Raw genomic sequence first — 44,376 nt, 5'->3', positions numbered from 1 at the left:
GACAGTCGTCAAACCAGCTGAAGATCTTGAAAATCCGATTGATGACCCAACCGCTCAAACCGTTGTCCGAGGAATGGCCGATTCGGAAACCTCAGTGACTCGAGACCACCAGCGGCAGAATTCAGACTCAGCGCCGAACATTGAGATTCCGGAAACTTTCGGTCGTTACGCGATTCAAAAAGTCCTTGGTCAGGGAGCAATGGGGGCGGTTTATCTCGCTCAAGACACGCAACTGGATCGGGCTGTCGCTCTCAAAATCCCAAAGTTCGGTGACGGGAATGGCGTTGACGACGAAGAACTCCTCGAACGGTTTTACCGGGAAGCCCGGGCCTCAGCGACACTCCGCAGCCCGAATATCTGTCCGGTCCATGATGTTGGGGAGATCGATGGTCAGCACTACATCACGATGGCGTACATCGAAGGTCGTCCGCTGAAGGACTTCACGAAGTCGAAGAAGAAACATTCTGAAAAACAGATCATCACGACTATCCGTAAGCTGGCCTTGGGGCTTGAACAAGCACATAAGATCGGTGTGATCCATCGCGATCTGAAGCCCGCCAACGTTATGGTCGATCTTCAAGGCGAGCCAGTCGTGATGGATTTCGGTCTCGCCCGCCGCAGTGATAGCGATGATGTGCAGGTGACGCAGAGTGGAGCGATCCTCGGTACGCCCGCGTATATGGCTCCCGAGCAGGTGGCTGGTGATCAGGCAGCGATCGATCACCGAGTCGATATTTACGCTCTCGGCATCATTATGTACGAGTTGATCACAGGCGAAATGCCTTTCAAGGGCAACCTGATGGCAATCCTGCAACAAATCGCTCTCAACAACCCAAAAAAGCCATCAGCTCTTCGACCAGATATAGATCCTGGACTGGAAAAAATCTGCCTGAAAATGATGGCAGGCGATCAGAATAAGCGCTATCAGTCAATGACTGACGTCGCGAGCGACTTACAGGAAGTTCTGCATAATCCGGGCAAGAGACAGAAGAAAGAACAGGCAAAGAAGACCGGACCGAAGCCAACGTCGCTTCCGACCGCGAATGAAGAATCGAACCCGGCTTTAATCTCGGTCGCTCAGCCAAAGTCATACGCTGCACAGTTGCGAGAGAAGAAAAGTAAGACAGCGAAGAAGCCAAAGTCAACTGGCAAAGCAAGTTCCAAATCAGAGGTGACAGCCACCACCAGCTCTGGCGGCCCCCCGAAAAAGTTCCTCATCGCAGGCGGTCTGGGCGGTTTGATTCTGCTGCTGGGAATCGTTTTCCTCGTCCGCATTGGCAAGTACGAAGTGCAGATTACGCTGGACGATCCAACGATTACGCTGAGTGTGGACGGCAAAGTTCTCAACATCGACAACGATGGCAAGGTCATCAAACTTTCAGCGGGAGAACATAAACTCAAGCTCGAAAAAGAAGGACTCTCCACCCACGTCGAAGAGTTTACTGTCACCAAAGATGGAAAAACTGCTCTTTTTGTGAAAATTGTGAATAGAGAAATTGCAGTCTCTCATAAAAATGAAAACCATTCTCCGAAGAATATTCACGGTCCAACAACAAAGCCGAATGATGTTGATGAAATTCGCTTAGAGGATGGGCTAGCCGGTTCCTGGAACTTCGAGGAAGGGAATGGGGATCGAATTGGAGATGCTGCTGGGAATCAAAATTATGGACGTCTTGAAGGAGAAGTGAGTTGGATGCTTGATCCGGCCCCATCACCACTTGCAGGCAAACGTTCGTTGCGGTTTGACCTAGGAAAGATGATCGTGCCAGCCTCTCGGTCTCTGGAGATTACCAACAACATGGCTTTTGCTTTTTGGTGCAAACTCGACGAAAATGGTACTGGTCGATCGCTCATCAAGCATGGATTGATGGACATAACAACCGGGCATCAACGGATCAATTTTATCTACAACCTGGTTGGATCACCAGAACGTGTCTTTCGAGATTCTGGACAGTGGAAGCCAGATGGATTACTTGGAGGTTCGTGGAATCATATTGTTCTGAACTGTGTAGGGGATCATTCTGAAATCTGGTATAACGGACAACTCTATCGATCAAACCCACTTCTCGGAAAGCTCGCAGATCAAGCCGATGACCTGGTGATCGGCAGTGAAATCATGGGCTCACTTGACGATTTCAGAATTTACAATCGAGCCTTGAACAAAGCTGAAATTCGTAAACTTTCAAATTTCGACGAATCTGATGCAGATCTAATTTCAGGCTCAACCGATGCTGCTTCTTCGTGGGGATTAGGTGGAACTGCTTCAGAAACGACGCAGAGGTCAGGAGTTCATTTTCACTCAGGGTTAAGTTTCCAGTCTCAAGAAAATCATGTCGACACATTAGGTATTCAGATCAATCTGTCAGAGCCATTCTGCCTGGAGGCATGGTTTGATCCAAGGAATCGGTATGGTTCAAAAAGCTTCTCACGGGTTCTTGCTGAATTCGGACCATGTCAGCTAGCCCTTTCCGATGCAGCTGACGTATCTGTAAATATTGGGCTGATGGAGAAGGGCGAAGTGTATGTCGGCATTTATAAGGGTTCTTATTTGAGTTATGAAGAGGAGAAATCAGGATTAGTTCATGCAGCATTGCAATGGACAGGTGACGAACTACAACTATTTGTAAATGGAAAGTTGCTGACTGACAGTTACGACAGGAATGGTATTTCAGAGAAAACTGATGCCTTCATTAAACGCATTCTTAACCAATACAAATCGGCAGACTTACGACTTGGAGCAGCTGGGGAACACCAACCAGAAAATTTCCTCGCCAGCACTCTATACGATTTCCAGATCTCTAAAGGGATACGCTACACTAAAAACTTTACTCCAGTTGCCTTCAAAAATTCGTCAGAAACCAAAGTTCGCTATGATTTCACAGAAGGCAGCGGCGACATCCTCAAAGACTCCTCCGGCAACGGGCACGATGGGAAGATCATCGGGGCGAAGTGGGTTGCACTGGAGATGGATTCGTCTCAGCAAAGGTCGTTCTCGTTGAGTACAGATCTGGAAATCTTGAAATCCGAGAACATGAATTGGGAATTCAAAGATGAAGTGCTGAAAGGACACGGCACAGCGACAAAAAAAACACACAAATGGGTGGCAGCAGAATTCACGAATGAGATTCATGGAGACTACGACATCGATTTTGAGTTCAAGCAATCAGCTTTCGATCCTATTCAAGTTGATTTTCCACTCGGAGACGATCAGGCGATTCGTGTCCATATCGGAGGACAAGGCAGTGCATTGATGAAAATCGATGGGAAAGAAGACCGTGACGCTGCAGAAGAATTCCGTAATAACGATGCGAAACTTAAATATGGTAAGTGGCAACAATTGTCGGGGAAAATTCGCCATAAGGGAGAGAACGTTGAAATTGATGTCACGTTAGATGGAGTTCACGTTGGTCGATTCGCCGGAAATCGATCACGAATCTCGCTACCGCATTGGAATACCGTTCGCCCGACCACGGTTAAATTCTCAGGGCATGGCGATCTTTCAAAAGCTCAAATTGAAGTGAGGGGGGAAGTAAGACTCCAACCTTCATTAAACACAACAGCTGACGCGTCAAGCCATTCAAAGGCCCCTTCCATCGCTCTTTCACCTTTCAACGAAGCAAAGGCGAAAGAGCATCAGGAAGCCTGGGCAAAGTACCTGAGTGTGCCTATTGAGAAGGAAGTTGACCTTCCGGGAGGAGAGAAAATCACCTTTGTGCTCATCCCGCCGGGTGAGTTTGAGATGGGCAGTCATCAACACGAGCAATCCATGTTTCTTAACGCGATTCGAGGTGAATGGAACGCCGAAAGAACTCCTGCTGAGATTCCGCGACACAAAGTCCAGATCACGAATCCGTTTTATCTTAGTAAGCAGGAAGTGACTCAGGGAGAATGGTTGTCAGTGCTGAAGGACAATCCCTCTGTCTATGCGAATTCGAAGGAGCATCCAGTGAATCAGGTCACCTGGAATGAAGCGAAAGAGTTCGTCGATGCAATGAATTCCAAAGCTGAGCTGGATGGGCTGACGATTCGACTTCCGACTGAAGCAGAGTGGGAATATGCCTGCAAGGCAGGGGACCCGCGTTCCAACTATCCTCCAGAGGAATTGGAGGAATACGCCTGGTTCAACTTGAACTCGAAGGGCAACTTGCAGAAAGGTGGAGAGCGAACACCGAATGCATTCGGGCTTCATGACATGCTCGGAAATGTCTGGGAATGGTGTGCTGACAGCTATCGTCACGACTTCTACCTGAAGTCTCCAAGCGTAGATCCAGTCTCGCTTGAAGTTGGGGAACATCGCGTCCTGCGAGGCGGAGCAATGACCCACGGATATATCCATTGCCGCCCAACATACCGAAATCATGATCATCCGGATACAAAAAGCTTTCACTTTGGTGTGCGACTGGCCGCCACAATTCCTTCCAACTCGCTCCCGCCTAAAAAAGTGAAGCGTTAACAAACGGCACATATCATACGCGGATTCTCGCTGAGGATCCGCACTCTTCACACGGATTACTCAACCATTCTATCCAGAGCATCTTTCGAATTGGTTTGCAGGTTCTGCCTCGTGGTGAACAGTATTTTTACTGGAGCAGTTTGCTCTAAGCGGGAAATCCGCTTCAAAATGTCGGCATGCTCCAACCTTTCTTTCACTCAGATTTTAGCCTACTCAACATCTCCGAAAAGAACGAAGCTGGCCCAGTAGAACGGGTGTGCAGCACTGTTTTCTGCACGACGTTTCTCAATTTGTGTTCGCTGAGCTTTAGAAATGGCTGAGCGTCGGTTGTGGTGAGCCGCCAACTCTTCATAGAACGCACGAATCAGATCGCGGGTTTCACCATCGGGGACTTCAAAGAGAGTTGTGAGGATTGAATGAGCGCCAGCATTCATAAATGCTCGTCGAATTCCATGGACTCCTTGCCCCGATGAGACGTCCCCTAGACCACTCTCGCATGCACTGAGCACGACGAGTTCTGTGTTTCGAAAATTTAGCCGAGCAATTTCCTGAGCGGTCACCCATCCGTCTTCGAGATTTCGATTTTCATTCGTGACTGACGAGGAGCGGTTTGCCCCGGCAAGCACGATTCCCGAACGAAGAAGTGGATTGTCTGCAGCTCGCAGCCGGGAAAGATTGGAAGTCGAACGGACAGAACCGCGATCGAATTCATCCTCTTCTGCTGAAGGGACATAAAAGCCGTGGGTTGCCAGATGGACGATTCGAGCGGCGTGTACTGACTTGAAGACTTCTTCTACGGCATCGTCACCAATAAAAACATTGACCGGTTGGTAAACCGTCGAACCCAGAATCGTCTGTACGTCGCCAGCCTCGGATTCTGCTCCCGGCAATCGCTTCCAACGCAGTGATCGTAAGTCGATCCCGTCCGCCCCTCGCAACGCAAGCAGATTTGTAGATTGCTCCTGTTGTTTCGCAAGGACTCTCTCGCGAACTTCGACCTCGGCATCAAAGTTCGGATTCGAGATCACCAGAGTCCCTACTCCGGGCGGTTCGTGGGTGCGTGTGAGATCACGGGCAGACGATACGTAACTGATCTCTTTCGTCTCGACGAGATAGTGATCTGAACTGTCGACGAGTGCAGAGAACGGAACTCCAGATATCCCCGCGTCGGGGCTCAATGTCAGAATTGTCACTTGATCAAGATGTTTTTCAAACGGCCCAAGAAGGCGATGATACAGTTCCTGCGATAGTTGCCGGTACCGTGTTTCCAGCTCTTCTTCCGTTGACAGACGCAGCATTCTCGGAAATCGCTGAGTCTGCTCTCGTAACTCTTCTATCAAGTTATCGATCTCATCGGAGTTGCCCAGGTCTGCGAAATGGATCTGGGTCTGTTCATTCTCCCTACGAACGAAGAAAGCAATGTACCCATGCGCACCGGATGCAAATCGGTTCACCTTCAGGAATTCGATGTAAGCTGTATTACTGTCGAGCTTCGATGAGAGTTGATCCGTGTCGAGTTGAAATTCGATGTCGGAAGTAACCTGGTTTTGTAAACGCTCGTTGAGTTGCCCTTGTCCTTCGGAAATTTCCCTCTGTTTCTGTCGGCGTTGAGCTGCGAGCTCGGACTCGGAACGTGTCCCGTCTTGACCGAGCGTCAAGTCTGCGAGTTCCTGATTAAGCACTCTCAATTTTTCGATCAAATTGAGAGTTTGGGAATCGAAAGATTGTGATTGCTCAAAAGTTTTCAAACGGCAATTTAAATCGAGAGACAACCCTTTTCGTTGAATTGTCCAATCGAGTGCCATTCGAATATCAGGAGATACTGGTTGTTTTTTGTTGATGATCGAGATCAACAAGTCGAGTGGTCTTTCGTCTTGGTCGAGTAGGCTTGTGAGCGAAGTGTCGCTGAGCAGTCGACCGATTTCAGAAAGTTGACGTTGCTGAAGTCGGAGGGAGTTCACCACGTGATTTAAAGCAGAGCGATCTTGTCCAAGGAGGTGCTCAACAATTGCGAGCTGAAAAAGTGTTTCTGTGATGACTCGCGATTCATTACCGAAGAGTTGCCGTTGAAGATTGAGGGCTTCATTTAAGTTATCACGTGCCAGTTCGTACTCTCCGTTTTTTCTTTGAACAATGCCAAGTTTTTGTTGAGCGGACTGCTGCAGCTTGTAGTGACTCTTACGATTAGCCAGTCCCACCACCGCTCGTTCAAACAGCTCTGCCGCTTTGTCGAGTTCATCCCAACGCATTTGTGCATCGCCATACTCGATCAGCAATTCGAAGTACTCTGCAGACTCAGCACGATCGACAGTTTCGTAAGCTTTCACCACCTCCTCAAAACGTTCACGGGCTTCGATTTTCCGAGAATCGTCGGTGGCCGTCGAAACTGCAACGGTCGCTGCACTACGAAGTCGGTCGCGGTCAGTGACCTCCTTAAGTCTTTGGATGATTTCATGTGACCGGAGAATCTCGGCATGTGCCAAGTTTGGTTCACCGATTCCGTAGTAGATTTCACCGAGCAGGCGAACCGCATTGGCATACTCTGGATTCTCCGCCCCCCAGAGGCGTCGGAAACCCTCGCTTGCCGAACGAGCCAACGGCAAAGCCGAGGAAAAATCTTCGATCTCTGCATAAACCTGTGCGAGTTCGAATTGGGCAGCAAAAGTCTCGATATCCTCGTCGCCCCGAGACTGTGCTGTATCGAAAACACTTTTTTTTGAAAAATTGAGTGCCTCTTGATACTGTCCCAGCGCACGCAGGAGGCGTGAGTTTCGAGTCATAAAGGTGAGTGAATCTGAGTGCTCAACCCCCAATTTCGAAGCTCCACAAGTATAAGCTAAAATACTCATTGGGATCGCTTGCTGATAGTTTTCCTGCTCCTCGAAGTATGTGGCCGCTGCCTGAGCATAGTTCATCATTGCAAGATTTAGCGGTCCCAGAGTTTCGGTAGACTTCTTGAGAATGCTTTCTGAACGACCAAGAAGTTGAGGAGTGACTTCCACTTTTTTGTGATCTTTCAGCGTCTCAGTATCTTTAATAAGTTGTATATAGGCTTCCAGATCCTCGCCTGTGAGCAATGCAATCCGCCGTGCCAATTCGAGTTCCTGTTTGAGTCTTAAGAGAACCTCAGGTGAGTCCGCGTAGAGAATCGCTTCTGAATCTTGTGCAAACTCTCGTACTTCGACGACACGATCCCAGGCATGCATTCGTTCGTAGTACTCCCTTAACCTTAGAAGATCGTTATCGAAGTACCCCCATTCGACACGATCAATCTTGTTCAGATTGTCGATCTTCCGGTACTCAGCCAATGCGAGATCAAGTTGTTGGAGTGCTTCTCGTTTCCGATCAGCAAGCAATGCGGCGTAACCACTTTTCAGAAAGAATTTTCCCCGAACAAGAGGACCGGCATCGAAATATTTTTCAACAATGCGAGACACCTTTTGCAATAGCTTCGCTGCCTCGTCATGGCGGTCCTGCTTAGCGTAGACAATAGTGAGTGAATAGAGCGCGCTGCGATAAGATTCAATGGGACTCTGGTCGGGATAACGTGCGATCAGTTTCTTCAGAACTTGCTCAGCACTCTCAAAGTCACCAGTCTCACTGTAATGCTCAGATGCGTTGTATAGACACCACTGATAAGTTCTTGTGTAGTCATCGATAGACTTTCCAAATCGGTCTGCTGACGGATTCGAGGCGTTGTTTTCAAAAAGTGAAATCGACTCTTCGTAATACTTGATTCCATCGAAGTAACGACCATAAACACCTGCGATATTCCCGAGATAGTTCAGTGTGACGGCGAGGTCATAATTCACGTTCTCGTTCTTGTTGCTGTGAAACAGATCCACCGCTTTCGCCAATAGGTGCCGGGCCTCATACGGGTCATCGAGGTTGTAGTACAATGCTCCGAGTGAGGCGACTGCCAGGGAATGAGCATAGCATCCACGACTAGGACGGGATTCCCAGAGGTCAATCGCTCTGCTCAAATGTTCGATTGCTTCTTCGTCCAGATATTTAGCTAAGAGGCAACCAAGGACTGTCAATGCTTCAATGTATTCATCAGAATTCTCAGTGAAGGCGGCTCGAAAACTAGCCACTGCTTCACGGGTCAGATTTAACCTCTGTGGACTGTTTGAATTGAAGTATTCAGCGAAGCCCATGCAGGCGGTCGCATAGAATGGATGAGTTTTCCCGAAGACATTCTCGGTCACTCTCAGGAATTCGTTGATCTGACTTACGAGTATTGCATGATCCTGCGAGTCGCGAATCTTGGGGTCCGTTAGTAAGACCAGAACATCATATCGGGCCCGCAACGTTTCAGAGTTCTTGCGGCCAAACAGATCCGCGAGCTTTGCGTATCGCTGTTTAGCAATCTCAACGGCTTGCTGTTGTTCGCCAGCTTGAATGAGTGATTGCATTTCCTGGTGGAGTGACTGAACTTGCTGATATGTTTCGTTCTGCTCGTTTGTCCATGATTGCCTGTCAACAGTCATGACTGGATCAATACGAATTTCGATCGCCCGAAAGTTCTCCTCACCCCACTGTTCTAAAGCAATCCCATAGGATTCCTTTGCCATTTGCTCTGCTCTTTCCCAATTCTGCTCTTCCCATTCCGCACGAGCAGACTTCTGAAGTGCGATGCATAATTGGTCCGCGATGATCTGTATGCTACCTGGAAGCAAACCTTCGAGTTTTCCTGTCGAGTAGGCTTCTCGAAGAGGCGCAAGAGCCTCCTGGTGCTGCCCTATCGAAAGGAGCAAATACCCTTTGAGAATTTTTGCGGAAATACAAGTCCCCTGATGCAAGGTTCCGGACTGTCTGAAATGTTCGATTGACTGATTGACGAAGTCGAGACTGATCTCGATCTTTCCCATGTATGCCGAGTGCTCTGCGAGTAAATACAAGAGAGCGGCGTGGTTCGGATGTTCCAGGTGCTCGACCTGTTGCAGTTCAATCCGGAGTCTCTCAAGTTGCGTTCCGACGGTCTCGAGTTGCCCAAGTCTTAGCTGCGCGGATTGAACATGCATCATTGCCATGATCGCCAACGGGTGCCGTTCGCCGAAGATTTCTCGACTCAGGCGAGCGTGGTTTTCAGCCGCTTCGAGTTGACGGTTCGGGTCATTCCCTTCCATTGTCAACTGAAGTTCTCGAGCCGAACCGAAGAGTTCCTGGCGATCGGTCAAGGGAAGAGAGAGCAGTTTCTTAATGACAGATTCGAGATGTTCAGCTTCGGCTTGCTGCCAACTCTTCTCGGAGGAGTTCTGGCGATAATGAAGAACTGCCGAGTCTGAGTACCGCTGCGCCCGTTCCACTTGATTGAGCTCCAAGGCATAGTTGCACAAGACAACGTATCGCTCAGCGATTCGAACGTTCTCTCCGCTCTCTCCGCCAAAGAGTTTTTGCTCGACTTCCAGCAGTTGAAGTCCCATATCAAGAGCATCAGAAACATTTCCGTTCTTCCAGGTCTCCTGCACCTTTCGGTTCAATTCAATTCGCTGGTGATTGAGATCGGAATGTGCGGCTGTCGCTTCAATATCATCCTGTCCAAAGCATGTCGCTGGATTCATCGAGAAGAGTAGAGTGACTACTAAATAAAATCGATTCATGGTCAGGCCGTGACGTATTCAAGCATTGTCAGGAATTCTTCATGCTCATTGATTGTAGATTGAACAGCTCAAGTCACAAAATAAAGAATTGAAGTCGTATCCTTTTTTTCAATTGAATGATCACATTGATTGACCACTCTGTCAAAAGGCGTTGAGCATCGGGTTTTCAGATCGGTTCTGAGGCCTTGAGAAAAAAGATAAATCTCCTCCCTTAAAGGCTGAAGAAATCGTTCACGAGATTGGTGACCGGTCACGTTCTCAAGCAGATGGGACCGATTCAATCAGTTTCGATGACGGCATGAAAACGCTGTGGTTCCAATCCATGACATCCCATGACTTCAAAATTGCAATATGCGTTGTACAATTGTCGCTGCCGCAAGTACACAGCCATCGAATTCGGGACCACTTTGATGATTCGAGCACTGACCCTGACCTTTACAGTTTTGCTTTGTTTATGCTGCAACGAAGCAAGCTCTCAGGAACCAACGGGCGATCAACTTGATCAACAAGTTCACTGGATTCTGAAGAATAAATGTTCAGTGTGTCATGATGAATTAGGTGATCATGCTGCTTCTGGAGTCGGCGATTTGCTCGAGCTCGAAGGTCTTTATAAGAACTATCTCGATCCGACCGATGAGGAGATGCTCAACGACTTGCTATTGGGCGAAGATGCCCGCATGCCGAAACCCAAGTACGACGACGTTGCCTGGAACGGTCCGCTTACGAAAGCTGAAAAGGCAACTCTTCGTGAGTGGATTCTTCGAGGAGGAGCAAGCGATAAGTATGTTTCAAACAAGGATGCTGAGCCGCGTCAGCTGATCACAATTCGTAACATGATGGAGTTGATTGCAAGCGACCTGCAAACGCTTTCGGGAACAAAGTTAGAGAACGCGCGTTATCTTACTCTGACGAATCTCCATAATCGAAATGATGTGAGCGAAGACGAACTGGAAATCTATCGGGCGGCGATCATCAAAACTTTGAACTCGCTCTCGCAGTCCCCCGATGTTTTAGGCCTCGATACTTCCAATGCCGCTCAAAAGCTCGTCGCTGTTGATTCGGCTCGCACGATCTTTCGGTTCGATTTGCGTCACATTGGGTGGAATCGAAAAAAATGGGATCGTGTGGCCCAGCACTACCCGTTCGCGATTGAAATTCGTGAAGGGACAGCGAATGTTGTGTATGAACTTACTTCTTCCAAGTTGCCATACGTACGCGCTGACTGGTTTGTCTTTGCAACACTTCAACCGCCGCTGTATCACGAGCTGGTTGAGATTCCCCCGACCTTGGCCCAGCTTGAGCAATCGCTAGGGATCGAACGGTTTCGGGAAATTCGCAATCGCAATGTCGCCCGGTCAGGGATGATTGAGTCAAAGGTCTCGGACTACAACCGTTTGCTGGAACGGATTCCATTTCGAGGAGGCGGCTATCACTTGAGTTACGACAACGGGGCCAATGATGGTGAATCGAATTTTATAGATTTCCCTTTCGGTCCAAAGGGAGTTGGGCTTGCAAGCAAATATGAATTCAAGCATGACGGCGGAGAGGCAATTTTCAATCTCCCCAACGGATATCAGGCGTACATGCTTGTCGACGCTGAAGGCCAGAGACTCGATGTTGCCCCGTCTTCGATTGTGCAGGATGGAACGATGCCGAGAGATGCAATCATCAACGGTATCAGCTGCCTGAGTTGTCACTTTCAGGGGATGAAGCCGGAGAAGTACTCGCCGCGTCTGGCTCAACTCGATGTGCTTCGCGAGGAGGTGACCAGTAACTTCGTTCGCTTCACTCCTGACGAGCGTGAGCTCGTGAAAGAGCTTTATCCCTCGCATGCCGAATTCGAACAACTGATTGAGAATGACCGAGAACGATTTCTCCGAGCATTAGCAGAATCTGGAATTCCGCAACGTGGTGCGACGGAGCCGGCTCGGGAACTCTTCAATCGATTCAAGAAAGACTTGAATACGGAATCGCTCGCAGCAGAGTTTGGAATGAACGCGGACGAATTTCGAGACAGATTAATGCGGGAAACTGAAACACGGCAGTTGTTAAGAATTGCTGAGCAGGGAATATTTGATCGTCAGCGTGTGTTCACTCAGTATTCCAGAATTGCACGACTTGTGGGACTCGCCGATGTCCGTACATTCAAACCGCTACCGTTTCCGTACTTCGCAGAAGAAACGATGCAATTCGCAAAAAACGATGCGGTTCAGGCGGCTGCAAACCCTACTGTGGGCTCTACTGGTGTTTCTCTCGTTGATGCGGAGAACCGCGATGGACAGCTGCAAGTCGAATTATGGACAACTGCTCAGCGTCAATCCTATGAAGTAGGAGATGTTCTTGAAGTCAAAGTGAGGGCAAGCGAAGACTGCTTCCTGACTCTCATCTCGATCGATTCCGTTGGCGAAATCACTCTGTTAATGCCCAATGCATTTCACGGGCAGTTTAGAATGAGAAAAAATCAAACCTTGACCATTCCAACACCTCAGATGGATTTTGAATTCATAGCAGAACCACCAACAGGTCCAACGATCGTGAAAGCGATCGTGTGTAAACGACCACTCCCCCTCCGCGATATCACTGTCGAGAGGCTCAACAAGGAGATTTTCCCGTCACTCGGTCGCGCCAAAGGATTTAACGTTCGTAAGAGAGAACAACCGCTCGAACAAGTACCGGAGCAGGGCCCCTCGGCTCCGCTGACCCTTGAGGAGATCGGAAATATTTTTTCACGAAACGAGTGGGCGACAGCGAGTATCAGTGTGGTAATCCGTCCCAAATAGATCAAGAATATAAAATGTCTACTTAGCAACCTTCAAAGTGGAATGGCTGTTCAGCCCGTCGGGGGACTTTCGGTTCAAGTACAATCTTGTGAGGCTCAAGCACTCTCGTGCGAATGTAAAATTATTGTCAGAGGTAGAAAAGCCTGAGGAAAACTTGAAACTCATGTGATGCAGATCCGTCAGTTACGTAACGGTCATATTCGATTCCGCTTTATCTAACAGGAATACAATCAAATGATACGAACTTCACACTTGTTGCAACTGATTGTGATATTGAGCGTCGCCGTCGGGCTGAGTTCAACTGCGTGGTCTCAATCGAATGGACTTGTGAAAGAGCGGTTTTTGCAACCGGAGAAGTCTACGAAGTCAATGCAGCCAAACGACCTCGGACTTGCAGGGAGGTCCGATGAACAGAACAAGAATGCGGCAACCGCTGCAGGCCTTCTTAGCACTGATCGAGAAAAATCTCTTGCGCTCAGAAATGTGCTGGGACAAAAGAGTTCTAATCTTGGCATCGGTCAGCTTCAACCATTGAAAAACAAAGTGGCAGCTGATCGGCATGCTGGAGAAGAATTTTGGTCAACAGCATTCGACGGGATTAAAGTTAAACAGGAACAGTCTAAAGGGGTGCTCCCCACCAGAGAGTCTCAGCTTCAAAACAGTTCGTCAAAGAAAGAGATTTTGAATCTGGAAGGTTCGCACGGCCTTGCGAGCGAGACTCTGTCGAAACTGAACAAAAATGCTGAAGGGCTGAAGTAATGAACCCCTTTGTTTCGCCCCGATCTGAAAAGCTGCGAATAGCATTTGCGACACTGGCGATCATTTTTGTCGCTGCGTCCGCGAATGCAGAAGTGACAGAGAAACATCGGGAAGTTGCACAAACAACATTTGATCGGCTGATTGAGGTCATCGAGCGTCCCGAAGGTTGGGATGTTTGGCCTCCCAAACTGGACATCATCGATAGTCCCGAAGTCCAGGCAATTGCATATCCGACTCAAACAGATGAAGGTCTCACACCGAACATCAAAGTGTATGTTGGGTTAATCGAGAAAGTCGCTGACTTTGATCCAGAAATCCTGGCATTCGTAGTCGGACATGAAATCGGCCACTTGGTCTACTTCCATTCACAGAAAGGGCAGGACTGGTATCAAAAATTCGGTGGTACCAAGATCTCCACAGCGGTCACCGCCGCCAATCGCGATCAGGAACTTGAAGCCGACTTCTTCGGAATGCAAGTCGCACTCAAAGCAGGCTTTTCACATCGTGGCGTGCGTCGTGCCCTTGTGGGAATGGCGAAGGCAATGGGGAAGAACGACTACTGTTCTTTTGAAGGCCTTCAAGCGTCACATCCCTCATGGGATACGCGAGCGTCCTATCTGCAACAGGATAAAGTGCAATTAGAATTATGGCGTTCGATGACCGCCTTTAATAACGGAGTGCTCTTTCTGGAGACTGAAAACTACGTTCATGCTGAATTCTGTTTTCGCAGAGTCGTCGAAGAGTTTCCCGAATGCTACGAAGGCTGGACCAATCTCGGATATGCACTCTTGATGCAATACGCTGATGCTTTCGATAAGGACGATCTCCGATCATTCGACATCGGTCACATCGTCGTTGGTGGCTTTTATCGCAGACCGGAGTCATTAACATCGCAACTGCGAGCAATTGATCCCGATATTTGGTACGAAGCAGTTGGAGCTTTTCGCGAAGCACTGCGACTGAAGGATCGTCTGGGACTTGAGGACGAGATGATTCTCGTGAAAGCGAATTTGGCGGTCGCGTATCTGATCCATCCCAATGGGAAACAGGTTGGTGAAGCCGAAAAGTACTTTGAGGAAATTTTTCAGCTATTCGACGATCCAGCGAACACCAAACAGCTTGACCCGCTGGTTCGAGCAACAATTCTTATCAACGCTGGAGCAGGCCGCCCGCTTAATGAAGAACGAGTTGCGCAAGCACTACAAGATCTACAACAGGTTGCGCAAGAAAGTCCTCAAAACAAAACGCAGGTCAATACATTGACGGCCGCATTGGGCTATTCTCAAGCCCTTCAACTTGCTGCGACGGGAAAGCCGAATGACAAATCCTCAGCTGTGAAGTTGCTTGAAAAATATCTCTCCACCATCAGCCCTGCCAGTGCCTGGTGGCCGGTCGCATATGAGGAATATCAAAAACTTGTTGAATCCACGGGGGGCACACCGAAATTGATCGATGATTTCAAGTCCCCTGGTGTTAAAGACTGGCGAGCCGTCACCAGCGTCACGCTTTCGAATGGGACGACTATTGGCTTGTCACTTCCCGTCAATGATCTGGAAAAAGAACTCGGAGCTGCGGATTCTGTGATCCCCATCATTGAAGACACGAATCTCAAACGGCTTACTTATAAAGAGCAAGGGATTTCCGTTCTGACCAGTCGAGACGTCCTCGCCATCTTTTTGAAAAATCCCGATTCACCCGCAGTCAAACTCATCCGTCCAGGACTCGGCGGTGAGTCGGTACAACTGACAGTCGGAATGAAACGCAGCCAACTCGAATCCTTACTCGGAGATGAGTGGGAAGTTGAGTTCGCCAGCATTGATGACCCCGATCAGGTGTATCACCTGTATCGAGATGTCGGGATTGCTGTCCAGTTCGAAGACGGGCTGGTGAGTGAACTCGTTCTCGTGATGGTCCCTCGAAGATTAACATAAAGGATTTAGTCCGGAACGGAATCGCTTTTACTTTTCTTATTGTGTGTCAACTCGATTTACCTTGATTTTCGATAAAGGAATTCCCGCTGATGTTTTGCAACACAACACGAATGACCTCTTTTGTATTCGCTCTCTCCGTTGGACTTGTATTCACCTCGTTCAGTTTTGCTCAAGATGAAGATGAGGGGGCTTCTTTGGCAAAAGCTCACGAGCAACTGAGAGCGGTGCTCGATAACACAGACAACCTCTTCTACAAGTCCGGCAAGGAAAACGATGGCAGCACGTTTTACACTGTGATCTGGGAGCATAATGATAACTCCGTCAAATTTATCATCACGCTGAAAAAACTCGGTTTCTATGACGGAACTGATATCTATGGGCTTTCACTCTGGACATATGTCGCAAATGAAGAGAATGCGGTTCCCCCGGCTGTCATCAAAGCTGTTGCGACGACAACGGATCGTCTGACTCTCGGCAGCTTCAGCTGCTCACAAGATTTCACCAAAGTGTTTGCCAATCTAACGGCTTCGCTGGATGGGCTCACCCCTGCGTCGATGTGGTTTTATGCTGCCTATTTGCAAAGTAATAAACAAGCGATGGAAGGGATCATTGAAGAGGCGATGTCCGCTTCGGGGCGATAATACGCTTGTCGAGCAAACTTTTTTTATACATGAATGCTTGGTCATTCTGGTTATCCATTCGACATGAAACTCGTTTACTTGAAACACTCGCTCTTCTTCAGTGGCTTACTTTTTCTGATCCTTGGTTTCACGGTTCGGATACAAGCAGCCGATCCGATTCTTCGATTGGAAACAGGAGGTCATACGGCGAATTGCCTCTGGCTGGACTTCACCCCTGATGGTCGCGAACTGGTGACTCTCGGTGCGGACAAAGTCATCCGCGTCTGGGATGTCACCACTCCTTCCAAACCGCGATTGGACCGAACGCTTCGAATTCAAATCGGCGAAGGACAGTCGGGGATTCTGGTGGGTGGTGCGATTGCGCCTCAGGGAGATGTCCTGGCAGTCTGCGGGCAGCTGGAGAATAATGTCTTCCTGTTGATCGATCTCAAGACGGGTAAGGTCTTTACAAGTGTTTCGGGTCATTCAGGAACCGTTCGTTCGCTGGCGTTCTCCCAAGATGGGCGATACCTGCTGAGCGGTGGAGACGGCATCACGATCGGGCTGTCCGACATGGATGCGTGGCGTCGAAGCGGGAAAACCGAACTCCCAACCACGACTCTTGTCGGTCATCAGGATGCAGTCTTCCATTGCACCTTCCTTGGGACGGGGCCTGGAATGAAAGTTCTTTCAACTTCAGCAGATCAGACGCTGCGCATCTGGGGATTTAATGGCGTCCAGTGGGTCACCGAGAAGAGACTTTTTCATGAAAACAGCTTGTACTACCAACCGGTCGCTGCCCCCAATGGAAAGCAGTTTGCTGCCACTGTTGTCAATCAGCCCGTCCGGCTGTTCAACTCGGACGGGCGTCTTCTTCAATCGTACGGAAGCCTTACTTTTGATCATCCGCAAGGCATGATTCCAATCGTCGATTTTTCTCCGGACTCGAGCAAGCTCATTTACGGAATGACCGGTCAGTTTAATCTGGGGGGGAGCGGAGTTTTCGATATTCAATCTGGCCGCATCGATGCTCGATTCGGCGAACACAACAATACAGTTCAGACTATCGCAACTCATCCCGCTTACTCCAAGGGAAAACCACTCATTGCATCAGCAGGGGGGGATGCAAACGAGGTTTACATCTGGAACGGAACCACCGGAGAACGAATCGCCAATATCGTCGGTCGCGGTGCAGCCGTGTATGGGATCGCTGTGAGCGATGATGGAAAACAGCTTGCATTCGGCCAGAAGAATGGGCGGTCAATCACCGTGAATGCCGATCATCCACTCACTCGAACTTTCGACTTTGATTCATTTTACCCAGGTGGATCAGCAACCGACAGCTGGACGAACTGGCGGCGACGAAATGAAACTGCGAATGGTTGGACCGCAAAGACCCCGGAAAATCTTTATGGGTTAATCGATCTGTTCCATCATGGACGACAGGTTTCGCGGATTGAGAATACCGCTGGGGGGAGAGTCATCTGCTACTCCTTCTCGCCGGACGGTCGGAGAATTGTTGTCGGCTACGACTTCGCCCTGGCGATGTACGACACGGAAACGGGGCGACTCCTCAAAGAGTTTGTCGGACACGAGTCCACGATCTGGTCGCTGACGATCAGCCCAGACGGAAACACCTTGTACTCAAGTAGTGGTGACCAAACAATTCGTGCCTGGGATCTGAATGGTACGCCCGATCGTAATGGAGGAGTCCCCTCTCTATTGAATTTCTTTGTCACCAGTGATGGTGAAGAGTGGATCGCCTGGACCAATGAAGGTTATTACACCGGATCACCCGGAGCTGATGAATTCATTGGCTGGCACATTAATATGGGGATCGAACATCAGGCCGATTTCGCAGCTGCCTGGCAGTATTCACGAGCCTTTCGGCGTCCCGACATTGTTTCCCGTGTGCTTGAAGCTCGTTCAACCTCCGAAGCGATTCGACTCGTAGCGAATCAGCAGAATAAGCCTGCTGTCCCGCAGCTTGATATCGCACGAAATCAAGATGAACTTGCAGTACCTGTCGTTCAGATTACCTCACCAATTGGGAATGCAAATACTGGAGCGACGACTATCCGTGTCACAGGAACTGCACAACCAACCGGAAGTTTACCTATCGAAGAGATTCGAGTTTTGGTGAATGGCCGCCCAGCGAGTGGAACTCGAGGATTTGTCGTCCAACCAAAGCCCAACACTGGCAATACTTCCGTTGCCAAACCGTTCGACGTTGAAGTCGGTTTGCTTGATGGAGAAAACCGCATCGAAGTGATTGCGACAACAGCCTATGCCACAAGTCGTCCTGCGGCAGTCGTAGTCACTCGAAATGCGCCGGTCACGATTCGACCAACCCTTTACGTGCTGGGAATCGGGGTTTCGAAATATGAACAATCAGAGCTCAATCTCGCGTTTCCAGATGATGACGTGAACCAGTTGATTGAGGTTCTCAAGGAACAGTCTGGCGGACTTTATAAAGAAATTGTTACGAACTCACTCATCGATGAAGACGTCACCGACCGCAATATTCGGCGGGCACTTGTTGAACTTCAGAGAAACGTCACCCAACATGATGTCGCGATAGTGCTTCTCTCTGGTCATGGTGACCTTGCTGATGGTCAATACTTCTATTGTCCTCACGATCATGACCCGACCGAAACTGCAATCTATGGCATTCGGTTTTCCGATCTCACTGAACCTTTAAAGCAGATGCCCTGTAAAGTTTTACTCTGTCTCGACACATGCCATGCAGCAGGAGTGTTGGGACCGCAAGGGCAGCGGACAAGAGCAACAACTTCTATATTCAATCGTGCTGTCGCAGAGTTGACGAGCCTTGAGTCGGGGATGGTCGTGATGGCGAGTTCCACTGGGCAACAAGCGAGTATTGAAGACGATGCGTGGGGGCATGGTGCATTTGCATTGTCCCTGATTGAAGCGTTTTCTGGTAAGCGACACCCCAATGTGCCGAGCAAGCTCAAACTTCCCTGCGATCTCAATGGAGACGACGTACTCGAGCTTGTCGAAATCGACGCCTACGTCACATCGAGAGTCAAGGAGCTGACCGGAGGCAGACAGCAACCAATCACAGAAAGAGGGCGGATCCCATCTTTTCCGATTGCAGTCGTTCGGTAAGAAGCTAGAGCAGTTTGCTCTACCGTGTGCCCGTGAAGAACGTATTTATCCAGTAAAAATGCTGTTCGCCACGAGGCAGAACCTGCAAACCAATTCGAAAGATGCTCTAGAGCAGATTGCTCTTCCATGTGCCCGAAAAAAATAAGTTTCACCAGTGAAATTACTGTACGCCATGAGGCACTCCCCGAACACCGATTCGAAAAATCCTCTAAACAATTCCTGCGAATTTTGAGTTTCTCCGCTTCAAGCTGTCACAACTTCAGACCTCAACTGTAAGGGAGTTGTTCACCCTTAATTGTAAACGCTTTCTATTGTATGCAGATCGCGTTTTACGAAGTCATCGTGAGTTGTCTCAGTCGAAAGGTTTGATCATGCTCAACCACACACGAAAAATTTGCGTTATTGTTTGTTTTGGGACGATTTTGAGCCTCTCGAATACGTCCAGCGGTGAAGTCACTGATCGACACCGCGAACTGACCGATCGAGTAATGAAACGACTCCTTGCGGTAATGGGGAAGCCCGATGGCTGGGAAGTTTGGCCGCCGGAGTATGAAGTGACCGATCCAGGGTTTGCGAATGCCTTTGCGATGTATCGAACTGAAGACGGTGTCGATATCCCCAGGATCGAGGTCACTGTGACAACGATCGAGGAAATCGCCAAATTCGATGAAGAAGCTTTGGCCTTCACGCTTGGCCACGAGTTGGGGCATCTTTACCACCATCATAGCCATCAAAAGCTTAAGTTTCTGAAACAGTATGGAAACGACCTGAATGTCGTCTATATGGCGACTCAGCGAGAGTTTGAATATGAAGCAGATCTGTTCGGGATGCAACTCGCTTTTAAGGCGGGATATACGCGGAAAGGATTGATGAAGGACTTGCAGGGCTGGCGTGGAGACTCGACTCCGTACTGCCGGTACGAAGGTCTGAAACTCAGCCATCCGACATGGGAGGATCGCGCTCAATACCTGTTCGATGACAAGCAGGCGAAGTCTCTGTGGAGATCTCTCAGCTCATTTCAAACAGGAGTCCTTTTCCTGGAAAATCAACATTATCCGCATGCGGAAGCCTGTTTTCGCGAAGTGACCACAGAATTTCCCGACTGCTATGAAGCATGGGCAAATCTGGGATATGCACTTCTCATGCAGTATTGTGATGCTTTGGATGCTGAGGATATCCGGAGTTTCGATATTGGGCATCTCGTCGTAGGTGGCTTTTATCGTCGTCCAGATTCACTGGAGCGGCCTGTCCGTGGCGTGATCGACGATCTGTGGTTTGAAGCTGTCGGGGCATTCCGGGAAGCTCTTCGCCTCAAAGAGCGATTGCAATTCAAAGATCCCTTGCTGATGGTCAAGGCAAACCTGGCTGTCGCGTATCTGGTACATCCTGCCGGAAAAGATGTTGGTCAGGCTGAGCGCTGGTTTGAGCAGGTGTTCGTTGCGCTTGAAGACGAAGAACTCGCGAAGAGTCTTGATCCACTTGTGCATGCGTCAATCCTGATCAATTCCGGATCTGCACGAGGCTTCAAGCCTGATCTGGTGGTTTCAACGCTCAAGATCCTCGCACAAGCAAAAACTGTTCGTGGAAACGGTCCGGCTGTCGTCGCAATGGAATCTGCGTTGCAATTCAATCAAGCTCGTACGCTGTTGTCTGAGAAGGATCCAAAGAAGCAACAGGCTGCTCTTAAGTTGTTCGAACAGTATTTGAATGGCATGACCTCTGCGAGTTCGTACTGGCCGATCGCATATAGCGATTATGTCACGATGGCGAAAGCCGTGGGTGTGACTCCCAAAACGGCAACTGAATTTCGAAAACCGGGTGTCAAGAACTGGCGTCCCATTACTTCTGTTGAACTTCCCAATGGGAAGATAATAGGACTCAGTCAAAGTTATAAAAAACTAATGAAGGATCTGGGCCCTGCGGATGTTGAAATACCAGTTGCCCAGGGGACAAACCTCAAATATTACAAGTACAACGATTTGGGAATCACTGTCTTGGCGACACGCGAAGTCCTCGCGGTTATCTTCAACGATAAGACCGCACCGGGGATTACGGTTCGCCGACCGGGACTTGGAGGAGAGCGATCACAGGTCACTTTAGGGATGTCGAAGAGTGAGATCGAACAACTGTTCGGTGACGAATGGGACTCGGAATTAGTGCACCTTTTCGACGAAAACAATCTGTACGCACTCTATCGCGACCTCGGCCTGGCGGTTCTCTATGAGAAAGGGATTGCAACAGAATTGGTGGTGACAGTCGTTCCCATGAACGATGGAAAATAGTTCTCTTCGACCTGTTCTCAATCTACAATTTCAACGGATGACAACAATCCACATCTTAAATAGAGGTCAGAATGCTATGGGAATCTTCAGTCGATGCACCATGCTCTACGCTCTCATTCTTGTAATCTCTCAAACGACATTTGTTTCTGCACAAGATGACAGCTCCGATCAGGTTGCTCTTGAGAATGCAATTGTTGCCTTGAAGGAAAAGTTGGCAGGGATTTCAGATGACATCTTTCTACGAGAACAAGAACTCGAGAGTGGGATGAAAATCTTTCAGGTGATTTGGGAAATGGATGGGGAGACGTCCAAGATCACTTTAGAATTGCGTCCACTGGGGCAATACAACCACGAACCGGTTTTTGGTCTTTTTGCTTATACAACTGTGGCGGAAGTTGACAATGGTTCGATGCCGCCTGCTGTCATCAAAGCAGTTGCGACAAAAAACGAGAAGACTGTCCTCGGTTACTTCAGCATGCCAGAATCTTTCGACACGGTGTACATGAACACGAACACACCGTCGGACACACTCACCTCTGGACAGCTATGGATGATCTGTGCCTGGTTGCATAAGAATCGTGTCGAATTCAAAAATGAAATTGATTCGATTTTGAAAGCAACCGGCCAATAAATTAAGCTAACAACGTGCATATCTCTCGAAGATTCGATCCTTTGATTGAGTCTTTGAGTTTCTTCTTTTGGGAGTTGAACCGCTGGAGCCGGACAACAGAGCCGAAAATGACCCTGCCGTGGAAACTGAACTCTTCGGCACCATAGGCGACGATCAGCCTGTCGCGAAGGCTTTAGCACCTTTAATGGCTCCGGATATTACAGGATTTCGAATCCTCTCTTTGCTCGGTCGAGGTGGAATGGGCTGCGTCTACCTTGCAGAGCACATCCAGTTAGGACGCCTTGTCGCGATCAAAATCGTTGCGCATGGGGCAACCGCTTCTGATAAATTACTCTCCCGATTTCACGATGAGTCCAGAGCCGTTGCTGCTGTCACGCATCCGGGTGTCTGCCAAATTTACGAAGTGGGAGAAGAGAACGGGCTGCCATTTCTGGCGATGGAATATATCAAGGGCGAAACTCTTTCAGAGTCAATTCGCAGGCAACTCCCTTCGCACACCGATGTTGCCAGATATGTTCGCGACATCGCACTCGCGATTGAAGCTTGTCATCAGGCTGGAATCCTGCATCGTGATTTGAAGCCAGCCAACGTCATGCTGACATCCGACCGCACCATTAAAGTGATGGATTTTGGATTAGCAAAGCGTCTTGAATCACAGGACGGAAGTCATACAAGGACGGGCGAAATCATCGGGACTCCGAGCTACATGTCACCTGAACAGGCGAGCGGAGTCGTCAAACAGTTCACGCCCGCGACCGATGTCTACGCTATCGGAACAATTCTCTATGAAGCTCTTACGGGGCGACCTCCCTTTCAAACGCCCGATGCGATGCAGACGATCATGATGGTTCTTACAGAAGATCCAATCAGTCCGCGAAAACTTCAACCAAGGGTGCCGGTCGACTTAGAAACAATCTGCCTGAACTGCCTTCAGAAGAAACCGCCGAAACGATATCAATCTGCTGCCAGCCTGGCTGAGGACATTCAGCGGTTTCTCGACAATGAACCAATTCACGCCCGGAAAACTCCCCTCTGGGAGCAAGGCTGGAAATGGGTTCGACGTCATCCGACCTACACCACTTTGGCGACGATGTTGTTCCTTGTCATGATTGGTGCAGTGGTGGGAGTGTCGTTGCATGTTGACCGTCTGCAGGTCGAACTCGACCGGTCGGAGAGGCTCTTCGAAGACAGCCAGGAGCTCGGTGAATGGCTGGTGAACCGGCACATCCCAGAGATCGCCAGAATCCGTGGAGGGACCGAACAGCAAGAAAATTTGGTCGCCAGAACGCTGCAGCATCTTCAGGAACTCGAGAGCGATATCGCTGCCGACCAAAGACTTGCCGAGTATCTCGCACAAGCGTATCTACGAATCGCAGAGGTCCAGTCAGACCCATTCTTCGCAACCGAATCACGGCGTGAGCAGGCACTGACCAGCTATCAAAACGCATTGAGACTCTTCGAAAACCTTGCAGAGATCGCTCCCCAAGACTCTGAGCTCACTCTCTCCGCTCGCCTCCAAGTCCTGATCGAGATGGCTCGGATAAATATTCATCTGGACCGATTCAATCAAGCAAAGCAATTGATTCAGCAGTCTTCTGCTCTTCTCCCTGCAAGCGGTTCCTCAAATCCAACGATTCAATTTGCAGGGCTTCAACTTAATGAATTGGAAACGACAATCGGACATCGACAAGGGAGCATCACACCGGAGAGTGCACTCGCCAGATACAGAGACCTCTACAATTCAAGCATTCCGCTCGCAGGAAAGTTGCCGATTGCAGATCGACACAATCTATTTCAGGCTCGTCTGTGTAGAAAGGAAGTCGAAATTCGAAGCCAGCAAGGGGTGGAACCTAAGGGAGATCGTGAAGTTGAATTGCAAACGGTGAGGAACTCGTTGAAGGAAATATTCCAACAGTCCAACCTGGACAGGCATGCCTTATGGACGATTTCGGTGACTCAAGCGGAACTCGCTCGCCTGTTTCGCAAGGTTGGAAATGTCCAAGAAGCCGACAACCTCATAGAGGACGCAATCGACCAACAACAGGGTCTGGTGAGCGAGATTCTGCAGAGTTCCGTTCTTGTTCAGTCACTACTGGAAATGCTTGCACAAAAGATTGATATCGAACTTGCACGTCCCAACCTCGATCAGGCATTGGAGTTTACGAGGCAACATTTCGCTGCCTCCGAGAAACTCTATCTTTCAAGCCCAGAAGGGTTTAAAAACGAATACCGAAAATCTCTTGAATTGCTGGCTGAAGTGCAGAGGCGAAGGCATCGTTACCAAGAGGCTGAGGTCGCAATTCTTTCCGCAGTGAAACTGCATCGCGATTCTCCTGATGAGTCTCAGCAATTGACTCTCGCGAGATTACTGAAATTGCACGCAGAGCTGTTAGTCGAATCAACAGGTTCGCGCTCGATTGAACCAGAACGAATCAAAGCACTTCAGGCAGCTATCGACCGACTCAGAGAAAGTATTTCAATTCACGAAAAACTTGGTTCGCCAACCCAGAGCGGAGCAGATCGACTCTATTGGCAAACGATCGCACGCTTGCATGAATTCGAAGAACAATTCGAACAAATCATGTTACATAGCAGAGAGCGTTCACGTTCAATCCGAAGACCGACCTATCCGCTACTCATCGGGCCTTTAGAAAAGACTGATTAGTGGTATCTCAATAATTCAATTTCGAGTTGATGGATGTCATGATAGAGACACCGGGGAAGTTTTCATGAAATTGAACTTCAGGTTGAACGCTCTATCAGGCAACAGACTGTATTTCAGATTTTGGATCCTTCATCATTTTCACAACATTTCGAGGTCCCCAATGGTCGCTGACGACGCGGATCAATTTGTCTCCAGATTCGATGCTCAACCGACACGCTGGAGCATGATCCAGAAAGCTCATGGTCAATCTCTTACGGGGGGAGAAGAGGCTCGCAAATACTTGGTGATGCGATACTCTCCTGCGATTCGGCGCTATGTGAGAGCGATCACCAAAGATGAAGATCAGGCAGATGAAATCGCTCAAGATGTGATGGTACGTCTGCTTCAAGGAGACTTCGCCGGTGCTGACCCCCAGAAGGGACGATTTCGCGACCTGCTCAAAGTCGCGATTCGAAACATGACAAAAAACATTTGGACAAAGCAAAAAGTTCGCAAGACTGTCGATTATGACCTGAACTTGAATGCAGACGATTCTGAAAATGAAACGGACCTTCTCTGGACAGATGAATGGCGACAGCAATTGCTTGAACTGGCATGGAATCAGCTCCAGGAACACCAGAACAACCACCAAGGGAGTGTCGCCTACATCATTCTCAAGTTGCGTACAGAAGACCCAGATGCTTCCTCAAACGAACTGGCGGAACGACTCGGCCAGAAAATTGGGAAAACCGTACGAGCCGATCAAGCTCGCCAGCAGTTACGCCGCGCGAGGGTGCGGTTTGCTGAGTTTCTTGTTGCAGAAGTGGCTGATGGAATTGAAGTTACATCGCCTGATCGCATCGAAGAGGAACTGGGTGCACTCGGGCTGCTAGAGAGAATCCGGGACGTTCTTCCCGGCGACTGGGCATCAAAACATCAAGAAAACGAAAATAATTCATAAGTTGCTGTCACAACTCCAGAGGGGGCTTGTACTGGGAGTGTCCGACAAAGACACAAACCAAAACAAACAACCTCATCACCGGAGAATGACATGCTTTTCACTGCCCACAAAAATCTGTTCCGTAACCTGTTCAGCAACAACACCTTCAAGCTCCTTTGCTGCGGTATTGCTATCGTGAACATACTCGCTGCTCCGAGCTATGCAGCAAAGAGCAAACCAGTTTTCGACGCTTCCGAGTATGAAGAGTGGGGACTCGATTATCCTGGAAAAAATCCCCAAGTTGAGGACAAAGCAGATTCAGAGAAACCTGCGACTCCACCGGTGAGAACACAGACCGGTGCTCAACCTCCTGCGAGTCAGGCTCCTGCGACTCAAGCATCCGCGAGTCAGTCATCGCTGCCAACAGGCGGTGCTGTTCCTCAAGACATTGCAGATTCGATCCAACAAACTGCTGTGCACGTCGTTATTTTCTACTCCGATGGAAAGCACATGGTCATGCCGGGTTGGATCGTCGACACGCAGCGACGCATCATTATGACTTTCAATTTAATCAAGGGGGCAGAAAAAATTCAGGTCGCATACCCACAAGTGACCGATGTCCCCGACGATAAGGTTTCTGGTTCATCTGTTGTGGTCCTGAAACATGACACTGACATGGAGTATGTTTATCTTCAAGCGAATTTCATGCCTGAGACACTGGCTAATTTGACTGTCTCCGCCCCTTCAACCAGTCAGACTGCGAACCGACCAGTCGTGGCTAACAAACCAACAGCCCCAACACCTCCAACCAGTGGCGGCCAAAATAATGGCGGATTCAACACTGGTGGACAGCAAGGCGGTTTCCAACGTCCAACTCAACCACATAACCCACTTGTCGGTCGGTGGTATCTAAAGGACACAGTAAACGGAACTCGAATTCAGATTGGTGTCGCGTTTGATGCTCAGGGGCAATACGCAATGGAGATGGTGGCGGTCGATGGTTACGGTCAACAAAGTCAAGATTCGACCTTCGGAACATACACCGTTCAAGGAAACACTTTGATCATCAACTCCGAAGACGGTGTCGAAAGATCAAACTTTAGATTTGAAAACGGACAGCTTCATGTTTACCTGACTGAAAATGACACCACATTGATCTTCCAGCCTGCGTCGTAATTAAGTTCAATAATTGAAATCATCAAAACGCCTCGTTCTTCAGGAACGAGGCGTTTTTCGTGAATTTATTTCTTCGAGTAATTCAAGGAATTTTACGTTCGATTAGAGCAGTTTGCTCTATCGTGTGCCCGAGAAGCACGCATTTCGTCTATAAAATTGCTGTTCGCCACGAGGCAGAGCCTGCACACCAATGCGAAGGATGCTCTAGGTTAGTCCATTTTGGACTCTGAGCTGTTGTTACACCGTATAAAGTCGGGAACAACGCGAACCGAAGTGATGGAGCGTCCATTCTCTCAGTGAAAGATAGAGATGACCGCATTTTCCAATTCATAGGTGATCTCAAAATCGTTGGCGAAAATTTTCCCAGCCAGTGGCTGAGGTTTCTGGTCCGCGTTGATGGTCTCTAAAAGAAAAGTTCGGTCTGAATGAATTGTCAACGAAAGTTCAACGTCATTGAAATCGGCGATGTCGGCCCTCCAGACTCCAGTGAATGGTGTGTCCAATTGAATCATTTCAAGTAAATCCAGATCATCATCGTCTGGTTTGCTCTCTAATGACTTGAACATTCCGTTTGAGATGAATTTCGTCGTGATAGACAGGCGGTCCATTGGGGCTTCCGACATAGCCTGTTGATAAATTTTCATCTGCCGTGATCGTTCCATTTCGCTTTGGACTTCCTGCTGTGTCGGTGACTTCCTATTGTTGAAACCCCCGATAGAAAGGCCAGCAATCACTGCGATTAATGCAACAACTGCGAAGGCAGCGACACCGCGATATTGAACTGCTGCCAAGGCGAACAGAGACAAGGCGATTGTGAAGAATGGTAAAATCAACGCTACGAGCTTGAGTTCATTGTCCGTCACAAATCGTGCCCAGACAATGGAGCTAATTGAACTGACAATGAGAATTGCGATGGAACTCCATAAAGCCAAACCTGTTCTATTGAGTGCAGAAGGTCTTGAGTGAAGATCTTCACTCGAGACCTTCTGATCTAACTCGAACTGCAGAATCTGTGCAGAGAAGCATAAGAAGACTGTCCCAACGATAAATCCTGCAGAAACATGTCCAAATAAACCAACAACCCAGCCCGCCCGCATTCCGCTGGCCCAACCTGCAAGCAATCCTGTTGAAACACAGCCAACAATTCCAGTGATGAAAATAACACGGCGACTGCGTTGTGAGGGCAGCGACAGGAATTGAACTAAGGCCCAGACCATGTAGCTGATCGAGGCTAAAGCCGATACAAGGACGAACAAATCTCGGAGTTGATGTAGAGGATCCATGTGCCTTTGAGATTCCGATCAGGATTTGCGGAGAACCTGTTCAAGTTTAGTCGACAGAGCGGTACATGGACATTCTCGTATAAGATTGTGAGTTTGCCCGATCGACAAACTGTATCAACTGCGGTGTCGGCTTATGGTGCTGCCGAACTCTTCCGTTCAGGGGCCAGGACATTGAGACCTCCCAGCTTCCTGTAGCGTTCGAACTCTCACAAAATCTTCGTGAGAAATGGTTAGAGCATCTTTCGAATTGGTTTGCAGGTTCTGCCTCGTGGCGAACAGCATTTTTACTGGAGAAATACGTTCTTCACGGGCACACGGTAGAGCAAACTGCTCTAGAGGCTGACTACTCTGTGAAACGTCGTATTCTCGAAACCGTCTGTTTGAACTGCTCTCTCAATGGCGTAAGCCTAGTCGCCACAATGAAGAAGCCCTTCGACCTGTTGGCCAAAGGGCTTCTTCAAAAAGATAGTCGGGGCAACCAGACGCGGTTAGATTTTTTTTGCGGATGAACTTGGCGACTGGCCAGCCGTGATCATGCTGTCAATGTTCGATGCGGGGTTAAGGTAATTCGAAGCCCCATTTGGTTCGCTTCATCTCCGGCTTCTTGATCGAAACTCTCTCCGCCGATAATCGTATCAGAGTGGATTCACGAACTTTCGTCTCACAGACGATTGAGAACATGGCGTCTCGACGGGTGAATCCGCAACCGGCGAACCGCGCCTGTAGTTTGAGATCATCAATGTGCTTGCCTCCGCAAATACTGCATGCTCGGTCGAAAGGTCGTAGTAACAAAGGACTCCATTTGATGATCGCTCCTCAGCACGATTTGTCCTGGTATTTTTCTTTGCCATACCGTCAGAACGCGAATCTACATGTGGGCTCTGCTCGCACCGGCCAGTCGGAGTGGTGGCATGCAACATCCAACGTTATGCTGAGTCCATCACTCGTTGAGTCGATTACTGGCAGGCGGTATCGAAAGTCGGTAGAAACCGACTCTCCTTAATCTACCACTAAACGCCCGAATTAACGTGAGGATACAATGCATTGGAATCGTCGCCAGTTCCTCTTGGCATCTGTGTTACCTTCGGTCGCTACGCTTCCCCGTTTTGCACAGGCGAATCCTAAAATTGTGACGCGGTGGCCGAGACCTGAAACGCTCAGGCGGGGTTTGCTTCGCCCTTTCGACCCGTCTGTTCCACCACCCCAAGAGATATTCGGAACCGGAAGTAATCAGGCACTCATTATTGAATCGGCCAAATCTCCGATGCCGGGGGAGTCGAGTCCACCGGGCACATACTTTGCCGCGTTCATTCTGCTGCGTGGCATGCAGAAGTCCCGAAATGGCGGACGAGCTTTGCCATTGCTCCATCCCGGAAAACACGAGGTTGATGAAGCCTTGGAATTTTACCGCGGATTGCTGTCCGGAAAAGCTCCGGCCGTCACGGCTCGAGGCCATGTGAAGTGCCCTTGGTGCGACAGGAATTTTGGAGGGCTGGAATTGGTAAATGCTCCCGAGTTCCCCATTCAAACTTTGTGTTGCAAAAAACTCATCGCTCTAGATTCTCTGCCAGAGAATGTTGGACCACTTGTGTTGGTTGAGGAAATTGCCTCCGCGCGGTGGAGATTTCTCATCGAATGGCTAAGCGGACTGGTCGCTCTTGTTGTCCAGGAAAATGCCAGAGTGATTCAACCACACCCGTTCGCTCGATCTGTGCTGATGGAAATCGTGAAATTATTACCGCAATATCTAGACCGCCAGCCATGGATTTCCGCCGGGACGGGACAGAGGGCACGTCGAGCCGACTTCCCGTTAGAACAGCCGCACGATTCACTTGCCAGTGACGAGTATCCCACGGCTGATGAAGTCAATCGCTTTGTCGCATTTGCAATGGATGCCCCCGTCGAGTCGGTCACGCCGAGTGAAAAGATCTACCGGGTGGTCGCAGGGCGAAATGAGAATGGACTACTCGCCGAAGCCTTCGGTGCAGTGGCATCCGATCTGACCGCAGAGCAAAGCAACTCGCTATCCGCCTCTTTGCGTCGACAGTTCTGTCTGATTCGGCATGCACCGCAACCCGGCGGTAATTTTCCCGCATCCACCGTGCCTGTCTCACTGTCCATGGCGATCGGTAGCGGAGACGAAGCGTATTTTTCACACTTATTCAGAATTGTGCAGCATTACCTGTACAACCATTTTGATGATGACGGCATGTCGGTCGAAGGCGCGTTCAATTATTCGGTCATGCTGCGTGGGTTTTATCTCCCACCGCTTCGCAATCGCCTCGGCGAGTCCGTATGGGACGAGTTAGTGAAACGCCGACCAATTCTTTCCCGGTTCGAGAACATCGGCTGCTATCCGATCCGAACCCTGTACGGAATCGAAAGTCAACACGGCGATGAACATTTGGGATATTTTCGTTCAGCCAACCTCGAATCCCTATCTTCGCCCAACTACAGCGACACTGTGAAAAGCGTTTGTTTCCCTTATTACGGAATTGGTTGTCTCCGTGCGGGGCAGCCCGGTCATCGCCTCGAAGCGATCCTCGATTTTCGCTCAGGAATTCTGCACACGCATCCTTCCCGTCTCAGTGTGCAGCTGTTTTATGAAGGGATCAGCCTGATGCCCGAGTTGGGCTATGCCGCACCTTCACACCTGATCAAACCGGAAGCCGTGCCAAAAGAAATACGCGACCGTCTGCCTCTGACAAAGATGAGACCGTGGTTCACTAACGCGCTGGAAATGCACTGCGCCCCTACGATTGATGGTTTCCAAGGAAACGGCCCGCACGGCTTACTGGAAGGTTGGTTCGGCAAAGGTGACCTGAACGAACCGAGTGCCGGTTTGCGGTTCATGGACGTCGCTCTTCCAAGTGAAAACTTTGCCGATTACCCGGGCGAAATTCGCCACTGGTCCCGCCAGTGGATGACTGTTTCGCTGCCAGGTGACACGGCCGTGGCAATCAGCGTGTGCCGTCTTTCCGGGGGACGCCGTCACGATGTATGGTGGCACTTTCCAGCCCCTCCCACGGTCCCTTCATCGCCCGTGGTAGACATCGCGGACAATCTTTTCGATTACATGAAGCGGAATGTAGAAAATCCTCCGCCGTTCGCTCGTGATCTGGGGGACCGGGATCAAACTTTTGATCTGGTTCTCAAAAAGTTGGGTGAAGCGGATTTGCCATTTGGCGAGGATTCGCAAGCGTTGACTAATGTAAGAGCTTGGTCAGGATCGAAAGGGAAGACAGCGTTGCACCGATGGATCATCTCCCCTGCGTCCTACATCGCGGAGTTCGGTCGCGATCCCGAGCCATGGTTACAGCGATCCATCGAATTAAATATGTGGAGTGCTCAAAGCGGTTCACCCGCACGTGAACGGTATATCGGGTCACGCGCCCCGTGGCCAGCAATGATTCAGCTGGAAAAGTACAAGCAAGCGGTGGTCTGCCGACAGGATGCTTTCGATGTCTTCAATATGCAGCGTCATGCCACTGGGAACACTCGCCTGGAGTCGACGTTTGTTGATGTCCTGGCAGCGCATGATTCGAACAAAGATTCGTCCTGCCCGGTTCAGTCTGTGCAAGTATTTAACAATGATCTCGGCGGCGAGAATCGATACTCGCAGGGAATCGAGATCGAGTCTGAAAACAACGATGTCTGCACCGTCATCACCACTCAAAACGCAGCAGTGAATTTCCGCAACGAACTGCGGAACATCGAATTGCGCGGCCGCATTGGAAAAGTCTGCCCAAGTGTTCACGAAGTCATTCTCTATGATGGCGAATATCTGAGTGCCTCAGGCTACGAACTTCGTTTATCACCAGGCTGGAACTTGAGTCTCGCCGGTTTGGATGGAGACCTTACCGGGAGTCCGGATCAAAGTGCGTTTTACGTCGAGACGGAAACGCCGCTTCCAGTAACATTGGTTGGCTCGCGACTTTTCGTGGAACATGCCGCAAGTCCAAGCCACCAATCCTGCTACGAAATTGCAAGCGTACAACAGGCGGGACATGGCCGGCAACGCATTGACCTGGTCGGTAATCCACCTTTTGCGCTCGCGGTTCTGACCATTCTCAAACGCCGTCGCAACTGGGTGCAGGTTCGCGAGAATCAACGATTTGCTCCGAACCGCCCTGTATCAACCAATCGGCTCGCCTATTTTCCATCCGCCGATTTCACGGCACGGCAATCCAAAGCAACAGCGAGCGGTTCCGGAAGATGGGCCACCACCGGCATCCGATTCGACCGCGATCTTCCGCAGAACATTCGACCTGGGGACTCGTTCATTCTCTACTCGATCCAACCACGGGATCGCGTGCGGATTCCGTCTGCGTTCGCCTGTCGTCTGATCGATGGTAATCTCAAGATTGAAAGCACAGGCGCGGCGGAGTTGACAGTCCCCGTGCCGGTGAAATTTGGCCCTCTTCCCGACGGAATTGAAGCAATCGCTTCCGATCGAAAGCAGACACGCTTAAAGATTGCACCGGGACGTTTTGACGTTTCAATTTTCTAGTTGGTAAATATTCATGAATATACCTGCCTCAATCTCAGTCTTCTTCTTGCTGCTGATACCGCACGTGCAAGCTGAGGAGAAGATACAAGCGAATCCCCCAAACGTCATTTTCATATTGGCGGATGACCTCGGCTATCACCACCTCAGTTGTTACGGCCAAAAACATTTGGCGACCCCACATATCGATTCGCTCGCGCGAGAAGGCATGCGATTCACCGATGCCTACGCGGGCTGTACGGTCTGTGGCCCCTCCCGATCTTCTCTTATGTCTGGACTGCACAGCGGACACATCCCGTATAAAAGAAATGACGCCCATGTCGACTTATCGGGTGAACATCCAACTGTGGCGGAAATTTTCAAGCAGGCTGGCTATGCCACGTGCGCGATTGGCAAGTGGGGAATCGGCGGTCTAAAAAGTGGGCAGACTCCAACCGACCGTGGATTCGACGAATTCTACGGGATGCTCGATCAGGGTCACGGCCACCGTCACTATCCATCCTACTTGATCCGCGATACCCGTCGCGAATCCATTGGCAATACCACTGACGGGAAAGGGAATACCAGCAATGTTTCAGCGGACCGGAACAACCACACTCACGATCTGTTTACCGACGAAACACTCGCTTTCATCGAGAAGCAGAAAGACTCTCGTTTCTTTTGCTACCTAGCTTTCACTCTCCCACACACCGAAATCATCGCTACGCCGGACACGGTGGTCGAATTCGCTTCCCCGGAGGGCTGGGGTAAAGAGGGCATTGACTACAACAACTACACCGCTGACACTCCTTCTCATATTGCGCAGTCGAGACCACACAGCCACTTTGCCGCCGAGCTGCGTATGATCGATAATTCGGTCGGAGCGATCATGAAAAAGCTGAAAGACTGCGGCATCGACAAGGAGACACTCGTCATTTTCACCTCTGATAACGGAGGGCAACTTCAGTCAGTCTGGGGAACTGCTCCTTCAATTTTTTTCGGCGACAACGGTGCACTGCGCGGTGGGAAGAATGATTGCTACGAAGGCGGGCTGCGCGTTCCATTCATCGCTCGTTGGCCAGGGATGATTCCTGCCGAAACAACCACCGGTCATCCATGTTACTTCGCCGATTTTCTGCCAACGATCGCCGAACTGACCGGTCAGGTCGTTCCGACAGAAAGCGATGGTATTTCCATGCTTCCCACACTTCTGGGCGCCCCAGAGAATCAAATTCGTCACCCCTTTTTATTTTGGTCGCTCCTAGACAAAAATCGCCTGGACCACGCAGTGCGCGCCGGTAAATGGAAAGCTGTCAAACGCGGCAATAAACCAGTGGAAATCTACGATCTCGATAACGACCTTTCCGAAACCACTAATCTCGCGGGACGCCACCCAAACATCGTCGCAGATATGCAGCAAATTATTGATCATGAATATCGTCCGGATCATGATTCCCCCGCTCCGTCCGATGATTCGCCCGTTTATCCCAACCATCTGGAGTAAATATAGAACGTGTTCCCACTGTGTAGACACCGGTTAGAAAATGTAGCGCCTGTCGGGGGGATGTTTTCCGGAATGAAAGTGTAGCGCCCAGATGATCACTTGTTGTCAGGTGTTCAGACTGTTGGTCTTTGACCAATTGTTTGACCTTCAGGCGGCGAGGGACGGGTGTTTACGAACATGCAGCGTTCATCGCCTGCCTTGAGACGCAGGACAGTGGGCGGAGATTCGCCGTCGTGTCCTGAACGGCGAGATCAGTAAGCGAGCTGCATGTCGTGAGTACGACATGCACTGGAAGACGCTAGAGAAGATCCTGACGTTCACCGAACCGCCTGGGTAACCTTCGGCTGCTCAAAGAGATCAACGCTGACACCTACGCCGAAAAAGCACGAGAGTTGCGTGACGAAGAAGCTGAGTTACGGCTCGAAATCGAGCGTTGCAGTCGTGGTCGGAACGAAAGCATCGACATTGCAGCGAAAGCGTTTGAACTTTCGCAAAGTCTGCGAGAGAAATGGCTTACCGCTGACTACGCCGCCAAACGTCGAATCCTCGAAATCCTCTGTTTGAACTGCACTCTCGATGACGCAAACCTTTGCGTGACAATGAGAAAGCCCTTTGACCTGTTGGCCAAAGGGCTTGTTTCGAAAGATAGTCGGGACGACTGCCGCAGCTTTGAACCATGGACAACGGTGCGGGACACGTACGCGACGTCGTTCTTCAGCCCGCGGCCGTGGTATCTGTCGGAACTGGCCGCGATCGCGGACGAGGTGGCGTAAGTCGCGTCATACGAGGCGGTAGTGGCCCGTTCGTGGCGCGCCGACGAACCTGAGTAGGCGTTTGTCCCTGAGATCAGCAAGATCCCGTTTGGCGGTCTTCTGTGAGCAGCCAAACTGCTCAACCACCATACTGGCCCGGACTTCCGTTCCCTTTTCAATCTGAGTCATGACCCACTGTTGCCGGGCGTTCAGATCGGGGACATCATCAGGGTCATTGGGGACACTCTTTCGTTTTACGGGGACACGATCAGGGACATTTTGTCCGTTTACGGGGACATGATTGGGGACATCAGGGACATCGATTTCCTGATCGGGGATGTTCCCAGCGGCCACCAATCGACGGGCTCCGTCGACTAACGTCACGCGTTCATTGATCCGGTAGCCTTCACCTTTGCTGCGGATGATGTCCTGATCTCCGATTTCGATGTTGGCATCCTTCCGTACCTTCTGAACGATCCGTTTTCGAAGAGCGTGGATCGCCTCCGAGATTCCGTTCTGGCCGCGACGGCAGAGGACGTCGGGATGATCAGCCAGTTCGTCGCCGCAGTATGCGGGGTAGCGGCCATTACCCCGCTTCTCACAGAGGACGGTGAGAATGCGATTCATCAACGGAGTGATCGGTACATCGACGCCGCACACGACCATGCGCTTCTTGAGCAACTGCAGCTCGCCTCCTTCGAATGGCCGGGGCGGCGCGGTGGTCTTTCGCTTTGCCTCACCAGACGATGAAAGTCTCCCGGCCCTGCGGAGCGCGTCCGTGATCGCTCCGTCCAGCGTCTTCCCTTCCCGCTTGAACGGTTTGGCGACGTAATCCGCAGCGCCGAGTTTCACGCACTCGACCCCCTGGTCCGGACCATTGTTGCCATAGCCGGTCACCACGATGACCGGTCCCAGTCCGAGCGAGACCAGCTCGCTCAGCAGGTTGAGACCATTCTGCAACCGGGCGAGGCTCCGTTCCGCGCGGACCGGAATCTCGAGGTCGAGTACGAAATAGTCATAGTTGGCTGTGGCCAACCGCTGGCGGACCTCGTCCTGGCAGCAGGCCGAATCGTGCTCGTGACCGAGCGATGTCACAATGTCGGAAACCACTTCCACGATATTGGGATCGTCATCAACGATCAGTGCGCGCAGAGTCATTCTGCCGGTTCTCCCGTGCTTTCAATCGGCAGGACGATCCTCACTTTCGTCCCGGCCTGAACCTGACTGTCAATATCGAGCGAGCCGCCGTGTCCCTCGATGTACCTCCTGGCGGTCGGGAGTCCAAACCCCGTCCCGTCGTGTTTCATAGTCTTGTGGCCGGGGATGAACTCCCGGATCTGACGAAGATCGTCCTCACCGAATCCCACCCCGTTGTCTTCGATCAGAATGTGAGCCCGGTCGATGTCCAGCGTCGCAGAAACGGATATCCAGAAGGGACCGACTTCATCCCGGATCGGACGAAACGCCTCGAACGCATTCCGCAGCAGGTTCGTGAACACCGATAGGACCTGGTGCCGGGCCACTTCGACCGACAGAGACGTCGGAACATTGAATCGCAGTTCAATGGCGGCCGAGTCGTAGCCGGTGGCCTCGAAATAGGCACGAGCAGCGTCCGATGCTTCCCGCACCAGATCGATCAGTCGTTCACGTCGACGCTGGGTCGGAAGCGGTTGGGCATAGGCCCGCATGTCGTCGAGAAACTGTTCCAGGTCAGCCAGCCTGGTCACGATCGAACTGGCATGTTGTCCCAGCTTCCGCTTGTCGATCGACCCTGACTTCGCTAGTGCAACCAGTTCTTCCGCGTTGTGCTTGATCGGTGTCAACAGCCCTCGCATGTTGTGGACCGTGCCGCCTACGAGCATGTCGAAGTGCTTCTCAACAATCCGCCGTGCCTTGCGCGTGGGGAGCGAACCGTACAGCCGTTCCATCGAATCGTATTCGGCCGCGAGTTCTCCTGACTTCTTGCTGCGGGCCAGTGCGTTCTTTTCCCCACGTCGACGGCGATCCAGAGCACGCTCGGCAGCTTTCCGAACGTAGTGGTTCTGGTCTTGCGTCAGCGTTGATGCAAGTGGACTGAACAGAGCCTCGGGCAACTGGCTCAGGATCTCCGCCACCTCGCGGCGGACTTCCCACTTCGGATCGCGGGCAAGCAGTTCCAGAACGGCGACACATTCGTCCGATGGCGATCCCCAAGCCTCGGTCTGCCCGGTGAGCAGCGCAACCCGCTCTGAGCGAGAAACCGCTTCCGGATCGTCCCGCAGTTGATCGGCAATCTGTTTCCAGGCGACAGGAGGAAGAACGTCGTCATTGTCCATAACGCTCTCCTCGTCGTCGGAACGCCTCGGCTCCACCTTCGAGGAGCGTCACGATCTCATTCTTGCAGGCATCGACGTCTCCTTCCCTGGTCACACGGGCTTTGGCCCCGTCCGACTCCAGAACCACAACGTGATCCGCCTCCCCCAGTACCGGGATGTTCGGGTTGTGAGTGACAAGCACCAGCTGCCGCTTCTTCTTCACGTGGCGGATGCTCTCAACGACAGTCTGGAAGATGAACCGGTTGTCGAGGTTGTCTTCAGGCTGATCCACAATCAGCGTGCTGTCGCTCTCCAGCAACAGGATCGGCAGAATCGTGGTGCACTTTTGCCCGGTTGAGAGGGAGGAGGTGTCCTTGTATTCTTCCCCATCTTTCAGTTCGATCAACGGCTGGTCATCCAGTTCAACCGTTTCGAGCGTGAACAGGAACTCCGGGTCGTACAGCGCGGCAACCACCTTTGCCGACTGATCGGCACTCAATTCAGCCCTATCAATCAATGGATCGGCGTTCCGGCTGCGGATGACCTGTGTCAGTTCGGCTGGGGGCATCGCGGTTACGATTTTCTGCGAGACGACTCCCTGTTTCAGTCCAGCCCCTTTCAGCCGGGTTTCGAGCAGCTGCCGGTACGCGTCCGAGTTGCCGTATTGAGTAATCGTGACCCGAATCGTCGGGGCCAGTTCTCCATTGATCCGCTCCGCCACGGAATTCCGGACGCCAAACCGCTCGTCCCGCAGTGCCGAGAGCTGCTCCAGCAGTTCTGCCCGTTGACGGTACAGTTCCGTGATCTGCTGTTTCAGTTCCGCTTGCTGCTGTTGCCGTGCCAGGAGCTGATTGCGGGACCGTTCCAGTTCCGCCCGTTCGGCCGCTTCCTGCTGCGCCTGCTTGTGCTTCTCAATGGTGGACCGAAATTCCAGCTCCTGTTCGCGATGACGCTGTGCAATCAACTCAATTTGCTCGGCGATTCCCTTTCCCGCCTTCTCGACCCTGGCAACCGCCTTCTGCAGCAATCCGTCGACATCATGACCGCAGTCCATCAAAGACTGCGTCGACTTCGCTAGGATGTCCGCATTGGGTCCATTGGCGGCTTCCGGATCGACGACGTTTGTTGCACGCGGTCCAACGGAATCGACCAGCCCCAGCAGCGAGGCTCGATACTGAACGGCCAGTTCCCGAAGCTGTTTTAATGACCGGACTTCGCGGTCCCGGAGGCTTTTCAGGCGATGCGCTTCATTGATCTCAGCGCTGGCACCGTTGGTCGTTCCCGTGAACGCTTTCAGTTTCGTCTCGACCGTCGGAAGCGAGGTCAGTTCATCGCAGATGGCGGCAACCTCACGTTCCAGCGGGATGATCTGGTGGGCATTCGCCTTCAGCGTCGAGATGAACTGCTGCTCACGTGAGAAGATGTCCGCGATCTGCTGGCCAGCAAAGCTGTCGATCAGATCCAGCTGAAACAACGGACGGTCGGCGATCGATTCAACCGCGTTCTGCGAAAAGATGTCCGCTCGGAACAGGCCGGACTTCAGGTTGACGGAGACCGGCTGGTTCTCGGAGTCCAGGATGATTGGCTCATCGCCGAAGGACCGGGTCACGTTGTAGGTCGAACCATCACGGGCACGGATGCCGACGCAGATCCGCCCGCCACCGAGGTTGCGTTTAACGAGCGTTTCAATCCGCTTCCGTTCATCGGCCGCGTGTTCCCGGCTCGGCAGTGAGTCCAGGGCATAGCCGATGAATTCAACGGCGGTCGTCTTCCCCGTCCCCCTTGCACCAATGATGGTGTTGAGTCCGTCGCCGAAGGAGATCTGCAGACCGTCGAGAAACCCGCCAATCACCGACAGCGTGTCAATGCGCTGAACAGCGCGTCGTCCCTTCATGGAACGCTCCAGAAGTCATGTCTGAAGCGGACTGTGGCAAATGGGACAGGAAGAGAGCGATTTCAAGGAAATCAGCGGAACCGCAATCAGAACCCGTCGAGCAATGCCTGCCAGTTGCTTCAATGTCTCCGGCATGACAGAGCCGGCAGGCTGGGTTCCACCGCACAAAGCGGCTTGGGTCTCGTATGAATTTTCTACCATACATTCGAGCAGTGTCAAGAGTCTTCGGCTCACATTGAGCTAGTAGGCCGCCACACCTCCTTGCTGGTCATACCCGGGCTCGCTGCGATACGTCGTTTGTGCTCGGCGTATAGAATACGCTGTGCGTCCTCCACCTCACCGACCGTCACGGGTGTTTGGATTCGAGGGAGCCTTCATCCAACTTGTGACTCGGAAGACTACGGTCATCACGTTCGAGCAACACCAATTGATTGAAGTGGTGCGACACCTTCCCAGGATTCAGAGATCAGACATCACCATCAGTCCAGATTCGTTACGGCTCAAGATACCCCTCTGTGATGATGCCTCTCATCATCTCAAACTCCTCCCTGCAATCAGAGCACCTTGATAGGTGGTCACTAATGAGGAGCGAATCATCTAGGACGCTGGTATCTCCCCTCGCTAGTTGCGTGGCATACTCAGTCAGCAGATCTAACACGCAATCGCAATCCAGTCCGTCGGGTTCAGTCTCTACCACCCGCTGAACCAAGCTAAGAATCTGTTCGCGACTCAGTACAAACATGAGATCACCTTTGGCGTTCAGAGCGAGAAGACGTCGCGAACTGTTTTCGCGTCCAACCCAGCTTCTTGCAATACCTTCTTCAGTCTGGCCTTTGCATCATGGACCAGTTTATAGACAGCCCCCCGTGTGGTTCCGAGCTCCTGGGCGATGCGGTCCGCAGCCCAGCCCTGCAATTCGCGAACCAGTGCACATCTTTGCCTTCGGGTCAGTCCGTCATTGATTGAGGTGGCCAGCAATTGGAGGATTTCCCTCTGCTGCGCGTCAACCTCGGGTAGCGGAGCAGCACTTTTCCAGAGGTCCGCCAAGTCAACCTTGTCACTCTCCATCAGAAAGTCCGATGTAGTCCGCGCCATCCAGTGGCCGCGTCGGAGCATTTCCAGTCCAGTTCGCACGGCAAACGCAGTGGCCCAGGTAAGAAACTTGCTTTCCCCGCGGAAACTGTCGACCGACCGCAGTATTCGATACGTGGTTTCTTGAACCACGTCCTCCACGCAATGACCACTCAGGCCACGGTCAATGAACTTTGCAAAGATCGCTTTACGAAGCCGTATCTGCAGTTCTTCGGTGAAGTTATCCCGAGTCACTGGGTCACCAGACCGCAGACCGTTGCCCCACTCCTCGTTCGAAATTACCATCCCCAACCCTTTGCGTTTAGGGCACCGATCTAATCGGGTGGTCTCCGCCGGAAACCGTCTCCCCAAAGATAACAGGGCGAATGCGACGGAATGGCGGATGGGGCGCACATCGCCCCATCCGCCTCAGTCGTATGTGGACAAAGTGGTAAGTTGGCTACTCAATCTTCTTCACGCGGATGTAGTCTTTACCCGCGGAATGGCAACCAGCACACTTGCTCTCCCCAAGTCCAGCGACCACTGGGGAGTCATTATTCTCCGTGTTCAGGTTCTCGTACCAATGCCACCCGTGCCCCTTTTCGCCTTGCTTCGCCTTCACCGCTGTTGCCCAGCCGATGAAACTTCCATCCTTATACAGTTCCTTGACGGCCACGGAACCCACTGGGTGCTCACTGTTGCCAGCTTGCATGCTGGCATGCAGCTTGTCGTTGACGAAAATTCGCACATCTCCATGCGACGAAGCCGCAGCAGATTCATGCACCTTTGACTCGCCTTTGTACTTCTTGTATGCCCCAGTCTTCAGCCAGGCAAACAACTTGTCGGAGTATTCATCATGCTTCACCCCCTCCGATTTACCACCAACGGCCCCCATTGCAGCCTTCAACGCCTCTGCGTCCATCTTGGCACGCTCAGCTTTCGCCGCCGTGCCTGCCTCGGCTTTGTGTTTAGGCATAGCAGCACGCAGCACCGGATAGTACTGCGTGAACACAAAGTCCGTATCAGCACTGGACTCGTGACACGAATTACAAGACTCCGAAGGGAACGCCTTGGCAGTCTTGGCATAGTGCTCGAAGTCCGTATGCCCAAAACTAAAGTAAGCCCATCCACCCGGCTCGTCCTTGAACCGCTCGGTGTCCTTTACCGCAAGCTCCAGACCGTAAAAGTCACCCATGAAGTAGCCGTTGCCACTTGAAGCTTCCGTGTCACCAACAAGCACCATCTCCTTCACGAGCTGCGTGCCGTTCGGGAATTCGCCAGTTTGCAGGAACACGTCAAAACTAGGGGGATCAATGTAGGTATTGTGGAACTCGCGGAAGTTGGCTTCGCCTCCATTCAGCTCATCCGGCGTCAGCGGCGTACCGACATACACCCAGCGGCGCCAACCTTCGGGGCGGAGCACCTCACCATCCTCGGTAAAATGTGGCCCATAGTTATTGAACGGCTTTGCTCCACCGACCTCGCCGGCAGGCTTTGCCTCTTCCTGTGCCATCGCCACATAGGTGCCGATGCCCGCAACGGCGACTGCCAGGAGAATCAATCGAGACTTCATCATGTGTCCTTTTTCAGTGTTGGAACGCCAAACGACCTCGAACCAACTCGAGGCTCCGAGTGTTTGTGACTTTGTTGGGAGATGTCTTACCTTCAAATATCCGGAAAATGTGATTTTCGCTGATTTTGCCTAGTTTCCGGACAGTGCCCCTGCCGGGGTGCTCGCGGAGGTGCGACGGTTCCCGTAACGCCAGAACAGACATAATTGGGCCGGAGCAGCAACGTGTCAGCGGTCGAGGCCGGTCGAGGCTGCGGACTCAGAAGTAGAGCTGGCAGCGCATCCAGAAGAGATCCGTGTTGCTCCCACGTTTGTCTTTTGCCTCGTTGAGGAGAATGGGTGACCCGAACATGGCGTGTTGCCAGTCGAAGGTCATTTTTACGAAACGGTTCAGGTACCAATTGAAGCCAATGTCCGTCATACCGACGTGGCGAGTCCAGTCGGCCTCATCGGCGAGACCGGCGGTGAACACTTTCTCACTGATGTTAATATCGGAGTAGCGTCCGAAGATTTCCCACGCACCGAACCCCTCGCCGAGGGGAGCCAGAGGCTCAATCACACCTCGTCCGGTCACGGATTCGCCTGTCAGGAACCACGAGGCGGTCACATCGTACCCCAGAATCGGCAACCACACGGCGGCACTGTGCTCGTCGGCTCGGGCCTGAAAGCTGAGAGCATAGACTTCTGCTTCAATCGAGAGCGGTCCGCTGTAATTCGCGACGTGCAACGCTCCCTGCTGACGACCGCCAACCCACTGCATGTCGGGGTTGAACTCCAGAAACTGAGTCGAAGCGGCCTGCGCGGCTTCATCATTTTCCGAGGTCTGGATCGAAGTTCGCAGTGGAAGGGCCTCCGTGGCATACGGAGTGCGGCCCAGTGCAAGGGAGCCCCCGATGTTCAGATACTTGAAGAAGTAGTCATCGGAGTCGTCAACGAACGGGCGATAATTGATGTAGCCCACACCCTCGCGAGTTGTATTCCGGTCGGCGAGTCCAGCCAGGTGACCGAACGTCGGGCCAGCGGCATATTCGAATTTCTCACCGAACTTGCCATGAAAAATGACGCCCACCTGTCGTGCCAGTCCGAAGTTCAGGGGAACCAGGCCGCGTTCAGGAGTAATGTAGAACTGCTCAAGATGGTCGTACCATGTGTAGCTGTAGGGCGTGAGCGATCGACCAACTCGAATCTGGAACTCTTCCGACGGCGCAAAGTTGACATTTGCGTCCAACAAGTCGAATGCTCCTTCGACGCTTCGCTGTAGCGAGAGTTCATACTCATACCCATCTCGCAGTTGACCTTCAAAGTACGTTCGAAACCGTGGAACGTACATGCCACCTCGGGCGGGTTCCTGGTCGGTTGGCGTAAACGCCTTACCGTCAATCTGCGTCAGAAATTTGAGTCGTAACTGAAATTGATCATCCTCCGAGTGCAGCCCAAACCCGTCTTTGTAAAGGGCCTTCAAGGGGACCTCAAACTCGCGTTCGCCGGATGGCTCGAACATCGACTCAACATCAAACGACTCAGGCATGCGAAACCGCTCCGTTTCGGCTGCCTCGCCATCCCGCTCCACATCATCGAAGAGCACGACACTGCGTCCCGTTACCTCCTGCGCAAGCAGACGTCCGCTGGCACCGCACAGGCAGAATGTGCCGATAAGCAGTATTGTAAGCGGCCATCTCCGTTCGACATTTCCAGGTATCCCCCTGGTTCTCGATGTGCTGAACTTCAATCCCATCAATCCACCCCTGTAACCCACACCGTTCGTAGAATCTGCGCGACCGCCAAATCCGCTAGTGATTCTTGATCGGGCGGCCGGAAAGGGTGCATGAGGGAAGTTGCCCGCCCATGAGTTACAAACCACGGAAACACCCGGCATTTGTCATCTATGTGACGCAATAGCCACGAGATTCGCTCAGCCGTAGGTCTCTTCTGCGGTACCAACCCGACATACGACCAAGGGGCAGCAGTCAATGTTGGGCGCCGGCTATGGCCTCTAGCCTGTCCAGGCTGAGCAGGCAGATGTGGCCGCGTGTGTAGTCGATCACCTCCTCTGATTTGAGTTCTGCAAGCACCTCGGAAACAACAGGACGAGCGGCGACAACGAGTTCGGCGAATTCTTCGTGCGTTAAGCGGATGTCGATCAAGTGCCCATGCCCGCAACGCCCTCCGGTAAAGCACAGCAGGTCGTATAAGGCTGTAGCAATTCGTTTGCGTACCGGCGATAGGAGTTGCCATTGCAATCGCCGGTCAAGTGCAGTGAGCTGCGACGCGAGAGTCTGCACCAGCAAAGACTGGAACCGCGGGGTCTCCAATGAATGGCCTTCCAGCTCATTACGGCTGACCTCGATGATACACGTCATCCCACTGGTGATGGCTCGCTCGTTGGTGACAAACAGCCGAGGGCGAAATGGCAGGTCGCCGAAAACCGCCCCTTTCCCAAGCAGCATACGAGTCAACAGCCGCCCGCCCGGATCAGTATACGCCAGCCGGACGTAGCCGCGTTTCACGATATAAGTCTTCCCTGCTGGCTTCTCGAGGTAAATGATCTTGCGGCTCTTCAGGTCCCTGACCTTC

The 44,376-nt window shown here is 51.3% G+C and carries 23 protein-coding genes (1 of these 23 running past the window's edge); 14 read left to right on the top strand and 9 right to left on the bottom strand.

The window, feature by feature from the left end; genetic code table 11:
• Positions 1–94: 94 nt before the first annotated feature.
• Positions 95–4,453: a protein kinase domain-containing protein gene (locus ACN0YR_RS09115; protein ID WP_417848892.1), complete on the top strand. Its 4,359-nt coding sequence runs from the start codon at positions 95–97 to the stop codon at positions 4,451–4,453.
• A 209-nt stretch (positions 4,454–4,662) separates the two neighbouring features.
• Here ACN0YR_RS09115 and ACN0YR_RS09110 read toward each other — a convergent pair whose 3' ends face one another.
• A complete protein-coding gene (locus ACN0YR_RS09110; protein ID WP_417848891.1) occupies positions 4,663–10,056 on the bottom strand; it encodes a CHAT domain-containing protein in 5,394 nt (1,797 codons plus the stop codon).
• A 332-nt stretch (positions 10,057–10,388) separates the two neighbouring features.
• Between ACN0YR_RS09110 and ACN0YR_RS09105 the strand changes: the two genes are divergently transcribed.
• The 10 genes from ACN0YR_RS09105 (at position 10,389) to ACN0YR_RS09060 (ending at position 26,948) form a co-directional block, all read left to right on the top strand.
• Positions 10,389–12,836: a DUF4384 domain-containing protein gene (locus ACN0YR_RS09105; RefSeq protein WP_417848890.1), complete on the top strand. Its 2,448-nt coding sequence runs from the start codon at positions 10,389–10,391 to the stop codon at positions 12,834–12,836.
• Between the two features lie 234 nt (positions 12,837–13,070).
• On the top strand, positions 13,071–13,595 hold the full coding sequence (locus tag ACN0YR_RS09100) for a hypothetical protein (RefSeq protein ID WP_417848889.1): 525 nt from the start codon (positions 13,071–13,073) through the stop codon (positions 13,593–13,595).
• Positions 13,595–15,526: a M48 family metalloprotease gene (locus ACN0YR_RS09095; RefSeq protein ID WP_417848888.1), complete on the top strand. Its 1,932-nt coding sequence runs from the start codon at positions 13,595–13,597 to the stop codon at positions 15,524–15,526. The genes ACN0YR_RS09100 and ACN0YR_RS09095 overlap by 1 nt, the downstream gene beginning before the upstream one ends.
• Positions 15,527–15,636: 110 nt before the next feature.
• Positions 15,637–16,167, top strand: a complete 531-nt coding sequence (locus ACN0YR_RS09090) for a hypothetical protein (RefSeq protein ID WP_417848887.1) — start codon at positions 15,637–15,639, stop codon at positions 16,165–16,167.
• Between the two features lie 33 nt (positions 16,168–16,200).
• Entirely contained in the window at positions 16,201–19,275 is a 3,075-nt protein-coding gene (locus tag ACN0YR_RS09085; protein ID WP_417848886.1) for a caspase family protein, read from the top strand.
• A gap of 371 nt (positions 19,276–19,646) precedes the next feature.
• Entirely contained in the window at positions 19,647–21,557 is a 1,911-nt protein-coding gene (locus tag ACN0YR_RS09080; protein WP_417848885.1) for a M48 family metalloprotease, read from the top strand.
• A gap of 100 nt (positions 21,558–21,657) precedes the next feature.
• Entirely contained in the window at positions 21,658–22,188 is a 531-nt protein-coding gene (locus ACN0YR_RS09075) for a hypothetical protein (protein WP_417848884.1), read from the top strand.
• Positions 22,189–22,306: 118 nt separating this feature from the next.
• Positions 22,307–24,853 (top strand): protein kinase domain-containing protein, encoded by a 2,547-nt coding sequence (locus ACN0YR_RS09070; protein ID WP_417848883.1) that lies wholly within the window; start codon positions 22,307–22,309, stop codon positions 24,851–24,853.
• Between the two features lie 160 nt (positions 24,854–25,013).
• The gene (locus ACN0YR_RS09065; RefSeq protein ID WP_417848882.1) at positions 25,014–25,793 is read left to right on the top strand and encodes an RNA polymerase sigma factor; all 780 of its coding nucleotides are present in this window, start codon (positions 25,014–25,016) and stop codon (positions 25,791–25,793) included.
• 90 nt (positions 25,794–25,883) lie between these two features.
• A complete protein-coding gene (locus ACN0YR_RS09060; protein WP_417848881.1) occupies positions 25,884–26,948 on the top strand; it encodes a hypothetical protein in 1,065 nt (354 codons plus the stop codon).
• A gap of 293 nt (positions 26,949–27,241) precedes the next feature.
• Here ACN0YR_RS09060 and ACN0YR_RS09055 read toward each other — a convergent pair whose 3' ends face one another.
• Positions 27,242–28,231: a hypothetical protein gene (locus ACN0YR_RS09055; RefSeq protein ID WP_417848880.1), complete on the bottom strand. Its 990-nt coding sequence runs from the start codon at positions 28,229–28,231 to the stop codon at positions 27,242–27,244.
• A 1,039-nt stretch (positions 28,232–29,270) separates the two neighbouring features.
• On the opposite strand from ACN0YR_RS09055, the gene ACN0YR_RS09050 reads away from it, so the two are divergent.
• From ACN0YR_RS09050 to ACN0YR_RS09040, 3 genes are all read left to right on the top strand, one after another.
• Positions 29,271–32,741, top strand: coding sequence for a hypothetical protein (locus ACN0YR_RS09050; protein WP_417848879.1), 3,471 nt, complete (start codon positions 29,271–29,273; stop codon positions 32,739–32,741).
• A 13-nt stretch (positions 32,742–32,754) separates the two neighbouring features.
• Positions 32,755–34,221 (top strand): arylsulfatase, encoded by a 1,467-nt coding sequence (locus ACN0YR_RS09045; RefSeq protein WP_417848878.1) that lies wholly within the window; start codon positions 32,755–32,757, stop codon positions 34,219–34,221.
• Positions 34,222–34,613: 392 nt separating this feature from the next.
• Complete coding sequence (locus tag ACN0YR_RS09040; RefSeq protein ID WP_417848877.1) at positions 34,614–34,994, top strand: hypothetical protein; 381 nt, start codon at positions 34,614–34,616, stop codon at positions 34,992–34,994.
• Between the two features lie 6 nt (positions 34,995–35,000).
• Here the strand turns inward: ACN0YR_RS09040 and ACN0YR_RS09035 are convergent, their stop codons facing one another.
• The 7 genes from ACN0YR_RS09035 to ACN0YR_RS09005 all read right to left on the bottom strand — a co-directional run.
• A complete protein-coding gene (locus ACN0YR_RS09035; RefSeq protein WP_417848876.1) occupies positions 35,001–36,131 on the bottom strand; it encodes a response regulator in 1,131 nt (376 codons plus the stop codon).
• Positions 36,128–37,288: an ATP-binding protein gene (locus tag ACN0YR_RS09030; protein WP_417848875.1), complete on the bottom strand. Its 1,161-nt coding sequence runs from the start codon at positions 37,286–37,288 to the stop codon at positions 36,128–36,130. The genes ACN0YR_RS09035 and ACN0YR_RS09030 overlap by 4 nt, the downstream gene beginning before the upstream one ends.
• Positions 37,278–39,161 (bottom strand): AAA family ATPase, encoded by a 1,884-nt coding sequence (locus ACN0YR_RS09025; protein WP_417848874.1) that lies wholly within the window; start codon positions 39,159–39,161, stop codon positions 37,278–37,280. The genes ACN0YR_RS09030 and ACN0YR_RS09025 overlap by 11 nt, the downstream gene beginning before the upstream one ends.
• A 759-nt stretch (positions 39,162–39,920) precedes the next feature.
• On the bottom strand, positions 39,921–40,538 hold the full coding sequence (locus tag ACN0YR_RS09020; RefSeq protein WP_417848873.1) for an RNA polymerase sigma factor: 618 nt from the start codon (positions 40,536–40,538) through the stop codon (positions 39,921–39,923).
• Positions 40,539–40,692: 154 nt separating this feature from the next.
• Positions 40,693–41,808 (bottom strand): cytochrome P460 family protein, encoded by a 1,116-nt coding sequence (locus tag ACN0YR_RS09015; RefSeq protein ID WP_417848872.1) that lies wholly within the window; start codon positions 41,806–41,808, stop codon positions 40,693–40,695.
• Positions 41,809–42,061: 253 nt separating this feature from the next.
• Positions 42,062–43,537 (bottom strand): OprO/OprP family phosphate-selective porin, encoded by a 1,476-nt coding sequence (locus ACN0YR_RS09010; protein WP_417848871.1) that lies wholly within the window; start codon positions 43,535–43,537, stop codon positions 42,062–42,064.
• 232 nt (positions 43,538–43,769) lie between these two features.
• Positions 43,770–44,376, bottom strand: partial view of a Crp/Fnr family transcriptional regulator gene (locus ACN0YR_RS09005; RefSeq protein WP_417848870.1) — the 3' portion only. It continues 62 nt past the right edge of the window; the window shows 607 of its 669 coding nt (coding positions 63–669); the start codon falls outside the window, past its right edge; the stop codon is at positions 43,770–43,772.

It is taken from the genome of Thalassoglobus sp. (assembly GCF_048270125.1).
Taxonomy (GTDB): Bacteria; Planctomycetota; Planctomycetia; order Planctomycetales; family Planctomycetaceae; genus Thalassoglobus.
This window is presented reverse-complemented; position numbering and strand designations above follow the sequence as displayed.

Excerpts from the sequence above, each read along its gene's own strand:
- ACN0YR_RS09110 (WP_417848891.1), bottom strand. The coding sequence starts at position 10,056 with ATGAATCGATTTTATTTAGTAGTCACTCTACTCTTCTCGATGAATCCA.
- ACN0YR_RS09105 (WP_417848890.1), top strand. The coding sequence starts at position 10,389 with ATGACTTCAAAATTGCAATATGCGTTGTACAATTGTCGCTGCCGCAAG.
- ACN0YR_RS09100 (WP_417848889.1), top strand. The coding sequence starts at position 13,071 with ATGATACGAACTTCACACTTGTTGCAACTGATTGTGATATTGAGCGTC.
- ACN0YR_RS09095 (WP_417848888.1), top strand. The coding sequence starts at position 13,595 with ATGAACCCCTTTGTTTCGCCCCGATCTGAAAAGCTGCGAATAGCATTT.
- ACN0YR_RS09090 (WP_417848887.1), top strand. The coding sequence starts at position 15,637 with ATGACCTCTTTTGTATTCGCTCTCTCCGTTGGACTTGTATTCACCTCG.
- ACN0YR_RS09085 (WP_417848886.1), top strand. The coding sequence starts at position 16,201 with ATGCTTGGTCATTCTGGTTATCCATTCGACATGAAACTCGTTTACTTG.
- ACN0YR_RS09080 (WP_417848885.1), top strand. The coding sequence starts at position 19,647 with ATGCTCAACCACACACGAAAAATTTGCGTTATTGTTTGTTTTGGGACG.
- ACN0YR_RS09075 (WP_417848884.1), top strand. The coding sequence starts at position 21,658 with ATGCTCTACGCTCTCATTCTTGTAATCTCTCAAACGACATTTGTTTCT.
- ACN0YR_RS09065 (WP_417848882.1), top strand. The coding sequence starts at position 25,014 with ATGGTCGCTGACGACGCGGATCAATTTGTCTCCAGATTCGATGCTCAA.
- ACN0YR_RS09060 (WP_417848881.1), top strand. The coding sequence starts at position 25,884 with ATGCTTTTCACTGCCCACAAAAATCTGTTCCGTAACCTGTTCAGCAAC.
- ACN0YR_RS09055 (WP_417848880.1), bottom strand. The coding sequence starts at position 28,231 with ATGGATCCTCTACATCAACTCCGAGATTTGTTCGTCCTTGTATCGGCT.
- ACN0YR_RS09050 (WP_417848879.1), top strand. The coding sequence starts at position 29,271 with ATGCATTGGAATCGTCGCCAGTTCCTCTTGGCATCTGTGTTACCTTCG.
- ACN0YR_RS09045 (WP_417848878.1), top strand. The coding sequence starts at position 32,755 with ATGAATATACCTGCCTCAATCTCAGTCTTCTTCTTGCTGCTGATACCG.
- ACN0YR_RS09035 (WP_417848876.1), bottom strand. The coding sequence starts at position 36,131 with ATGACTCTGCGCGCACTGATCGTTGATGACGATCCCAATATCGTGGAA.
- ACN0YR_RS09030 (WP_417848875.1), bottom strand. The coding sequence starts at position 37,288 with ATGGACAATGACGACGTTCTTCCTCCTGTCGCCTGGAAACAGATTGCC.
- ACN0YR_RS09025 (WP_417848874.1), bottom strand. The coding sequence starts at position 39,161 with ATGAAGGGACGACGCGCTGTTCAGCGCATTGACACGCTGTCGGTGATT.
- ACN0YR_RS09020 (WP_417848873.1), bottom strand. The coding sequence starts at position 40,538 with ATGGTAATTTCGAACGAGGAGTGGGGCAACGGTCTGCGGTCTGGTGAC.
- ACN0YR_RS09015 (WP_417848872.1), bottom strand. The coding sequence starts at position 41,808 with ATGATGAAGTCTCGATTGATTCTCCTGGCAGTCGCCGTTGCGGGCATC.
- ACN0YR_RS09010 (WP_417848871.1), bottom strand. The coding sequence starts at position 43,537 with ATGGGATTGAAGTTCAGCACATCGAGAACCAGGGGGATACCTGGAAAT.